Origin of the sequence: Flavobacterium palustre (genome assembly GCF_014639535.1) — a bacterium.
Classification (GTDB): Bacteria; Bacteroidota; Bacteroidia; order Flavobacteriales; family Flavobacteriaceae; genus Flavobacterium; species Flavobacterium palustre.
Genome location: NZ_BMGA01000005.1, coordinates 173,015 through 230,685 on the forward strand (window position 1 = coordinate 173,015; position 57,671 = coordinate 230,685).

The window sequence follows — 57,671 nt, forward strand, 5'->3', positions numbered from 1 at the left end:
GGTGTTAAACCGGAACTCCTTTCAGGAACGATTCAAAATGATATTCTCAAAGAGTTCATGGTGCGTAATACTTACATCTACCCACCGGAAGCTTCAATGAAAATCACGGCTGCCATCTTTGAATATTGCAGCAAAAAAATGCCTAAATTCCACTCCATTTCTATTTCAGGATACCACATACAAGAAGCCGGAGGTACCGCCGATATTGAATTAGCCTACACGCTGGCCGATGGATTGGAATACATTAGAACCGGACTTGCAACAGGAATGAAAATCGATGATTTTGCTCCGAGGTTATCGTTTTTTTGGGGAATTGGCATGAATCATTTTATGGAAATTGCCAAAATGAGAGCCGCCAGAATGATTTGGACGAAGCTAATGAAAACTTTTAATCCCAAAAATCCTAAATCGCTTACATTGCGCACACATTGTCAAACCAGCGGTTGGAGTTTAACGGCTCAGGATCCTTTTAACAATGTGGCTCGCACTTGTATTGAAGCTGCTGCAGCTGTTTTTGGTGGCACACAGTCACTTCACACCAATGCCTTGGATGAAGCTATGGCATTACCAAGTGATTTTTCGGCTCGAATTGCCCGAAACACCCAATTATTTCTATTGGAAGAAACCAAAATTACCAAAACGGTTGACCCTTGGGGCGGAAGCTACTATATTGAATCACTGACGAATGAAATTGCTGAAAAAGCCTGGAAACATATCGAAGAAATAGAATCGCTTGGCGGAATGACCAAAGCACTGGCAACGGGAATTCCGAAATTGCGAATCGAAGAAGGCGCAGCCCGAAAACAAGCCCGTATCGACAGTGAACAGGATATTATTGTAGGAATCAATCAATTTCAGGCAAAAAAAGAAGTACCTTTAAACATCTTAGACATTGATATTGAAAAAGTTCGTAACCAACAATTAGAACGACTCCATCAGGTTAAAGCCAAACGAAACACTTTAAAAGTTACAGCAGCTTTAGAAAAAATCACGCTTTGCGCACAAACCGGAGATGGAAATTTACTGGAATTAGCCATCGAAGCAGCCCGGGAAAGAGCTACTTTAGGCGAAATTAGCCAGGCACTAGAAATTGTATTTGGAAGACATAAAGCTCAAATTAAATCGTTTAGCGGGGTGTATAGTAAAGAAATCAAACAGAATAAGAGTTTTGAAAAAGCAAAACAATTAGCCGATGCTTTTGCCAAACAGGAAGGTCGTCGCCCAAGAATTATGATTGCCAAAATGGGACAGGATGGTCATGACAGAGGCGCAAAAGTAGTGGCAACAGCCTTTGCCGATATTGGCTTTGACGTTGATATTGGTCCGTTGTTTCAAACTCCGGCCGAAACAGCTAAACAAGCCATGGAAAATGATGTTCATATTTTAGGTGTGTCTTCGCTGGCTGCTGCACATAAAACATTAGTTCCTCAACTCATTGAAGAACTAAAAAAACTAAAACGAGAAGATATTATGGTTATCGTGGGCGGAGTTATTCCGGCACAGGATTATCAATTTCTGTTTGATGCCGGAGCCGCAGCTGTATTTGGTCCGGGGACTAACAGCAGTAAAATAGCAATTAAAATTTTGACCCTCTTTTTAAATGAAGAACAAAATTCATAAATAAAGCATTTGGATTTATTATTTTTTTTGCCACAAATTACACAGATAAACACAAATTACCCCCTGTTTTAATTACACGAATCTGCCAAACGCAGATAGAAATTTGTGTCATTCGATTTTAATTTGATTAGAATTAGTGACAATTAGTATAATTCGTGTTCAACTTTTTTTTTAAGCAAACAACCAAAAAAAAGCCCATTTGTATCAAAACACAAATGGGCTTACTTTTTTGTATGAAAAAATTAAAGAGTAACTACCGCATTAACATCAGGTACAATAAAAGAAGTATCATAACCTCCAAATGCTTTTAAATAACTTTGTATCGAAGTACCGTAAGCATCCTTAATATACCTTCTGCCATTACTTCTAAAGTATTTTTTTACTGAACCTGCCCCACCTAAATGAGCGGCTGCTAAAATACCTGATTCTGTTACCAAAACACCATTTACGACCTTTCCGTCATATTTAGCGATAACATCCTTTAAAATTGATTTGTTTTTGGATAATAAAGCGACAAATGCTTTTTCTTGTAGTTTCGGACTTTTTAGGAATTTATCGGTATCGTGAATTCCAATAGACCTTAAAGTTTCATTTCCGAATTGGTATTTTCCTAAATACCCTAATGAATTGACTTTTTTGTATTTGTTTTGGGATTCTTTGAACCCAATTGCCTCTTTGAAGGCGATGAAGAAATTCCCTGTAAAAGGAATATTCAAGTTCGTATTTTCTTGTTCTTCGAGTGATGGAAATGAATACGAAACGCTATCATTATTTTTTGTAAAAAACCACTCATTTGTATCCTTTTTGTGTGGTTTGAAACTGTAACTTAAAAAGACCACAATTACAGTCAGACTAGTGTAAAAATACCATTTTTTTATCATAAATTAGATTTCTTCTAAACCTGTCACATTTAGAAATTTCTGCATGCAAATATACAACTTTTTAACAGAAAGCTGTAAATCAACATATTAAAGTTTTCTAAAAATACAAAACGTACGCTCTAAGTCCCTCGTTAGCCGAGTATTCGAGAGTGGGTGCCGGAATTTTTAAAACAGAAAAAACAGAAAAAAATGTCTTTAAAAAATGGGATTTGGTCTCAATTTTTGTCAAATCAAGGTCTAAACTGAGATAAAATTGTCTTGATTTCGGTTGATTTACATCTAAATTAATTACAGAATTTTCGCCTTTTCCAACCAGCATTCCATCAGCTCCATAACCAATAGCAATATTCAAAATTTTTGGAATTTTTGAACCTTTAAAAAAGGATTTTAAATTAGCCGACAACCAATAAGTCTGACCATTATAATCTTTCAGAATTTGCTCACTGAAACTCCTTCCTAAAACTTCCGGTCGGTAGTTTGCAAATCGGGTGGCATGAAATGAAAATTTGGGAGTGATGCGTTGTTCTTTCCAAAGTAATTCCTGAGAAATGTATAAAGCCGTTCCTGTTGCATTAGCAATTACATCACCTGTTGAAGCACCCCATTCGGACGAAAAACCATCTAAGACCTCAACTGCTGTTAAAAAAGTAAATCCTAATCCGGCACCGTAAATTAATTGCTTTTTAGGACTGGCACCACTCCATTGCAACATTTCGCTTCCCAAACGCCCCAGATGATACGAAGAAAAAACATGTCCTGCCTTATCCATTTGCAACCACTCCTGATTGTCATTAACAAAATGGAAATTAGATTTGGGATAATCGGCATACCACAACTGATTTAATCCGACTAAGCTTATAGCAGAAAAAGCTGCTTCCGAAACGAAAACAGCTTTTTGTCTTTTATTATTTAAAGTATCCGAAGGTTTTAAAAAAGATTCTATTCCACTTTGTGCCACACAATTTGAAATTGCAAGCAACAAACCAAAAAATAAAAAACTTTTAAACCTCAAAACTATCTTTTGATTCCCTGAGCATTCACCCAATCAGCATATTTTTTAGCATTAACATTATGCTCTGCCAAAGTAGCCGCAAATTCGTGATATCCAAAACGATTCACACTCGCACAGAAATAAATAAAATTATTTTTTTCAGGATCCAAAACCGCTTCTAAGGCTGTAATATCAGGCATTGCAATAGGTCCCGGAGGCAAGCCAACTACTTTATAAGTGTTGTATGGCGAATTCAAAAACAAATCGTTATAAAAAACACGTTTAATAATCTGATTGAAATCATTATCTTTTTTCTTTTTGGCAAAAATTACTGTAGGATCGGCCTGAAGTGGCATTCCTGCACGCAATCTGTTTAAATAAACACCTGCAATTCTCGGTCTTTCGTCTTTTTTAACCGATTCTTTATGCACGATAGAAGCCAGCGTAGTCACTTCTATAGGTGATAATCCTTGTTTTTCGGCTTTAGCTACACGCTCTTTGTCCCAAAAATTACGGTATTCCTTAATCATTTTATCTCTAAACTTTTCAGCCGAAGTATTCCAATAGACTTCATAAGTGTTGGCAATAAACATTGACAAGACGTTCTCTTCGGTAAAACCATTCTCCTTTAAGAAAACAGAATCCTTAAAAGAATTCAACAAAGACAAACTATCAGCTTCAATTTGAGACCCCACACGACCTGCTAAGTTCTCAATTCGCTCCTGATTGTTGAAAGCTAATTTTACAGGAACGTTATTTCTCATGGCCTTAACCAATTCGTAACTGTTCATCCCTTTGGTTAACAAAAAACGTCCTGATTTTACATTTTCAGGGTAACTCATTTTATTGGCAACCATCTCAAAACGGTCTAGATTAGTCACATAAGTCTTCAAGGTATCCATTACCTGCTGATAAGTGGCATCAGTAGGAACGTGAACATATACTTCTTTTTCAGTAAATTTTGTATTATCAGAAAATATTTGGCTAATTAATATAAAGCCATAAATAATCAATGCCGAAATAATCGCAACAGAAATGATTGAAATAATTTTTTTTGGGGTCAAAGCTAAAAATTTAAAATTGTTGATTAATTAATTGATAGATGGCTTCGTCTTGATATACTCCATTGATAAGATTCCAATCCTTTTTAACACCTATACATTGAAAGCCAAATTTAGTAAAAAGAGCTTTACTTGCTTCATTTTCTACACCAATATTTGCATACAATTGATGCAAATTAAGATGGTGGAAAGAATAGCGAATCAACAATTCCAAAGCTTCAGAACCAATCTTTAGATTTCTGTTCTCATCATTCAATATCATAATTCCTACTCCCGCCCGATTATTTTTAGGATCAAAATCAAATAAATCAATCAAACCCAGTGCAGGGAAATCCTGATCCTGACAAATGGCTAATCGCAATTGCTTGGCTTCATAAATATCCTGATGGGCATTTTCAAGGTATTGGCGTATTAAAAACCGGCTGTAAGGAGTTTGGGTATTACTCACTTCCCAAATGCTTTGATCATTTTCTACGGCATAAATAAATTCCAAATCATTGGGTTCTAATGCACGAATGTAGATATTATCTCCTTTTAAAGTAATCATTTTGAAGTAAGTTCTTGGAATGATTAAATTTCGATAGTACCTTCAAAAACAAATTTTGCAGGTCCGTTCAGGAAAACATTCACATATTTATTGCCTTCTTTTTCGAAAGAAACCGATAATTTTCCGCCTTCAACATTCATGTTAATGGCAGTCAAATCCGTTTGTCCGGTAGCATTCATCGCAATAGCAGCGGCCGTTGCCCCGGTTCCACAAGCCAGGGTTTCATCTTCTACCCCACGCTCATAAGTACGAAGTGCAAAAGTGGAATCGTCTATTTTTTTGACAAAATTGATATTACTTCCTGCTTTGCCATACAATTCTCCATAACGAATGGCTGCTCCGTTTTCTTTTACATTATAATGCTCCAAATCATCTACTAATTGCACATGATGTGGCGAACCTGTATTTAAAAAACTGTAATCCGGATTTATTTTTATACCATCAACATCAATCATTTGCAAAGAAACAATTCCGTCTTTATCTACTGAAGCATGATGCAATCCATCTACGGCATTAAACGAAGTAGTATCACCAATTACATTTAATTGTTTCGCAAAAGCTACCAGACATCTTCCACCATTTCCGCACATAGTACTTTGATTTCCGTCAGAATTGTAATAAACCATTTTAAAATCGGTTTCAGGGTCATTTTCAAGCAACATCAAGCCGTCAGCTCCTATTCCAAATCGTCTGTCACAAAGACGTTCAATGAGTTTTGTATCTTCTTTTGGAAAAAAATTGGTACGATTATCAATAATCACAAAATCATTTCCCGTACCTTGATATTTATAAAATTGTATTAACATTATTTCTAAATTTGTTTTACAAAAGTACAAACTATTAATGAAATGTTAATCATTGTTAAACAGCGTTAAAGTGTTTTTTAACATTCAATTTTCATTTTAATTTTACTCTATGAATAACATAAAACTGTTAGCTATTATGAAACAATTCTCAAATCTGTTTTTAGTTTCACTTTTAAGTGGAGCCACTACTTTAGGGGCTTATAAGTTATTATTTGACAATGACGGTTATTTTTCGAATGACAAAAAAACGTTAACAACACTTGCTTCCGATACTTACACAAAAAGAGTTGGCTTATCGTCAGAGTTGTTAGATTTTACCGAAGCTGCAGATAAAACCATTCATACGGTAGTTCACGTAAAAAACGTTTCTTATCAAAAAGTAAACGATCCTATTCTTGAATTTTTCTACGGCTACAGAGGCGGAGGACAACCTCAGGAACAGGTAGGTACCGGTTCAGGAGTTATCATTTCCGAAGATGGTTATATTGTAACCAATAATCACGTAGTTAAGGATGCTTCAGAAATTGAAATTACCCTAAACAACAAAAAATCATACAAAGCAAAACTGATTGGTACCGATTCAAAAATGGACATTGCCCTTTTAAAAATTGATGCCGATGAAAAGTTACCTTACAGCTCTTTTGGAAATTCTGACGATGTAAAAGTTGGAGAATGGGTACTCGCTGTAGGAAACCCATACAATCTGAACTCTACGGTAACCGCGGGTATTATTTCGGCAAAAGCCAGAAACCTGGGTACAGACGGCATTCAGTCGTTCATACAAACTGATGCCGCAGTAAACCCTGGAAACAGTGGAGGTGCATTGGTAAATACACGTGGTGATTTAATAGGAATCAACACGATGATTACCTCAATGACCGGTTCTTATGTGGGATATTCATTTGCGGTTCCGTCTAATATTGCCCGAAAAATTATCGAAGACATTATGGAATACGGTAATGTTCAACGCGGAATTTTAGGAGTTGAAGGTGGCGAATTGAATGCAAAAGCATCCAAAGAGCTAGGCATCAAACAAACAGAGGGTTTCTACATTAATAATGTTAGAAAAAATACTGGAGCGGACAAATCGGGCTTGAAAAAAGGAGATATTATTGTTAAAATAGATAATCAAAACATAACTTCATTTGCAGACCTTACAGGTTACATTAATACCAAAAGACCGAACGACAAGGTAGCGGTAACAATTATTAGAGAGGGCAACAGCCAAACTATTCCTGTAACATTGAGTAAAAACGAATTGTTTAATACTGAATTCAAAGGAATCGAATTAGAAAATATTTCGGCAGCTGATAAAAAGAAATTCCGCGTTGATTATGGTGTCAAAATCAAATCAATCAACAACGAAAATTTAAGTCAATATTCCGAAGAATTAAATGGAAATATTATTTTAAGCATCGATAACGTAAAAATCAAAGATATTGAAACGGCTTCTAAACTTTTAAACAATAAAGATGAACGCCAAAGTGTTCGAATTGAAATGATTAATAAAAACGGTGAAATTATTCGAATTATCATTTAATCTTTTTTTATCACCCACTTATTTCAAAAGCCGGTATTTTTTTTACCGGCTTTTGTGTTTTTATTTCTTAAAAAGAAATACTTTTAAACTTCAATCAAAATTAAAAACTCTTGAAAAAATTAATTGCATCAGTACTACTCTTAATTTGTTTTTGCACTACTTATTCCCAAAAAAGCTATGTGTTTTTTGGTTCTTATACACCTGATACAACAGCCGAAGGAATTTATGTTTACGAACTGGATACTATCAATGGAAAATTATCCAAAATAACTTCGATTAATAACATATTAAACCCTTCTTATCTGAGTGTATCAAATGATGGTCGGTTTTTATATACCTGTACCGAAAGCAAGACCCCAAATGCAGGCAGTGTGAGTAGTTTTAAATTTAATCCACAAGAAAAAAGCCTAACATTCATTAACAGCCAAAAGACAAATGGAGAAAACCCGGTCTATCTGTCATTAGATCAAAAAGAAAAATGGCTAATCGACGCCAATTATACCGGAAGCAGTCTCTCGGTATTTCCACTAGCTGAAGACGGAAAAATAAATCCAATTGTACAACATATCCCTTTTACAGAAGGAAGCATCAATCCTGAAAGACAAAAAAGTTCACATATACATTCCGTATTTTTTTCACCTGATAATGATTATATCATCGCTCCTGATTTAGGTGCTGACAAAATTAGAATCTTCCCTTTTGACACCAATAAAAAGGAGCCTTTAGACACTCAAAACACCAGCTTTATAAAAACCATTCCAGGAAGTGGACCAAGACATTTCGCCTTTCATCCCAATAAAAAATGGGGCTATTCAATTGAAGAAATTGCTGGAGCAATCAGCGCTTACACAATAGAAAAAGGGCAATTAAACCTTATTGAAAGAACTAAAATTCAGTCTAAAAAAGAAGTGACTGATTTTGGCAGCGCTGAAATCCTTATTTCTCCAGATGGAAAATTTTTATATGTTTCGAATAGAGGAATGGAAAACAATATTGCTATTTACAGTATCGAAAAAAACGGTTCCCTAAAAAATGCAGGCACACAATCCAGTTTAGGCATTCACCCCCGAAATTTTGCTATTAGCCCTTCCGGTAAATTTTTAATTGTTGCCAATATGAATAGCGAAAGTGTAATTGTTTTTAAAAGAGATTCAAAAACAGGTTTACTAAAAAAGACCAGCAAACTAAAACTTAAAAACATTTCCTGTGTAAAAATAAAAACCATTTAGATTTTTAAATACAAAAAAAGCGCTCAACAGCGCTTTATATTATAGTTTCAATTAATAGCTTACAGAACTCTATTAATTTGAGTTACTCTGGTACTATAATATTTTTCTTTTATTGACGAAATGATAACTCCTCCACCAACTGAAGCATGGATAAACTTAATGTCACCATCAGAAACCTCTACAACCATTCCTACGTGGTTAATCTGGCTTCTTCCATTAGTTTTAAAGAATATTAAATCCCCCTTTTGAGCATTTTCTGCATCAATTTTTACTCCGTAATGAGACTGCTCAAAAGATGATCTCGGCAATTGAATATCAAATGCTCCAAAAGTAGAACACATCAAACCGGAACAATCAAAACCTTCTTTAGTAGTACCTCCGGCACGATAACGCACACCGATATTTTCAGAAGCTCTCGAAATCAACTGATCTACAAAATCAGCATCATAAAACGATTTCTTAGCATTAACATCCATATCTGCCGTTAAAGAATCATCACTAAAATCGAATTTAACTGCTGTTTTAACATTTGATTTTGATGTACGAATCGTTAATTTTTCACCTACTAAAAGTTTATCAGCAATTTTTGGATTTTGCGTCTCTAACTCTTTTACAGTAATTCCAAATGTTTTTGCAATTCCGTATTTTGTCTCTTTAGGCAAAACTTCATGCGTAATTTCTACCGTCTCTGCATTTATTTCTGACGATTTTTTTTCAACATCAACTACAACAGTATTTTTATTGTTTGCTTCCTGCAATCCTTCATTTTTACTCATACCTGTATTTTCTTCCTGGATTACAGCTGCTTTTTGAGTTGGAATAACAACACTTTGACCTATTCGTAAAGCCTGAGTGGCTAGTATTGGATTGGCTTTTTCAATATCAGCTACAGTTACACCGTATTGCTTAGCAATTCCGTAAAGCGTTTCTTTAGGCAAAACCTCTTTTATCAAATTCCCTTTTGCACTTAGTTGTTCTACTGAAGCTAAGCCTTTCTTATCAACGACAACTTGAGGAATTTCAGCTTTAATCTCCGGCTTAATTTCTGTTTTAACCTCAGATTTAACTTCTGCTTTCGCAAGCTCTTGTTTAGGTGAATTATCTACAACCTCTTCTTTAGTTTCAATTATTGGAACATTAACAACATCACCAACTTTTAAAGCTTTTTTCTCTAAAGAAGGATTTATAGCATACAAGTCGGCAACCTTAACTCCGTATTGTTTTGCAATTCCATAAAGTGTTTCTTTTACCAAAACAACATGTTGTTCCTGTTTTGTTACTACAGCAGAATGCTCAGCCACATTAGCAACATCTTTTTGTTTTTTAACTGTAGTAGATGCAACGGGTATCAGCAAAACCTCCTTAAACTTAATTCCCTTTTTTGCATCGGGATTAAGTTCATAAACAGCCGTTGACTTTACATTATATTGTTCTGCAATTTTAGATATTGTTTCACCTTTAGCAACTACGTGCTGAATGAACTTTTCCTGAGAAAAACCATCGAACTTAGCAAATAGAACCAATAAAACAATCCAAAATTGATACCTCATAAAATAATTTTAAGTTTAAAAAAACAGTTCCTTCATTTCCAGAACCTTGCAGAATCAATACAAAAAAATCTTGTTTTCCAGAACGAAAACTTGACGAAAGCGAATTTAACATTTTAATGCCAATAAAACCAACTTTAACAGCACTTTCAGTTATTTTTTAGTAAATAATCAAAAAAAATGCGCTCTGAATAAACAGAACGCATTTTTTTATAATTAAATATAAATTATGCTTCGGCAGCAATTAAATTTAGTGCAGATCCGGCAATAAACCAACCTATTTGACTCTCATTATAAGTATGATTAGCCACAACAACATCTTTAGTTCCATTAGCATGTATAAACTCTAATGTCAGTGGTTTTCCCGGAGCAAAATTTACTAAATCCAAAAAGTTAATCGTATCGTCTTCCTGAATTTTATCGTAATCAGCCTCATTAGCAAATGTTAATGCAAGCATTCCCTGTTTTTTAAGATTCGTTTCGTGAATACGGGCAAATGATTTCACCAATACCGCTTTTACTCCCAAGAAACGAGGCTCCATAGCAGCATGCTCACGTGAAGACCCTTCGCCATAATTATGATCCCCGACAACAATCGAAGGAACTCCCGCAGCTTTATAAGCACGAGCTACAGCAGGAACCGCATCATACTCTCCCGTCAATTGATTTTTAACTGAATTTGTTTTTTGATTATAAGCATTAACCGCCCCAATGAGCATATTATTTGAAATATTATCTAAGTGACCGCGATAACGCAACCAGGGACCAGCCATAGAAATATGATCTGTAGTACATTTTCCATAAGCTTTAATCAACAATTTAGCAGCCACAATATTTTTTCCATCCCAGACTTCAAACGGCTTTAAAAGCTGTAACCTGTCGGATGTTGGTGAAACTACCACTTCCACTCCGCTTCCATCCTCAGCAGGTGCCTGAAATCCGGCATCTTCGACATCAAAACCTCTTTTAGGCAATTCGTCACCTGTAGGAGCAATTAATCTTACCTCTTCTCCATTGTCATTCAACAAAGTATCGGTCAACGGATTAAAATCCAATCTTCCTGAAATTGCCAAAGCAGCCACCATTTCAGGAGAAGTTACAAAAGCATGCGTATTTGGATTCCCATCGGCTCTTTTTGAGAAATTACGGTTAAATGAATGCACAATTGTATTTTTCTCTCCTTTATCGGCTCCAGCTCTGTCCCATTGTCCAATACAAGGTCCGCAAGCATTGGTAAAAACTTTGGTCCCCATTTTTTCGAAAGTTGCTATAATACCATCTCTTTCGATAGTATAACGAATTTGCTCGGATCCCGGATTGATTCCAAATTCAGCCTTAGGCGTAATACCATGTGCGACTGCCTGCTCTACAATCGAAGCAGCACGGGACATATCTTCATAAGAAGAGTTGGTACAGGAACCAATTAATCCCCACTCTACTTTTAGTGGCCAACCATTGGCTTCAGCTTCGGCTTTCATTTGCGAAACCGGAGTTCCTCTGTCAGGAGTAAAAGGTCCATTGATATGCGGCTCTAATTCTGAAAGATTAATTTCAATTAACTGATCAAAATATTGCTCTGGGTTAGCATAAACTTCAGCATCAGCTGTTAAATAAGAAGCCACCTTATCAGCAGCATCAACAACATCCTGACGCCCCGTAGCAGCTAAATACCTTCTCATTGAATCGTCATATCCAAATGTCGAAGTTGTAGCACCAATTTCAGCTCCCATATTACAAATGGTTCCTTTACCAGTACAAGACATATTGGTTGCACCTTCTCCAAAATATTCCACAATAGCACCTGTTCCTCCTTTTACAGTAAGAATATCGGCTACTTTTAAGATTACGTCTTTTGGAGCTGTCCAGCCCGATAATTTCCCGGTTAATTTCACTCCGATTAATTTAGGAAATTTCAATTCCCATGACATTCCCGACATAACATCCACAGCATCAGCTCCACCAACACCTATTGCCAACATTCCTAATCCACCTGCATTTACAGTGTGTGAATCAGTACCAATCATCATTCCACCCGGAAAAGCATAATTCTCCAAAACGATTTGATGAATAATCCCCGAACCCGGTTTCCAGAAACCAATACCATATTTATTAGAAACCGATGACAAGAAATCGAAAACCTCTTTAGATTGTGTATTTGCTACAGCTAAATCTGTAGAAGCTCCAACTTTTGCCTGAATTAAGTGATCACAATGAACCGTTGTAGGCACAGCCACCTTTGATTTTCCTGCGTGCATAAATTGCAGCAAAGCCATTTGAGCAGTCGCATCCTGACAAGCTACTCTATCCGGCGCAAAATCAACATAATCTACACCTCTTCCATAAGCTTGCTTAGCAACACCGTCCCAAAGATGACTGTATAAAATTTTCTCAGTCAGAGTAAGCGGACGACCAACTATTTTACGTGCTGCATCAACACGACCAGCCATGTTAGCATACACTTTTTCAATCATTTCAATATCAAAAGCCATAAGATTTCTTTTTATGATTTATTATTCTTTTTTGAACATTACAAGTTACAAAAAAATAGAGTAGCAACAAAAAAAGCCCGAGTCAATGACTCAGGCTTTTGATAATATTAACTATTTATGTTATTATTTAACTAATAACTTGTGAGAAGGAGCAAACTTAGTTAAGTTGATTCCTTCTACAGCTGCTGTATATTCTTCAATTGTTGGTGTTCTTCCAAGCACTGTAGATAAAACTACAACCGGAGTAGATGAAAGTAATGATTCTCCTTTTTTCTCAGCAGTATCTTCCACAACCCTTCCTTGGAATAAACGAGTAGATGTTGCCATTACAGTATCTCCTTTAGAAGCTTTCTCTTGGTTACCCATACAAAGGTTACATCCAGGGCGCTCTAAATACAACATTTTTTCATACTCTGTACGTGCTGCCGCTTTAGGTGCGTTGTCATCAAATTCAAAACCTGAATATTTTTGTAACACTTCCCAGTCACCTTCCGCTTTCAATTCATCAACAATATTGTAAGTAGGAGGAGCCACTACAAGAGGAGCCTTAAATTCAACTTTACCTTGTTGCGCTTCAATATTTTTAAGCATCTGAGCAAGGATTTTCATATCTCCTTTATGAACCATACAAGAACCAATAAATCCAAGATCTACTTTTTTCTCTCCTCCGTAGAAAGAAAGTGGTCTGATAGTATCGTGAGTATAACGTTTAGAAACATCCGCATTATTTACGTCCGGATCAGCAATCATTGGCTCAGCAATTACATCAAGATCAACAACAACTTCAGCATAATATTTAGCATTTGCATCCGGAGTTAAAGCTGGTTTTTCACCAGATCTGATCTCAGCAATTCTTTTATCTGCTTTTGCAATCAATCCTTTCAATACCTGCTTAGCATTATCCATACCTTTATCAATCATGATCTGGATTCTGCCTTTAGCTATTTCTAATGATTCAATCAAAGTTTCATCCTCAGAAATACAGATAGAAGCTTTCGCTTTCATTTCCGCAGTCCAGTCAGTAAATGTGAAGGCCTGATCAGCAGTAAGTGTTCCAATATGAACTTCAATAATTCTACCTTGGAATACATTTTCACCACCAAATTGTTTCAACATCTGAGACTGAGTAGCATGAACTACATCACGGAAATCCATATAAGATTTCATCTCTCCTTTAAAAGTCACTTTTACAGACTCCGGAATTGGCATAGAAGCCTCACCAGTAGCTAATGCAAGAGCTACAGTTCCTGAGTCAGCACCAAAAGCAACACCTTTTGACATTCTTGTATGAGAGTCACCACCAATAATGATAGCCCATTCATCAATAGTAATATCATTAAGTACTTTGTGGATTACGTCAGTCATTGAGTGATAAACACCTTTAGGATCACGAGCCGTAATCAAACCAAAGTTATTCATGAATTTCATCAATTTTGGAATATTAGCCTGCGCTTTTTTATCCCATACAGAAGCAGTATGACAACCTGATTGGTAAGCACCATCAACGATTGGAGAAATCACTGTAGCAGCCATAGACTCTAATTCCTGAGCTGTCATCAAACCTGTAGTATCCTGAGAACCTACAATGTTTACTTCTACACGAACATCAGAACCTGCGTGCAATACTTTTCCTGGAGTAGTTCCTACAGCATTTCTGTTGAAGATTTTTTCAACCGCTGTTAAACCTTGACCTTCATGAGAAATTTCTTTTGAAGGAGCAAATACTAAAGGAGCTTCAATTCCTAGAGTTTTAGCAGCGAATGTTTGTAATTTTTTTCCAAATACAATAGCATAAGACCCACCCGCTTTAATGAACTCCATTTTTTGAGGAGTGAATGCTTTAGCGACATCGATTAATTCTTCATCGCCATTGTATAATTTTTTAGTTTTTGTATTGATTGTTAAAACAGTTCCTGTAGCTACAGAATACGCTTGTTCTAAAACAGGCTCTCCGCTTTCGTTACGAACAACATTTCCTGCTGCATCAGTTTTTTTAACCCAGTTTTTAAGATCAAGTCCAATACCACCGGTTACATCAACTGTAGTTAAGAAAATAGGAGAAATACCGTTTGTACCTCCTACGATTGGAGCAAAATTCACAAACGGAACATAAGGACTTGCTTGTTTACCTGTCCAAAGTGCCACGTTGTTTACTCCTGACATACGTGAAGAACCTACTCCCATTGTTCCTTTTTCAGCAATTAACATCACTGATTTATCAGGATGTTGTGCCTGCAAAGCTTTGATTTCCTCTTGTGCCTGAGGAGTAATCATACATTTTCCGTGTAATTCACGGTCTGAACGAGAGTGAGCCTGATTTCCCGGAGAAAGTAAATCGGTTGAAATATCTCCTTCTCCGGCGATATAAGTTACCACTTTAATCTCTTCAGCAACTTCAGGAAGTTTTGTAAAGAATTCCGCTTTTGCATAACTCTCTAAAATATCTTTTGCAACAGCATTACCATTTTCAAAAGCTTCTTTCAAACGAGCTGTATCGGCATCATAAAGATAAACCTGAGTTTTAAGTACATCAGCAGCCTGTTGAGCAACAGCAGTATCATTACCTAAAGCTAAGTCAAGTAACACCTCGATAGAAGGTCCACCTTTCATGTGTGACAATAATTCAAAAGCAAAAGCAGGTGTAATTTCTTTCACCACAGATTCACCAAGAATAATCTCTTTTAAGAACTTCGCTTTAGCACCAGCAGCGCTAGTGGTTCCAGGCAAGGTGTTGTAAATAAAAAATTTAAGCGAATCTTCTCTGTGAGCGTTTTCTAAATCTTTAATTTGCTCAATGATTTCGCTCAACAATGCAGCGTCATCAATTGGTTTAGGATGAAGTCCTTGTACTTTACGTTCTTCGATTTCCTTGATGTAATCGTTATAAATGTTCATAATTGAATTCTTTGTTAATGGCAAATTTCTTGATTAATCAATTCCAAAAGCCATAATATTTAGGTGATTTTTATTTATTTGTGATGCAAATTTAGGTATTTAAGCCGAGAATTAAAAACAATTTAATTCCCCTGCCTAATCAAAACAATTATTATTGAAAATTATTCATTCAGAAAGCATTAAACTAAGAAAAAAACAAATTTTAACTTAATTTATAAACAATCAATAATGCGTAAAACTATTTTCTAACAAACTTAAAACATGTTGTTACATAGAAAATACTATTTTGAGCACTAAGCTTACTATTTAAAAGAGATCAGACAAGTTTTGCTATTATCATTTCTTCGGTAATACCTTCAGCATCGGCTTTGTAATTTTTAATAATTCGATGCCTCAAAACTGAAGTCGCCACAGCCACTACATCTTCAATATCAGGAGAGAATTTCCCATTAAAAGCAGCATGCGCTTTTGCTGCCAAAATCAAATTTTGTGATGCTCTCGGACCGGCTCCCCAATCCAAATAATTCCTAACAAAATCTGTTGCCAAATTATTATCCGGACGGGTTTTGCTTACTAAAGTCACTGCATATTCCACTACATTGTCAGCAACAGGAATTCGACGGATTAAATGCTGAAAATCGATAATTTCCTGAGCCGTAAACAATGGATTTATTTTTTGATTTACATCAGAAGTTGTTCTTTTAACTACCTGAACTTCTTCTTCAAAAGAAGGATAAACCAATTTCACCGCAAACATAAATCGATCCAACTGTGCTTCAGGCAAAGGATAAGTCCCTTCCTGCTCGATTGGATTTTGCGTAGCTAAAACAAAATAAGGCAAATCTAATTTATGATTCACTCCGGCTATCGTTACCGAACGCTCCTGCATGGCTTCCAGCAAAGCAGCCTGTGTTTTAGGCGGAGTTCTGTTGATTTCATCGGCTAAAATAATATTCGAAAAAACAGGTCCTTTTACAAATTTAAACTGACGATTTTCATCCAGAATTTCACTTCCCAAAATATCCGACGGCATCAAATCAGGCGTAAATTGGATCCTTTTGAACTGTAGTCCCAAAGCTTCCGAAATGGTATTCACCATCAAGGTTTTAGCCAAACCGGGAACTCCTACCAAAAGCGCATGTCCTCCTGAAAAAACACACAACAACAACTGATCGATAACTTCTTCCTGACCAACAATTTTTTTCGCTATTTCTTTTTTCAACTCAGCTCTTTTCTGAACTAAATTATGTATTGCCGCTACATCAGACATTATAAACTATTTTAAATTAAAAAAGAGCTAACCCTATGAATTCATAAAGCTAACTCTTTTTAGTTATTTTGACCAAATTATTTTTTCAACCAATTATTTGTAAAACTACAATCTCTGTATTCTCCAATGATTTTAATGTAAGTCTCTTTAATTTTCTCGTCAAACCATTTTCCGATAGCTTTGATTTGTTTTTCTTTTAATGCCAAATCTTTAATCTTAACATAATCCTGGGCATAATCGGCAGTATGTTCATTAATTCTATTGGTAACAGTCACAATTTTATATTGTTTTTTCCCTGATTTTGTTTCATCCAAAACCGGTAACGAAATCTCACTATCTTTCAAATTTGAAACTTGCGAATACAATTCAGGATCCATCTTAGTCAGTTCAAAACGAGTATCCTGAGTATTAGGATTAATCAAAACTCCGCCATTAGCTCTTGTTTCCTTTTGGTCCGACATCGTTCTTGCTGCATCTGCAAATGAAATTTCTTTATCTACGATACGCTTTCTAATCAAATTGATTTTTTCTTTTGCTTCATCTAAAGCTTCTTTACTCACTGTTGGCGTTAATAATATATGACGCAATTCCAGCTCCTGACCTTTAATCTTTTCTAAATAAATAATATGAAAACCATATTCCGTTTCAAAAGGAGCTGATATTTCCCCCTCCTCTAAACTAAAAGCAACATCTTTAAACTCTTTTACAAAAGGGGTTTTTCTGGTCATTTTATAAAAACCACCACTAGACCTGGAACCCGGATCCTGAGAATACAAAACGGCTTTTGTAGCAAAACTGGAACCTTCCTGAATATCTTTCTTAAAACCATTCAGGCGGTCAATAACTTTTTGTTTTTCAACCTGAGTAATTTTAGGTTCTACAATAATCTGCGAAACTTCCATCTCGGCACCAAAAACCGGCAATTCATCTTTTGGCAGTTTTTTAAAGAAATTACGAACCTCTTCCGGTGTGATTTCAACTCCATCAACAATTTTATCACGCATTGCAGCTGTTAACTTATTCTCTTTTAAAATATCAAAAAAATAGCTTCTAAATTCTTCCTCAGTATCTTTTTTATAATACTTAACCACTTTTTCCATCGAACCAAGCTGTTGCACCATATAACTCAATCGTTCATCCATCATCGATTTTACCTCAGTATCGGTTACCTTAACACTATCCTGAATAGCCTGATGTGCATATAATTTATCTTCAAGTAGTTTACCTAACATCTGGCATCTTGTAATATCTTTAACAGAACCACCCTGACTGGAAATTTCTAAAAATGCCTTATCAATATCCGAATCCAAAATAATATAATCTCCAACATTAGCTATAACTCCGTCAATTTTTTGCCTTTGACCGGTTGTTACTTTTTTCTCTGCAACAACACTGTCTTTTATTATTTCCTGAGCAACCACAACAGTATTTAAAGAAAAAAGTGCAAAAAACAGAAGTGCAATTTTAATATTTACGGATTTCATTCTTAAGGATTTTAAAGGCATTTTCTTTTGGGAATTTTATTTTCGGCTGTTGTTATTGGAACGCAATTGATCAATTGACAAAACAACAACTTAAAAGCACATTATTTATAATTTGTTATGATAAAAACGAACAAAAATAACAATTCAATTACATTATACAACTATCCACCTGACTATTAACAAAAAATTATCTTCAAAAAACAAGCAATTCAGATAGAGGATATACCAATACTGAATCTCAAAGCCTAAAAAAGATATATCCACATCAGAAAACCAACAAATAAACAGCTTACTTATTTATTTTCAAATCGCATATATAAATAGTACTTTTGCAAACCATTTATACAAAATATGAGCTTTTTAAAAGAAATACAACGTAGAAGAACCTTTGGAATTATCTCGCATCCCGATGCCGGAAAAACAACTCTTACTGAAAAATTACTGCTTTTTGGAGGAGCAATCCAGGAAGCCGGAGCGGTAAAAAACAACAAAATTAAAAAAGGAGCTACTAGTGACTTTATGGAAATCGAGCGTCAAAGAGGAATCTCGGTTTCGACTTCTGTCTTAGCATTTAATTATAAAGACAAAAAAATCAACATTCTCGATACGCCCGGACACAAGGATTTTGCTGAGGATACTTTTAGAACTTTAACTGCTGTTGACAGTGTTATCGTGGTAATTGACGTAGCAAAAGGAGTTGAGGAACAAACTGAAAAATTAGTTGCGGTTTGCAGAATGCGAAAAATTCCAATTATCGTTTTCATCAACAAATTAGACCGCGAAGGACACGATGCTTTTGATTTGATGGATGAAGTAGAACAAAAATTAGGTCTTACCGTTACACCTTTGAGTTTTCCTATTGGAATGGGGTATGATTTTCAGGGAATCTACAATCTTTGGGAACAAAACATCAACTTATTTAGCGGAGACAGCCGTAAAAACATCGAAGAAACTATTGCTTTTGAAGATGTTCAAAGTCCTGAATTAGAAAAAATAATTGGTCAAAAACCGGCAGACAGATTACGTGAAGAATTAGAATTAATTGATGAAGTTTATCCAAAATTCAATCAGCAGGATTATCTGGACGGAAAATTACAACCTGTATTTTTTGGTTCTGCCTTAAACAACTTTGGAGTTCGCGAATTGTTAGACTGCTTTGTCACCATTGCACCATCTCCAAGAGCGAAAGAATCAGAAACCAGATTAGTCGATCCAAAAGAAGAAAAACTTTCCGGTTTTGTTTTTAAAATCCACGCCAACATGGATCCAAAACACCGTGACCGTTTGGCTTTTATCAAAATTGTTTCAGGAACTTTTGAAAGAAACAAACCGTATTATCATGTTCGTCAAAAGAAGAATTTAAAATTCTCCAGTCCGAATGCCTTTTTTGCTGAGAAAAAAGAAATTGTTGATATATCCTACCCCGGAGATATTGTAGGTCTTCACGATACCGGAAACTTTAAAATTGGAGATACTTTGACCGAAGGCGAAATCATGAACTTTAAAGGAATTCCAAGTTTCTCTCCGGAACACTTTAGATACATCAATAATGCCGATCCAATGAAAGCTAAACAATTGGATAAAGGTGTAGATCAGTTAATGGACGAAGGTGTGGCGCAGTTGTTTACTTTAGAAATGAACAACCGAAAAGTAATTGGTACTGTAGGAGCACTTCAATACGAAGTAATTCAATACCGTTTAGAACACGAATATGGCGCAAAATGTACTTATGAGAACTTCCCGGTTCACAAAGCGTGTTGGGTAAAACCGGATGATGCCAAAAATGAGGAATTTAAAGAGTTCAAGCGAATCAAACAAAAATTCCTTGCTAAAGACAAATACGATCAATTGGTATTTCTGGCAGATTCAGATTTTACAATTCAAATGACTCAAAATAAATACCCTAGTGTTAAATTGTTTTTTACTTCTGAATTAGACTAAAAACAACACTTTACTCCATAAAAAAACGTCCCGATAGCTATCGGGACGTTTTTTTATAATTTTATTTAGTATTCTTAAGACAATGAATTTTCATAATTTACTACTTTTTTCAAAAAAGCTTTAATCAATAAACGATTAGGTGCAATCCCTGATGTAATAATTGATTTTTTAGCATTAGCTTCAGCAGATAAAGTAGAATTAGGATCTTGTTTGGTACCCATAAACCACAATGCAAATTCCATATTTGAGGTAGCTCTTGAACTTTCTAATTTTACATTTGTTGTAGCCTCTTTTCCGTCAAAACCAACATTGGAAATAGCTTGATCTTGTGCAAAAGCAGAAAAAGAAAACATGAAAAACAACACTAACACAACTATTATTTGTGTCAATTTTGAATCAGTGTTATTTGTTTTTACGTTGTTCATGGCGTTGTTATTACAATTATGATTTTATTATGAAACAAATCTATTGCAATACAAAAACAGTAAAAAACATTTCCGACAAACTACTCTAAAACTCGTTTACTTACTAAAAAACCGCAACCAAAGACATAAAAAAAGGCTTTCTCAACGAAAGCCTCTATCTTTATGCTTGTCCTGCCGGACCAAAATTTAGTGGAATAGGAGCTTGCTCTGTTTCCTTAATTTCTCCATGAGCCATTTCGAAACGGTGAATATTTTCGCCTATAGCTTTTAATAACCGCTTAGCATGTTGCGGAGTCAAAACAATTCTTGATTTCACCTTTGCCTTAGGTACCCCCGGCATAATGCTCACAAAGTCTAAAACAAACTCTGAAGCCGAGTGATTAATAATTGCTAAATTAGAATAAATTCCTTCGGCTGTTTTTTCGTCTAATTCAATATTGATTTGTTCTTGTTGTTCTTTCATATCAGATCTTTTTATAAACTAAAAAGTTAAAAGTAAAAAAAATAGAAAGACTACACAGGGTAATCTTTCTATTTTTTAATTTAAAGTATATTATTTATTTAATAAATATATTCTTCTTTGTTTGCCATCATATCGTTGTAATCTTCTTTAGAACCAACAATAGCATTATCATATTCTCTCATACCTGTACCAGCAGGGATTCTGTGTCCTACGATAACATTCTCTTTCAATCCTTCTAAAAGATCTACTTTTCCGGCAACAGCAGCCTCGTTTAATACTTTTGTCGTTTCCTGGAACGAAGCAGCAGAGATAAACGATTTTGTTTGAAGTGAAGCTCTGGTAATACCTTGTAACACCGGAGTTGCAGTTGCAGTAACTACATCGCGGGCAACTACCAGGTTTTTATCAGTACGTTTCAATAAAGAATTCTCATCTCTTAATTGACGTGGCGTCACAATTTGACCTTCTTTTAAGTTTGCAGAATCTCCTGCATCCTCAACCACTTTCATACCATACAACTTATCATTTTCAACGATAAAGTCTTTTGTATGAATCAATTGATCTTCTAAGAACAATGTATCTCCCGGATCCTGAACCTGAACTTTACGCATCATTTGACGGATAACTACCTCAAAGTGCTTATCATTGATTTTTACCCCTTGCAAACGGTAAACCTCTTGAATTTCATTAACCAAATACTGTTGAACAGCTGATGGCCCTTGAATTCTCAAGATATCGTCAGGTGTGATAGCACCATCAGATAATGGAGAACCTGCTCTTACGAAGTCATTTTCCTGAACAAGAATTTGGCTGGATAATTTCACCAAATATTTCTTAACCTCACCAAATTTAGATTCGATAATGATCTCACGGTTACCTCTTTTGATTTTTCCAAAAGATACAACACCATCAATCTCAGAAACTACAGCTGGGTTAGAAGGATTACGAGCCTCTAAAAGCTCAGTAATTCTTGGTAAACCTCCCGTGATATCTCCTGATTTAGAAGAACGACGTGGGATTTTAACCAATACTTTACCTGCTTTAATTTTCTCTCCATCTTCTACCATAAGGTGAGCACCTACCGGTAAGTTGTAAGAACGAATCAATTCACCATCTTTACCATAAACTAATAAAGTAGGAATTAATTTTTTATTTCTGGCTTCAGAGATTACTTTTTCCTGGAATCCTGTTTGCTCATCGATTTCAACCATGAACGTTTGTCCCTGCTCTAAATCTTCGTAAGCAATTTTTCCTGTAAATTCAGAAACAATTACCCCGTTATATGGATCCCACTTACAGATAACCTCTCCTTTTCCGATAGACTGACCGTCTTTCACATAAATACTAGATCCGTAAGGAATATTATGCGTATTTAAAACAATTCCTGTTTTCTCGTCAATTAATTTCAATTCAGTAGAACGTGAAATAACGATATCTACTTCATTTCCTTCGTTATCTTCTCCTTTTACTGTTTTCAGGTCTTCTACTTCAAGTCTTCCTGGGAATTTAGCAATAATACTAGACTCTTCAGAAATACCTCCTGCAACCCCTCCAACGTGGAATGTACGAAGTGTTAACTGTGTACCTGGCTCACCAATAGACTGAGCAGCAATTACACCAACAGCCTCACCTCTTTGAGTCATTTTTCCGGTTGCTAAGTTACGTCCGTAACATTTAGCACAAATACCTTTTAATGCCTCACAAGTTAATGGAGAACGAACTTCTACTTTCTCTAAAGGAGAAGCTTCGATAGCTTTAACAATAGTTTCGGTAATTTGTTGCCCTGAAGCAACTAATACTTCATTAGTCAAAGGATTAATTACGTCTTGTAACGCAACACGTCCTAAGATTCTTTCTCCTAATGACTCAACAATTTCCTCATTCTTTTTCAATGCTGAAACTTCAACACCTCTAAGAGTACCACAATCTTCGATGTTAACAATAACGTCTTGAGAAACGTCATGTAATCTACGAGTCAAGTATCCTGCATCGGCAGTTTTAAGAGCCGTATCCGCAAGACCTTTACGAGCACCGTGAGTAGAGATAAAGTACTCAAGGATAGAAAGACCTTCCTTAAAGTTAGAAAGAATCGGGTTTTCAATAATCTCACCACCACCAGCAGTCGATTTTTTAGGCTTAGCCATCAAACCACGCATACCGGTTAACTGACGAATCTGTTCTTTAGATCCACGAGCTCCGGAATCAAGCATCATGTACACAGAGTTGAAACCTTGTTGGTCTTCTCTAATGTTTTTCATTGCTAATTCTGTCAATTGTGCATTCGCAGAAGTCCATACGTCAATAACCTGGTTGTAACGCTCGTTATTAGTAATAAGACCCATGTTATAGTTAGAAGAAATTCCTTCTACCTGCTCTCTGGCGTCAGCAATCAATTGTGTTTTTTGCTCTGGAATTCTAATATCACCTAATGAGAATGATAATCCTCCGCGGAATGCGAATTTATACCCCATATCTTTCATGTTATCCAAGAAGGCAGCCGTTTCAGGTACACTTGTTGAATTTAATACGTGACCGATAATATCTCTAAGATTTTTCTTAGTCAATACTTCATTGATATATCCAGCTGCCGGAGGAACTACTTCGTTAAATAATACACGTCCTGCAGTGGTTTGGATAATTTGGTAAACCAAATCTCCTTCTTCATTAAAATCTTTTGCTCTGATTTTCACACGAGCATTCAATTCTAATCTGCCTTCGTTTAAGGCAATATTTACTTCTTCAGCAGAGTAAAAAGTTAATCCTTCTCCTAAAATTTTCTTTTCCGGAGTTGACAAACGCTCTTTGGTCATATAATAAAGACCCAAAACCATGTCCTGAGAAGGTACTGTAATAGGAGCACCGTTAGCAGGGTTCAGGATGTTGTGAGAAGCAAGCATTAATAATTGAGCTTCAAGGATTGCTTCTGGTCCTAATGGCAAGTGAACCGCCATCTGGTCACCATCAAAATCCGCGTTGAAAGCCGTACATACTAATGGGTGTAATTGAATCGCTTTTCCTTCAATTAATTTTGGTTGGAAAGCCTGAATACCTAGTCTGTGCAAAGTAGGAGCACGGTTCAGTAATACTGGATGTCCTTTAATTACATTTTCTAAGATATCCCAAACTACAGGTTCTTTTTTATCTATAATTTTCTTAGCAGATTTAACTGTTTTTACAATTCCTCTTTCTATCAATTTACGGATAACAAAAGGTTTGTATAATTCAGCTGCCATATCTTTTGGCAATCCACATTCGAATAATTTCAATTCAGGACCAACAACAATTACCGAACGAGCAGAATAATCCACACGTTTTCCAAGTAAGTTTTGACGGAAACGTCCTTGCTTACCTTTTAAGGAATCAGATAATGATTTTAATGGTCTGTTAGATTCTGTTTTAACAGCAGAAGCTTTACGAGTGTTATCAAATAATGAATCTACTGATTCTTGTAACATACGTTTTTCGTTTCTTAAGATAACTTCCGGAGCTTTAATCTCCATTAATCTTTTCAAACGGTTGTTACGAATAATTACACGACGGTATAAGTCATTCAAATCTGAAGTTGCAAAACGACCTCCATCAAGCGGCACAAGCGGACGTAATTCCGGTGGAATAACTGGAACCACTTTCATAATCATCCATTCAGGACGATTTTCGCGGTTTAAGTTAGACTCACGGAAAGATTCAACAACTTGTAATCTTTTTAATGCTTCTGTTTTACGTTGTTTAGACGTTTCGTTATTAGCTGAGTGTCTTAATTGGTAAGACAATTGATCTAAATCAATACGAGCTAATAAATCCATAATACACTCTGCTCCCATTTTGGCAACAAATTTATTAGGATCAAAATCATCTAAATATTGGTTGTCCTGAGGAAGTGTATCTAAAATATTCAAATATTCTTCTTCAGTTAAGAAATCTAATCTTTGTAATGATTCTCCATCTGCATTTTTAGCAATACCTGCCTGGATTACTACGTATCTTTCGTAGTAAATAATCATATCTAATTTCTTAGATGGAAGTCCAAGGATATAACCAATTTTATTAGGAAGAGAACGGAAATACCAAATATGAGCAATTGGTACCACCAAGTTGATGTGTCCAACTCTGTCACGACGTACTTTTTTCTCAGTAACTTCAACACCACAACGGTCACAAATAATTCCTTTATAACGGATTCTTTTGTATTTACCACAAGCACATTCGAAATCTTTTACCGGTCCGAAGATTCTTTCGCAGAAAAGTCCGTCACGCTCTGGTTTGTGAGTTCTGTAGTTGATAGTTTCCGGCTTTAAAACTTCACCTCTTGATTCTTTCAAGATGGATTCAGGAGAAGCTAGTCCTATCGAAATTTTGTCAAACCTTTTTACTTGGTTTTTCTCTTTATTATTATTTCTATTATTCATCATAGTTTTTACTATTGATTTATTTGCAATTAAAAATTGATTTTGGTTTATGAAATTCAAAAAACCACTACCTCGAATTACTTCTCTAAACTTCAAAACGCATTTTTTGAAGTGCTAGTTATAAAAACCTTTTGGTTCATATAAAAAATCGGAACGGTTTACGGGTATAAATCCTGAAAACTAATTAAAAAAGTGTTCAGTATTCAGTCTTTAGTGTTCAGTTTATCACTGATTACTAAAAACTGAACACTGTTCACTGAATACTATTCTTCTAATCTGATATCTAATCCAAGACCTTTCAATTCATGCATCAATACATTGAATGATTCTGGTAATCCTGGTTCTGGCATAGTTTCACCCTTAACGATAGCCTCGTAAGTTTTAGCTCTACCAATTACGTCATCCGATTTAACAGTTAAGATTTCTCTAAGTGTACTAGAAGCACCATAAGCCTCCAATGCCCAAACCTCCATCTCTCCAAAACGCTGACCTCCAAATTGAGCTTTACCTCCAAGTGGTTGTTGAGTAATCAACGAGTATGGTCCGATAGAACGTGCGTGCATCTTATCATCAACCATGTGTCCTAATTTCAACATGTAAATTACACCCACAGTTGCTGCCTGATGGAAACGCTCTCCTGTACCACCATCATAAAGATGTGTATGTCCAAAACGTGGAATTCCAGCTTCGTCAGTCAATTCATTGATTTGGTCAAGTGAAGCACCATCAAAAATTGGAGTAGCATATTTTCTACCTAATTTTTGTCCAGCCCATCCAAGAACAGTTTCATAAATTTGACCAATGTTCATACGAGAAGGCACCCCTAGTGGGTTCAACACGATATCAACTGGTGTTCCGTCTTCAAGGAAAGGCATATCTTCGTGACGAACGATTCTTGCAACAATACCTTTGTTACCGTGACGTCCCGCCATCTTATCCCCCACTTTCAACTTACGTTTCTTAGCGATATAAACTTTAGCTAATTTCAAAATTCCTGATGGTAATTCATCCCCAACAGTAATAGTGAATTTCTCTCTTCTTAAAGCACCTTGTAAATCGTTCAACTTAATTTTATAGTTATGAATCAAATCATTCACCATTTTATTAGTTGCATCATCAGCTACCCATTGACCTTTGCTTAAGTGAGCAAAATCTTCAACAGCGTAAAGCATTTTTTGAGTATATTTTTTACCTTTTGGTAAAACTTCTTCACCCAAATCGTTCATTACACCCTGAGATGTTTTTCCGTTTACGATTAAGAAAAGTTTTTCAATTAATCTATCTTTTAGCTCTGTAAATTTAACTTCGAACTCCATTTCAAGTGCTCCTAAAGCATCTTTGTCCTGAGTACGTTTACGTTTGTCTTTTACAGCTCTTGCAAATAATTTTTTGTCTAAAACCACACCGTGTAAAGATGGAGACGCTTTTAATGAAGCATCTTTTACATCACCAGCTTTATCCCCGAAGATAGCTCTTAAAAGTTTCTCTTCCGGAGTTGGATCTGATTCTCCTTTTGGTGTAATTTTTCCAATAAGAATATCACCAGGTTTAACCTCGGCACCAATTCTAATCATACCGTTTTCATCTAAGTCTTTAGTAGCCTCTTCAGAAACGTTAGGAATATCATTCGTTAACTCTTCGTTACCTAATTTTGTATCACGAACTTCTAATGAATAATCGTCTACGTGGATTGAAGTAAAGATATCATCACGAACTACTTTTTCAGAAATTACAATCGCATCCTCGAAGTTGTACCCTTTCCATGGCATGAACGCTACCTTTAAGTTTCTACCTAAAGCTAATTCACCATTTTCAGTAGCATATCCTTCTGACAATACTTGTCCTGGAACAACTCTGTCTCCTTTTCTTACGATAGGTTTCAAGTTGATACTTGTTCCCTGGTTAGTTTTTCTAAATTTAATTAAATTATATGTCTTTTCATCAGCATCAAAACTTACCATTCTTTCTTCCTCAGAACGATCGTATTTGATAGTAATGATATTAGCATCTACATATTCTACAGTACCATGCCCTTCAGCATTGATTAATACTCTGGAGTCAGAAGCTACCTGACGCTCTAAACCAGTACCTACAATCGGAGCTTCAGGACGAATCAATGGAACCGCCTGACGCATCATGTTAGATCCCATCAACGCACGGTTCGCATCATCATGCTCCAAGAAAGGAATCAAAGATGCAGAAATCGAAGCAATTTGATTAGGTGCAACGTCAGTATAATGAACTGCAGTTGGTTCAACGACCGGGAAGTCACCCTCTTCACGAGCAATAACATTACTAGCTGTAATTTTTCCAGAATCTTCCATTTCGATGTTTGCCTGAGCAATCAACATTCCTTCTTCTTCTTCAGCACTTAGGTAAGTAGGCTCAGAAACTAAATCAACTACACCTTCATTTACTTTACGGTAAGGAGTTTCGATGAATCCCATTCCGTTTACTTTAGCATAAACACCAAGAGAAGAAATCAAACCAATGTTTGGTCCCTCAGGAGTTTCAATAGGACATAAACGTCCGTAGTGCGTATAGTGAACGTCACGAACCTCAAATCCGGCTCTTTCTCTCGAAAGTCCACCTGGTCCAAGTGCAGATAATCTTCTTTTGTGTGTAATCTCAGCCAATGGATTCGTTTGATCCATAAATTGAGATAACTGGTTCGTACCAAAGAAAGAGTTGATAACTGATGATAATGTTTTAGCATTAATCAAATCAATTGGTGTAAACACCTCGTTATCTCTAACGTTCATTCTCTCACGAATAGTTCTGGCCATACGAGCTAAACCAACACCGAATTGTTGAGACAATTGTTCACCAACTGTTCTCACACGACGGTTTGATAAGTGGTCAATATCATCGATATCCGCCTTAGCGTTAATCAACTCAATTAAATACTTAACGATAGTAATGATATCTTCTTTGGTCAAAACTTGTTTGTCCATAGGGATATCAAGACTTAATTTTTTGTTCATTCTGTAACGACCTACTTCACCTAAGTTGTAACGTTGGTCAGAGAAGAACAATTTATCTATAATACCACGAGCAGTTTCTTCATCAGGCGGTTCTGCGTTACGCAATTGTCTGTAGATATGCTCAACAGCTTCTTTTTCAGAGTTTGTTGGATCTTTTTGTAATGTATTATGAATGATAGCGTAATCAGCCTGATTAGCATCTTCTTTATGTAACAAAATAGATTTAACGTTAGAATCGATGATCTCTTCAACATTATCTTTATCGATAATTGTATCACGATCAAGGATAATCTCGTTACGTTCGATAGAAACTACCTCTCCGGTATCCTCATCTACGAAATCCTCATGCCATGTATTCAATACACGGGCAGCCAATTTTCTACCGATGTATTTTTTAAGTCCTGTTTTAGAAACTTTAATTTCTTCAGCAAGGTCAAAAATTTCAAGGATATCCTTATCTCTTTCGAAACCGATAGCACGGAATAAAGTTGTTACAGGTAATTTTTTCTTTCTATCGATATAAGCATACATTACGCTGTTGATATCAGTAGAAAATTCAATCCAGGATCCTTTAAAAGGAATTACTCTGGCAGAATATAGTTTTGTTCCATTTGCGTGGAATGATTGTCCGAAGAAAACCCCTGGAGATCTGTGTAATTGAGAAACAACAACACGTTCAGCACCATTAATAACGAAAGTTCCACTTGGAGTCATGTAAGGAATAGTTCCTAAATAAACATCCTGAACAATAGTTTCAAAATCCTCGTGCTCTGGGTCAGTACAATATAGTTTCAACCTTGCTTTTAAAGGTACACTATGCGTTAGACCTCTCTCTATACATTCTTGAATTGTATAACGTGGTGGATCAACAAAATAATCTAGGAATTCCAATACAAAGTTGTTTCTTGTATCTGTAATTGGAAAGTTTTCCATGAAGGTGTTGTATAAACCTTCGTTGCCTCTTTCGTCTGATTTAGTTTCTAATTGAAAAAAATCTTGAAAAGATTTAACCTGAACATCCAGAAAATCGGGGTATTGAGGTATATTTTTTGTAGAGGCAAAATTCAATCTTTCAGTCTGATTTGTTATCATCAATGGACAAAATTTTGATTAAAAAAAGTAATTTTTTTGTGTAAAAACACACTGTTTAATTTATACTTTCTTTTTGTAATCAATACATCTTTAAAAACTAACTGATAAAATCCAGTCCGGTTTTCTGTCTTCGTATTGATCAAAAACTTTTTCGTATTTTAAACTATTATTATAATAAAACTTGATATTTTCATTATACGAAAAATGGTTTAGGCATTGAGTGATTAACTCAATACCTAAACCTAGTTCTTAAAACTGAGTAAGCTTATTTAAGCTCAACTACAGCTCCAGCCTCTTCTAAAGATTTTTTAAGACCTTCAGCCTCTTCTTTAGAAACACCTTCTTTTACGTTAGATGGAGCACCGTCAACCACGTCTTTAGCTTCTTTAAGACCTAAACCAGTTAATTCTTTAACTAATTTTACAACTGCTAATTTAGAAGCTCCAGCCTCTTTCAATACAACTGTAAATTCAGTTTGCTCTTCAACAGCAGCACCACCGTCTCCTCCTGCAGCAACTACTACAGCTGCAGCAGCTGGTTCGATACCGTACTCATCTTTTAATATTGTTGCTAATTCGTTAACTTCTTTAACTGTCAAGTTAACTAATTGTTCTGCGAATTGTTTCAAATCTGCCATTTTTTCTATCTTTTAAAATGATTTGTGAAATTATAATTTATTTATTGTGCGCACACTTAAATAAAACAGAGCGTTAGCTCCATTTTATTATGCTTCTGTTTCTTCTCCAGAAAACTGGTTTTGAAGTGCAGAAATAATTCTTTGAGCCGGAGATTGTAATAATCCAATGATTTCTCCGATAAGCTCTTCTTTAGATTTAATAGTAGCTAATGCATCTAATTGATCATCACCAATATAAATTTCAGAATTGATGTAAGCTCCTTTCAAAAGTGGCTTAGCAGCTTTTTTTCTGAAATCTTTGATAACTTTTCCAGGCGCATTTGCAACATCTGAAATAAAGATAGCGCTGTTACCAGTCAATACTGAAGGTAAATCACCATAATCGTTATCAGAAGCTTCCATTGCTTTTGCAAGCAAAGTATTTTTTACTACCTCTAATTTAATACCTGCTTTAAAACAAGCTCTTCTCAAGTTTGAAGTTGTCTCTGCGTCTAACCCAGAAATATCAGATACATAAACTATGTTTGTACCAGCTAACTGTGCAGTTAAATCTTCAATCGCGATTGATTTTTCTTCTCTAGTCATACTAAAAATTTTTAACTACCAATTATACTGCTTTTGGGTCTAATGCAATCGCAGGACTCATTGTGCTTGTAAGGTGAATACCTTTAATGTAGGTACCTTTAGCAGCAGTTGGCTTAAGTTTGATTAATGTTTGAATAATTTCGTGTGCATTGTCATAAATTTGCTCAGCTCCAAAAGAAACTTTACCAATTCCTGCATGTACAATACCAGTTTTATCAACTTTAAAGTCAATTTTACCAGCTTTAACCTCTGCAACAGCTTTAGCAACATCCATAGTTACAGTTCCTGTTTTAGGGTTTGGCATTAAACCTCTAGGTCCTAAAATACGACCTAATGGACCTAATTTACCCATAACAGCAGGCACAGTGATGATTACGTCAACATCTGTCCAACCGTCTTTAATTTTTTGTAAATAATCATCAAGACCTACATAGTCTGCACCAGCTTCTTTAGCTTCCGCTTCTTTATCTGGAGTAACTAATGCTAATACTTTTACATCTTTACCAGTTCCATGAGGCAATGTTACTACACCTCTCACCATTTGATTCGCTTTTCTTGGATCAACACCCAAACGTACTGCGATATCAACAGACTCATCAAATTTTGCAGAAGCAACAACTTTAATCAATGCAGCTGCATCTTTTAAAGAGTATAATTTGTTCTTTTCAATTTTTGAAGCAGCCTCTTTTTGCTTTTTTGTCAATTTTGCCATGTCTTTCTCTTAATTAAAAAGGAGCGTCTCCTGATACGGTTATACCCATAGATCTAGCTGTTCCAGCAACCATACTCATAGCTTTCTCGATTGTAAAAGCATTTAAGTCTGGCATTTTGTCTTCAGCAATAGTTCTAATTTGTTCCCAAGTAACACTTGCTACTTTTTTACGATTAGGCTCACCTGAACCAGATTTTAGCTTTGCAGCTTCCAATAACTGAACTGCTGCAGGAGGAGTCTTAACAACAAAATCGAATGATTTGTCTTTATACACAGTAATTTGTACTGGGCATATTTTGCCAGGTTTATCTTGTGTTCTAGCATTAAACTGCTTACAGAACTCCATGATATTAACCCCAGCAGCTCCTAAAGCAGGTCCAACCGGTGGCGACGGATTCGCAGCACCTCCCTTAACTTGTAGTTTAACTACCTTACTAATTTCTTTAGCCATTTTTTAAAAAATTTAACACAACAATTTACGGAAGCAATTGAAGTGATTATTATAGTGTAACGAAAATTATACTTTTTCTACTTGCATGAAACTTAATTCTAATGGTGTTTTTCTTCCGAAGATCTTAACCATAACTTCAAGTTTACGCTTTTCTTCATTAATTTTTTCAACTGAACCATTGAAACCATTGAAAGGCCCATCAATAACCTTAATCGTTTCACCCAAGCTGAATGGAATTGATTTCGTATCTGTATTAACAGCTAACTCATCAACCTTACCAAGCATTCTATTTACTTCAGAAAGCCTTAAAGGAACAGGTTCCCCTCCTTTAGTTTCTCCTAAAAAACCAATAACACTAGTTATTGATTTAATAATATGAGGAATTTCTCCAACTAAATTTGCCTCTATCATTACATAGCCGGGAAAATATACTTTTTCCTTAACTAATTTCTTTCCATCTTTTACTGATACTACTTTTTCAGTAGGCACAAGAACCTGAGACACATAATCAGACATTCCTAATCTTGCGATTTCTGTCTCTATATATGCTTTTACTTTATTCTCTTGTCCACTTACTGCTCGAACAACATACCATTTTTTAACATTATTATCTGCCATAACAAAAACTAAGCTTTCATCCAGTTAAAAAATCCTTCTAATGCTTTTGCAAAAAACTCATCCACTCCCCAAGTAGCTAAAGCGAATAGTACTGAAAAAACAGCAACAACAATTGTTAGACTTTGCACCTGAGCCCATTCTGGCCAAGTTACATTTGATTTCAATTCTTCAAATGCTTCTGATATGTAATTAACAATTTTTGCCATTATGATATATATTTTTTTTTGCACGGGCGGAGGGATTCGAACCCCCATCAACGGTTTTGGAGACCGCTATTCTACCCTTGAACTACGCCCGTAATTAAAGCCAGTGACTTCAATTAAGAAAATCAACTGGCTTTATTTTATTTAATAATAGATTACTCTACGATTTCAGTTACCTGACCTGCACCTACAGTTCTACCACCTTCACGGATAGCAAAACGTAAACCTACATTCATAGCAATTGGAGACAATAGAGAAACATTGATTGTCAAGTTATCCCCTGGCATAACCATCTCTACACCTTCTGGCAAAGTAATAACTCCTGTTACGTCAGTTGTACGTACGTAGAACTGTGGACGGTAGTTATTGTGGAATGGAGTATGACGTCCACCTTCTTCTTTTTTCAAGATATAAACCTCAGCTTTGAATGTAGCGTGTGGTTTTACTGAACCTGGCTTAATAATAACCATACCACGTTTGATATCAGCTTTATCAATACCTCTCAACAATAAACCTACGTTATCTCCAGCCTCACCTCTATCAAGGATTTTACGGAACATCTCAACCCCTGTAATAGTAGAAGTTAATTTTTCAGCTCCCATACCAATGATTTCAACAGGATCTCCAGTATTAGCAACTCCAGTTTCGATACGACCTGTAGCAACAGTTCCACGACCTGTAATTGTAAATACATCCTCAACTGGCATCAAGAATGGTTTTGCTACGTCACGTACCGGCTCTTCGATCCAGTTATCAACAGCTTCCATCAATTCAAGAATTTTAGGAACCCAAGCAGCATCATTATTCAATCCTCCTAAAGCAGAACCTTGAATTACTGGACAGTTATCACCATCATACTCGTAGAAAGATAATAAATCTCTGATTTCCATCTCAACAAGCTCTAATAACTCAGCATCATCAACCATATCCACTTTGTTCATGAAAACAACGATACGAGGAATACCTACCTGACGTCCTAAAAGGATGTGCTCACGAGTTTGTGGCATTGGACCATCTGTAGCAGCAACTACTAAGATAGCTCCGTCCATTTGAGCAGCACCAGTAACCATGTTCTTAACGTAATCCGCGTGACCTGGACAGTCTACGTGAGCGTAGTGACGGTTAGCAGTTTCATACTCTACGTGTGATGTATTAATAGTAATACCTCTTTCTTTCTCTTCTGGAGCGTTGTCGATTTGATCAAAAGACTTCGCTTGACAGTATCCTGCATCAGATAATACTTTAGTGATCGCAGCAGTCAAAGTAGTCTTTCCGTGATCTACGTGTCCGATAGTACCAATATTCAAGTGTGGTTTCGAACGATTAAAACTTTCTTTTGCCATTTTACTTAATTTTTAATCTTAGTTATATATTAATTTCAATTTCCTACTTAATTGAGCCAATGTCGGGATTTGAACCCGAGACCTCTTCCTTACCAAGGAAGCACTCTACCCCTGAGCTACACCGGCAGAGTTTTAATTTCAGATTGCAGATTTAAGAATTTAGACTTTTTACCCTAAAAAAATCTACAATCTAAAACCTAAACTTCATTTTGTGGGGAGAGCAGGATTCGAACCTGCGAAGTTCACACAGCAGATTTACAGTCTGCCCTCGTTGGCCGCTTGAGTATCTCCCCTAATTTTTAAAATCCCAATATTTTAAGAACCAATTCCAAATCGCATTTGGAATATTTTGAGCCGATAGAGGGACTCGAACCCACGACCTGCTGATTACAAATCAGCTGCTCTAGCCAGCTGAGCTACATCGGCATTTACAATAAAAAAAGTCCGCTATTTCTAACGGACTGCAAATGTATAGATTTTATCTCTCAATCAAAACATTTTTTAAAAAAATTTTCAATTATATATGAGTTCTTATTTTTTCTTTCCTTTTCACAAGCAAACGCTCTAATGATTCCGCTGACAATTCAACTGCTTCTTCAAAAGTTTTACATTGTTTTTTTACCAGAAAATCATCTCCCGGCACATTAATCTTTACCTCCACAATTTTATTTTCCTTCTCACTAGTCTTCTCTACTTTCAAATAGACATCCGAAGAAACCACTCTGTCATAGTATTTTTCCAACTTATTCATTCTTCCTTGAACAAAATCTACTAGTTTTCCATCAACAGCAAAGTTAACAGCATGAACATTTACCTTCATAATTAATATTTTTTATGGTTAAACTTCAGAATCGTCATTACCTCTAGGATGCGCCACAGCATAAACTTTTTTCAACTCTAACAAACTATTATGAGTATATACCTGCGTAGAAGCCAAACTAGAATGCCCTAACAATTCTTTCACAGAATTCAAATCAGCCCCGTTATTCAATAAATGTGTCGCAAACGTATGCCTTAACATATGCGGACTCTTTTTTACCTTTTCCGAGACTTTACTAAAGTATGAATTTATTAATCGATACACAAACGATTCACTTAATTTTAACCCTTTTTTTGTTAGAAAAAAATAGTCAGTATCCTTAATCAATTCCAAACCACTCCTTTCCTTAAGATACAATCGCATTTGTTTTAACACCACAGCCAGCACCGGAATTATCCGCTCTTTATTTCTTTTACCCAAAACCTTGATTGTCGAATTAGAAAAATCAACCGCATCCAGCCGCAAATGAATCAATTCCGATCTTCTTATACCCGTAGAATACAACAACTCCACCAACAACCTATCCCTAACACTTTCAAACCCTTCTTCCGACTCTATGCTTTCTAAAACCCCTAACAACTCTTTCTCAGAAAAAGGAATCTGAATCTTCTTAGACACCTTCAATGATTTGTGTTTCAACAAAGGACTAACCTCTATTTGTTTTATTTTTAAAAGAAATTTATAAAACGCTTTCAAAGAAGCTATTTTTCTATTCACAGAAATAGCCGATAAACCATCTTCTACCAAAAACACTATCCATGACCGAATTTGAGCATATTCAACACAATCCACATTTTCCTGTTCAAAATTAACCATATTATAATTCTGAAAATCAAACACATCTTTCACATAAGCACACGCGGTATGAGGAGAATAATTTTTCTCTTTTTGAAGATAATCCGCAAACGCCTCTAAATTTGTAGCCATAAAAAAACCGTTAGCATCAAATTTATAAAAAATCTGACCACTAACGGTATTATTTTGTTTTCAAAAAACTTATTAACTCTCTAAGCTATCTTTCAAACCTTGAATGTAAGCCGCTTTTTGGAATTTCATTCTGTTTTTAACAGACGGTTTAACAAAAGCAGTACGTGCTCTTAATTGACGAACTGTTCCAGTTTTATCAAATTTTCTTTTATAGCGCTTTAATGCTCTATCGATATTTTCTCCGTCTTTAATTGGTATAATTAACATAATTTTGACACCTCCTCTCGTTAAGGCTGCAAAAGTAAAAATTAATTATTAATTACAACCAGGAATTCCAAATTATTTCAAAAAAGAATAAAGAATATAGAAAAAAGAGAATAGATTGAATCGAAAGAGCAAGTTTTAATCTCTCACTTCCTGGCTCTTTATTCTATATTCTTTATTCTTTTTTCTTCTTAATCTTTCAACAAATTTCTTGAAATCACTACTTTTTGAATCTCGGTAGTTCCTTCCCCTATAGTACATAGCTTGGCATCTCTGTAAAACTTCTCAACAGGATAATCCTTTGTATAACCATAACCTCCATGAATTTGCACCGCTTCATTCGCTACTTTCACACACATCTCAGAGGCATACATCTTAGCCATAGCTCCTGCTGTTGTTACCGGTCGATGCTGTTGTTTTAAGAAAGCCGCTTTATGCAATAACAACTCCGAAGCTTCAATTTCGGTTGCCATATCAACTAATTTAAAAGAAATCCCTTGAAATTCGGAAATAGCTTTCCCAAACTGCTGTCTTTCTTTCGAATATTTCAAAGCCGCTTCATAAGCACCTTTTGCAATTCCTAATGACAATGCTCCAATAGAAATTCTTCCTCCATCGAGAATTTTCATCGCCTGAACAAACCCCTGCCCCACTTCTCCTAATCTATTCGCATCCGGAATTCGGCAATTATCAAAAATCAATTCGGCTGTTTCACTGGCACGCATTCCTAACTTATTCTCTTTCTTACCGGAGTAAAAGCCAGGCATTCCTTTTTCGAATACAAAAGCTGTCATTCCTTTTGAATCTCCTTTCTTTCCGGTTCTAACCACCACCACGGCTATATCACCAGAAATTGCGTGGGTAATAAAATTTTTAGCACCGTTAACAATCCAATAGTCTCCATCTTTTATAGCTGTAGTATTCATCCCTCCGGCATCCGAACCTGTATTATGTTCCGTTAAACCCCAGGCACCAATATGCTCTCCTGATGCTAATTTAGGAATCCATTTCTTTTTCTGTTCTTCGTTTCCAAAAGTCAGAATATGATTTGTACATAAAGAATTATGTGCCGCTACCGACAATCCAATAGATGGATCTACCTTAGAAATCTCTTCAACTATAGTAATATATTCGTGATAACCCAAACCGGAACCGCCTAATTCTTCAGGAACCAAAACCCCCATAAACCCCATTTCACCTAGCTGCTTAAACAAAGGAATCGGAAAAACCTGAGCTTCATCCCATTCCATTATATAAGGTCTGATATTTTTTTCTGCAAAATCTCTTATGGATTGCGCAATCATATTTTGTGTCTCACTGTAATCAAAATACATCATTATGGCTTTTTTTTTAAAAGTCCAAATATAAGGCTATAATAGTTGCATTCTCAATAGACATTCCTTTAATTTTTGTTAAATCGCTTGCATTTTTAATATCTCCATTCATACTCCTGTAAATTACAATCTCTCTGGCAAGCTTGTATTTAAAATATGGAAACTGAGCTAACTCATTGACAGAAGCATTATTTATATCTATTTTTTTAATATCCGAAAGCGCTCCAACCTTAAAACCAGCTTTCAAACGCTCAACAACTTCGGGAGATAATCCCCAAACATCTTTCATTTGTTCCATCGAAACAAATCCGCCCAAACTTTCTTTAAAGTTTAAAATCCGCATTGAAATTGCTTCTCCAACCCCATAAATCTTCATCAAATCGTCCTGAGTTGCCTGATTGATATCTTTAACAACTACTTTTTCTTTTTTCGAAAAATAGTCTGGCTTTGTATTCGAAGAAGCAACAAATTTGGGAGTTTGTTTATTGTTAACCCAATCCGGAAATTTAAAATAAGGCGAAATTACTTTTAATAAAGAATCGGAAACTCCGGTTACCGCCTGAAATTCCTTTTCCGAATTCACATATTTATTTCCTTCCCTAAAAGCATGTAATCGGTCTATTTCAGCTACCGACATTCCTAATTTATAGCCCTTATAGTCGGTAATGAAATTAGGATTAAAAGGATACATTTTAGGAACTCGATTTTTCAGATTCAGTTCCATCGAATCAATTTGTGTTTCAAGTGCGAGCCATCGCTGTTTTTCCGGATTTTCTTTGGAAACCGGACTAAAATCAACAGCGCAATAAAGCAGTTGCAGCACAATAATTACAAAAAACAACAAAAGAATTCCCTTTTGTTGATCTTTTGAGAAATTAAAATAATTCCTGATTGTTTTAAAATTCATTGGTAGCTCCTAAATGTGTTTTTTTCAATTAAATATATAAAATAATTACACAGAACTAACAAATTATAAAGAAAACCCATTCTAAAAATGATTTTAACAATAATACCACAACCTAAAACCAAAGTCATTGTTTTTTTCATAAAAAACAATACATTTGACACTTAACAACAACAAACCATAAAAACCATGTCTATTTGGAACAAGAAACCATTAATTAAACTTTTAGCAGAAGCAGAAGATTCCGAAAAAGGATTGAAAAGAACCCTTACAGCCTGGTCTTTAATTGCCTTAGGAATTGGAGCAATTATTGGCGCCGGATTATTTGTGAGAACCGCTACAGCAGCTGCACAAAGCGCTGGACCATCTGTAACTTTAGCCTTCGTTGTAGCAGCTATCGGCTGCGCTTTGGCAGGTCTTTGCTATGCCGAATTATCTTCTTCAATACCTATTTCAGGAAGCGCCTACACCTATACCTATGCGACTATGGGTGAATTTCTGGCTTGGATAATTGGTTGGGATTTAATTTTAGAGTATGCTGTAGGAGGAGCCACAGTAGGAATTGCCTGGAGTGAATACCTTAATGATTTACTGGTAAATATTTTACATACCAACCCAATTCCATTTGAATACTCACACTCTCCTTTTCAAACTTCTCCGGAAGGTGTCCATGGTATTATCAATTTACCTGCTTTATTTATTGTTACTATTATTAGTTTATTACTAATTAAAGGAATACAAGAATCCGCTTTTGTCAACGGTTTAATTGTTATTCTAAAAACAACCATTGTAATCCTAATTATCTATATTGGGTGGAAATTCATTAATCCTGTTAACCATACTCCATACATACCACAAAGTTCTGTTTTTACTGATGAACATGGAATTGATCATTCTTTTGGAGGAATAATGGGAATTCTGGGTGCGGCCGGAACAGTTTTCTTTGCCTTCATTGGATTTGATGCAGTAAGTACCGCAGCACAGGAAACAAAAAACCCTAAAAAAGCAATGCCTATTGGAATTTTAGGTTCATTAGCCATCTGTACAGTACTCTACATTCTTTTTGCACATGTCCTTACAGGCGTTGCTACAGTAGAAGATTTTAGAACAGGAGGAAAAGAAGCTTCTGTAGCATTTGCCATCAACAAATACATGATTGGTTACGAATGGCTTGGAGAATTTGTTACTATTGCAATTTTAGCAGGTTTTTCTTCAGTAATTCTCGTATTACTTTTAGGTCAATCAAGAGTATTTTACGCTATGGGAAGAGATGGATTATTGCCAAAAATGTTTAGCGACGTACATCCAAAATTCAAAACTCCATACAAAGCTAATCTTGCAATCCTTGTAATTGTTGGTGGATTTGCAGCATTTATCCCCGGAGACATCGTAGGAGATATGACCAGTATAGGAACCTTATTTGCATTTGTTTTGGTTTGCATTTCTGTAATTATTTTAAGAAAAAAAGAACCAAACATGGTTCGCGAATTCAAAACCCCATTTGTACCCTTTATACCAATACTGGGCGCTCTTGTTTGTCTGGCAATGATGTACGGATTAGGATGGATAAACTGGTTACGTTTATTAATATGGATGGGATTAGGAATCGTTGTTTATTTCTCATTTAGCCGAAAAAATAGCGTTTTAAACAATCCTCAGGAAACAAAATAATCTGCATCCCACATAAAAAAAGCCCTCTGAAACTAAAAAATTATCAGAGGGCTTTTTTTTATAAATCAAAAACGGATGTTCGTTTGGCTCTAATTAAATCTTTCAGTCGAATCCAAAAAGCAAGTGTTAAATACACTCCAAAACCTAAGCCTACCGTTACAAAAGAAATATAAATAAAAAACAGACGCACGCTTGTAACCCGCATTCCCAGTTTATCGGCAAGACGCGAAGAAACATGAAATCCGTATTTTTCGAAGAAAAATTTAAGTTTGATTATAGCTGACATTTTATCTTTTTGATATTGGGTAAAATTACAAAATTAAAGTTTCAACTTCACATTAATAATCTTGCTTTCAATTTAAAAAGGAAGAAAATAATCGATTATTAATTCAACTAACTTTATTAAATATAATCAAATGAGTCTAACAAAAATTATTTTCTATTCATTTGACATCATTAAAATCCGCTTTTCAGCGGATTTTTCTTGTCTTATCAAAAATGAGCTTATAATTCTTACTGAATTCAAATCAGAATCCATAAATAGCAGATAAAACCCAATCATATTCACTGAAAATCAATAGATTATTAATATATTTACTACAGCCATTCACAATACCTGACTCAGTGTGTTTTTCTTAAAAAAAAATAATTTATTTTTTAGATGAAAACTATTTTAAAAATAATCGAATTATTCAAGTCATTCTTACTTGATATTGGAGAACTTTCCCTATTTGCCGGTCGTTTTTTTAAAGAAGTTTTTAAAAGCCCCTCAGAATACAGAGAATTCATCCGACAATGTTTTTATATGGGAAACCGTTCTTTGCTTTTGGTTACCATTACAGGATTCATCATTGGCTTGGTTTTTACATTACAATCTAGACCTACCTTACAAGAATTTGGCGCTGTTTCCTGGATGCCATCTATGGTTAGCATTTCTATCATTCGGGAAATTGGCCCCATCATTACTGCCTTGATTTGTGCAGGACGAATAGGTTCCGGAATTGGTGCCGAACTGGGTTCCATGCGAGTGACAGAACAAATTGATGCTATGGAAGTTTCGGGAACGAATCCATTTAAATACCTGGTAGTTACCCGAATTCTAGCTACTACCTTCATGCTCCCTATTCTGGTTTTTTTTGGTGATGCCATTGCTCTTTATGGCTCTTATCTCGTGGAAAACATCAAAGGAAATGTATCTTTTCTGTTGTATTTTAATAAAGTCTTTGAAGCATTGGAATTTAGCGATTTAATTCCCGCCACAATCAAAACACTCTTTTTTGGATTTGCTATAGGATTAGTGGGCTGTTTTAAAGGTTATAACTGTAAAAAAGGCACTGCAGGTGTTGGGCTTGCAGCTAATTCTGCCGTGGTATTCACCTCCATGTTGCTGTTTATAATTGATTTTATCGCAGTATTTGTTACTAATATTTTTTACGATTTATAAAACAACTTAGAATGATGAACCTTCCAAAAACTGTCATACAAATTAAAGACTTAAAAAAAAGTTATGGCGACAATCATGTTTTGAATGGTTTCGATATGCATTTGGTTGAAGGTGAGAATTTAGTCATTATGGGTAAATCAGGTTCCGGAAAATCGGTGATGATAAAATGCCTGATTGGACTAGAAAAGCCGGACAGTGGCGTCATTATGGTGATGGAAAAAGACATTAGTACACTCGAACGTGAAGAATTGGATGAACTTCGAACAGAAGTTGGATTTCTTTTTCAAGGAAGTGCCCTTTATGATTCGATGACGGTCAGGGAAAATCTTGAATTTCCATTAAGACGCCATACCAAGAAGTTTGGCATCATAAAAGACACCACCCCATTAGTCATGGAAGCCCTCGAAAACGTAGGCTTGACACATACGCTAAACCTAATGCCGGAAGAACTTTCAGGCGGAATGAAACGGAGGATTGCCCTTGCAAGAACATTGATTCTTCAACCCAAAATTATTCTTTATGACGAACCCACAACAGGATTAGATCCCATAACGGCAAAAGAAATTATTTTGCTGATGAAATCCATCCAGAAAAAATACAACACCTCATCTATCATAATTACTCATGACGTGGACTGTGCAAGAGCCATTTCGAATAGGATGATTTTACTTGTTGACGGTGTCAATTATGCAGAAGGCACTTTTGAAGAATTAAATACTTCAAAAGACCCAAAAATACAAGCATTTTTTAAATAACATAAAAATGGAAAAAACAACATCACAAAAAATACGCCTTGGTTTATTTGTAATCATTGGATTATTGATTTTTATACTTGCCATTTATTTCATTGGCGACAAAGAAAAAATGTTTGGCAAAACCAATCACCTGAAAACCATATTCAACAACGTCAATGGTTTACAATTAGGTAACAGTGTTCGTTATTCTGGGATAAGTGTGGGAACAGTTCGGGGAATTGAAATGATAAACGACACCTCCATTCGTGTTGATATGATTATAGACAAAACCATTTTTCCCTACATAAAAAAAGATGCGGTGGCCACCATCAGTTCCGATGGACTGGTAGGCAACATGATTATTAGTATTATTCCCGGAAAGGGAAACGAATCATCAGTTGATCCGGGCGATGAGATTTCTTCCAGCAATCGGATTCGTACAGAAGACATGATGAACACTCTAAGTGTAACCAATGAAAATGCAGCTAAACTTACAGCCAATTTACTCAAAATTACCAATGAAATAATTGAAGGAAAAGGAACATTAGGCTTGTTACTCAATGACACTTTGATGTCCAAAGACCTGAGAGAAACCATGCGCTATTTGAAATCAACCACCAAGAAAACCTCTGAAACAGTAACAAAAATAGACAACCTTATAACTTCATTAGACAAAAGCGACAATACTATAGGAGTGATTAAAGATCCGGCTGTAGCCAATAAAATAAAAAACATGGTCACCAATTTAGATCAATCCACCATTGAATTAAACAAAGTAATTAGTCATCTTGATGCAACAATCCTGAATCTGAAAGAAGGAAAAGGCACGATAAACTACCTTTCGAACAATCCCGAATTAGTTCAAAAAATTGATTCCACTATGACAAACATCAATGATGCCAGTTTCAAGTTGAATCAAAATATGGAAGCCCTGAAACATAATTTCCTGTTTAGAGGATATTTCAAAAAACAAGAAAAGGAAAAAGCAAAAGCCGCTAAAAAATAGAGACCATTGAAAATAATTATTTCTTTTCAATATCATAAAAAAATATACCAATCTCATTTACTGCAACAAAGCGGCAAGGAACTCAATTGCAAAACATTTTATTTTATCTGATGATAGCTATAAAAAAACAAACCTTTAACTACTTTTCTTTAGCAATTCCATTCCAATAGCACAGTCTAAACATCTTCCGCTGACACAATACTCATTCTTTAACTGTAATAAAGATTGCGTTTCAAACGAATTAGCTGCTTTTATACCAAAAGAAGTAAATTTATCAATAACAGCATTTTTTTCAGGAGCAACTAATACCAACATTTCTATTAAATTATCAACGGATTCCTTACCCAAACTTTTAGCATAAGCAAACTGAATGGGAATAATGGTATTAATCAATAACAAATCAACAAAAGACTTAGATAGTTTTTTAACCTTTTTCGGACTTTCTTTATCAAACTGATAGTGATTTTCCCAATAAGCGGAAGTGCTTAGTTGAAACAATTCATAAATAGTTGCTACCGAAGAAACGCTGTTGATTTTCGAAAAAACATTCTGGTGGATATGATACAAATGAGCTAATTGCGAAAGTCGAATAGTGGGAAAATTATCCGGACGATGTTTAAAAAACTGAAGCTGTCCTTCTGATTTTGATTCTAACTGGTATTTGTGCAGTAAATAAAAATATCGGAATTTTAAATCTTTGAAATAAGTATCTTCTTTCTCTGAATCCAATAATGCTGCTTTTCCAAACAAAAGCGCTTCCAGATTTTCTACTTCAAAACTTTCTTTTCTTATAACTGAAAAAGGAATTGATTGGGCAATTTTCAGAAAGACTTCTCCATTAGTATTCAAACCAAAATTTTTAGACAGCATACAGAACAACACCGCTTCCCAATCATTATTTGTTTCCTCTAACAATTCATAAATTGCTTTTGACTTTCGCTCTAAACGTTCAAAAAACAAACGTTCCTGCCAATTTTTAAAAACAAAATCATCTACTTCTCTAAGTTGTTTTTCGCAAAAAATCCATGATTTTGGAGTTAACAGTCGCTGGTAATTATTTAGCACAGCCTTATCCACATAATTTTTAAGTTCCAAAACAGGAATTTCGGTATTGTTTTTTCTAAAAACATCTACATCATGCTCCCAGACTACATGAAGAATTACATTTTCATAAGCAGCATCTTTTTCATGATGATGTACATACCAGTCAGAAGATTTAAGATGGATTTCTACATTACCCGCCCATTTTTGATTTCCAATAACAATTTGGGCATTAAAAAAATCAGGACCGGCTTGTTCTAAATATTGTCCAACTCTGGTAATATTTATTGCTTCACCATTAGTTGTTTTCAAATCAAGGCCATTCCACTTTTTATACTTCCATATATAATGTAAAAAATCTTCTTTCATTATAAAAACTTATAAGTTAGCTCACTAATTTAATGAAATAACTTACATGATTTACTTTTGAAAGAAATAATTTTAGCTTTTAAGAAAAAGTTGAGCACAGGCTCTGGCATCAGATAATGCCTCGTGGTGATGCAGTTGAATATTCATTTCCCGGCAACAATCGCTGAGTTTAGTAGGTTTTATACCTTTGGCTTTATAAATTTTTACGGTACACTCCCATCGGGAAGCGATGTTCAAATCGGCATAATCCAAGCCATAATACGCCATAGATTTAGCCAAAACATTACGGTCAAAACTCTCGTTATGGGCAACAACTAATCTATTTTGTAGTCGCTTTTGAATCTCCGGAAAAACCTGTAAAAAATTTTTAGCCCTGGCTGTATCACTCGGATAAATCCCATGCACCTGTATTGTATAAGGATTATAAAGGTTATTTGGCGGCTGAATTAAAGTAACAAATTCATCAACAACAATTCCATTTTCAACCGTAACAATCCCTACTGAACAAGGATGAAAAGAGGTTGCCGTTTCAAAATCAATCGCGGTGAAAGTCATATTGAATTAATTAAAGAAATTCCAGATCAAACCAAAACGAATGGTCATATCACGATACGGATTATTGGGAGCTGAGTAATAATTATTTCCGGTATAAGCCGCATTAAAGTGTTCGGCTTTTAGATAGATTCTGGTGCGTTGAATTTTTGCATTAATAAAGAAATCCAGATTGGGATAGTTTCCTATTTCTTTTTGCTGTTGAACAAAAAACTCGCCGATTACAGGATTGTAATCATTGGCAAAATAATTCGTAAAATAATTCAAAGTAATACCTGTTTGAAGAAACAAAGCTTTCTGAAAGAAATAATTGCTGTAGTAAATAGTATTTCTGGTCACTAAATCCGGAACATTTAAAACGGCTTCACTTTGATCTACTTTTTGATACAAAATGGTATTATTCAAAGCAAATTTTCCAAAAGTAAGCTCTTTGCTCAATTTTAAAGAAAGGTACTTAATAGTTCCTCCAAATTGATTTGGCGTTACAATTTGTTGGGTGGCATCGGTTGCAGTATTTTTAAAGTACAAATGATCTGTCAAAGCCGACAATTGCAGTGTAGCTTCGAGCCAGGGTGTTACGGCACTTCCGCTAAGCACATTAATCTTTTCATTTTTAAAATTATTCGACCAATTGTAACTTACATAATTACTTTGGTACAAATTATAATTATCATTAGGCAATTTACTTAGATTCTGGTATCCAAAAACAAACTGAAAATCATCGTTCAAATCATAATTCAACTTTGCATCTAAATTAAATAAAGACTGCTTTGTGATTGATCTTGACAGCAAAAATCTTCCGTGCCATTTGTTTTTCCAATATTCGTATTGACCGCCTACACTATTTATATTTCTGGATAAAGTAGAAGAAATAGTATCTGTATCTTTAATCAAAATTCGATTGTAATAAAAATTACTGCGGAAATCATCTATAAAAAACTGAAATTTTCCCAGCAAATTATTCTCATACACTACAGCTGCTTTATTGTACATTTTATTGTAATGCGTTTGATCCTTTAAATTTGAAGTCACAATAGCATCTCCAAATCGTTTTACTGACTGTGTTCCCACCGCCGAAAGCAATGTGGGTTGGTAGTATTCGAAAAATTTATTCTCATAATTCAACTGATGCGTGACATATAAATTATTATCACCCTTGGTTGGGTTGATTCTAAAACTATGATCGGCAAAAATGCGTTTGGCTTTCAAAAAAGACTCTGCATCAGTCAAATATACCTGCAAACGCTGTCTGTTTTGAAAATCAGGATCTTCACTTTCAAAATCTTCGATGGTTGTAATCCCGCCATTTTCCTCATTTAAAGCATCCTGACCTGTAAAATGGGCGTTCAAATAATAACGTTTACTGGTATTATTATAACTCGCCGTAAACCTAAAACTGCCTATACTGGTTAAGTGATTAATGTATTTCCCTTCTGAACGCAATCCTTTGTAAGCAATGGATAAATTCAAATTTGGCGAAAGATTCAGCGTAAAATAAGAATCAACCGAATGTCCTCTTCCTAAAGTTGATTTAAAAAACAATTCGGTTACAGGAGTCGCCACCGAGCCATATCGAATTTGATTGGCTTCTAAAAAATTAAAATGTTTGGCCTTAAAACCAAATTCCGGATATGGCGAATTTTCACCTAAATTATAATAAAGCGTATTATAAGCCTGTCCTTCATTTGGGAAAGCCAATAATCCAAAAAGATCTCTTCGAAGATAATTATGACTGTATTCTCTTTGAATAGTAAGCGAAGTGTCTAAATAAGTGGTATCTCTTTCCAGTGTAATAAATCGATACATATCGATGGAAGCTACTTTGGCAGTATCTTTTTCTTTTCCTCCTTTTAGACGGTCAGAAAAACTTTGCTTAGGAGATTCGTTCTCTCTTGAATCTTTCTTCAAATTTTTATTTTGAGAAAACAGTATTGTTGGCAGTACTAAAAAATATAAATAAAAGAGAATTCTCATCCGAAACAGTTATATAATTGGGCTTTTATTTTAAAACTAATAACGAAGCAAAGGTAAACGATAAAACCGTATAAAAAAACAACTTAATTATGACTTAGTTATAAGTAAACGTTAGAATAACGAACAATTATCTTAAAATTTTTATAATCTTTGCCACTCCAAAACTTTTCGATATGCTTACTGCTAAATTTTCTCAACTCATTCTTGAAGCCGGAACCGATGAAGCCGGTCGTGGCTGTCTTGCCGGACCTGTTACTGCCGCTGCAGTAATCCTCCCATTGGATTTTGAAAACAGCATTCTGAATGACAGTAAACAATTATCTGAAAAAGTTCGGAAAAAACTAAAACCGATTATCGAAGAACAGGCGCTTACTTTTGCTGTAACGCATTTATTCCCAAACGAAATTGACGAAATCAATATCCTAAACGCTTCAATGAAAGGCATGCAGGAATCGGTATTGAAATTAAATCCATCACCCGAATTTATTATTGTTGACGGCAACAGAGCTATGAATGCCAAACTGGGCTTAAAGAATAATTTTGGAAAACGATTTACTACTGAAGAAATCAATTTATTAAAATCAATCCCGAATCAGAGTATTGTAAAAGGAGATTCTAAATATTTAAGTATTGCTGCGGCTTCAGTTCTGGCCAAAACCTATCGCGATGAATATATGGATAAAATCCACGAAGAATTTCCAATGTACAACTGGAAAAAAAACAAAGGCTATCCAACCAAAGAACATCGCGAAGCCATTGAAAAATACGGTCCAACTAAATACCACCGAATGAGTTTTAGATTGTTGCCGGAACAGCTGAGTTTAGATTTATGATTGTAGATTAACGTTCCGATAGCTATCGGAATTGATTGCTAATTTTTAAACCATATAAGTCACATAAGTTCATTTATATTTAACCGCAAAGCACACAAAGAAGGCGCAAAGTTCGCAAAGATTTACCCATAAAGAAGTTTTAGAAAAAAATCTGCTAAAATCTGTTAAATCTGCGTGCCAATATTTTTATAGCAGAGAAAAATCAGTGACAATCTGTTACATCAGTGTCATCCGTGTGCCATCTCAATTTAATCAGTCACAAATTCAGCTTCAAACAACTGAGTAAAATGCTTCAGAATTTTTGCTTTTACTTCTTCTTCATCGACTTTTTCAACACCTAATTCCACATTTAAAGTAGTCACCGCTTTTCCGCGAATACCACAAGGAATAATATTATCAAAATAACCCAAATCGGCATTGACATTTAATGCAAAACCGTGCATGGTAACCCAGCGCGAAGCACGAACTCCCATAGCACAAATTTTTCGGGCAAATGGCGTTCCTACACCCAGCCAGACTCCGGTTTCACCATCACTTCTACCCGATTCAACTCCGTATTCAGCCAAGGTTAAAATTATCGCTTCTTCCAGAAAACGCAGGTATTTATGAATATCTGTAAAGAAATTTTCTAAGTCCAAAATAGGATAACCTACAATTTGTCCCGGTCCGTGATAGGTGATATCGCCGCCACGATTGATTTTGTAGAAAGTAGCGCCTTTGGCTTCCAACTGTTTCTCAGAAAGCAATAAGTTTTCAAAATCGCCGCTTTTTCCCAAGGTATAAACATGCGGATGCTCCACAAAAAGAAAATAATTAGGCGTTGGCAGATTGGTTTCTTCTCTCCTGTTTTGGATTTTCAAATCGACAATTCCTTTAAACAAAGCTTCCTGAAATTCCCAGGTTGTTTTATAATCTTTGCGTCCTAAGTCCTGAAGTTGGATTGTTTTATTCATTAGTCATTGCGAGGGGTTGCGAGGCACGAAGCAAAGCAATCTTATTTCGTTCTTTTATTTGTGAACTGCAAAAATACAATTAATTATTTTCTTTTGCCACGAAGTCACAAAGTCGAAAAGATTGTTATTTATTGTACTTAATCTATTGAATTAGCTACCCAAAAGTCCGTTTAAGTATTTTATTAAAAAATATTATTTTCTTTTTTGCTTGATCAAAAAAGAAACAAAAAAATCAAGTCTTGCGCTTCCTCGTCGGTCAAATTAGTTTTCGAATGCTAAAAGAAAAGAACTCGTCCCGAAAGCTTTCGGGACTTAAACAGCTTTTCTTTTTACGCATTCTTCAAACATTTGACACTCGACTGCGGAAGCTAAGGACGTTTGAATCTCGTAAATAACAAGAATTGATTATTCAAAAACCACATTCAAATTCAGCTTCTCCGGGTTTTCGGAATAGTCCGTAAAAGGATATTCCACCGTAATGGTTTTTCTGTCGGCACTAAATAAGGCATCAGGATTGGAAACCGATTTTACCGCTTTTGGAAAATGGTATTTCAAAGTATATTTGGACGAAGCAAAAATCATCTTTGCCATTCCGGTTGAATCGTTTGCAATCTTTGAAAGCGCCTCTTTAGAAACGATTGCTTTGCGTGTAAACTGCTTTCCATCATAGCTAAAAGTCAATTTAGAATTATCATTCCCAATACCACTTAACATCGCAGCAGGATTGCTATTCTTATCTGATTTTCCCTTTAAATCTTTCATAGCCGACATACTTTCCATCAAGCTTCCTAATTCGTTGACACTTTTAAAAGGCGTATTCATCGAAAACAATAATTGTTGGGCTTCAGGATTCATTTTAATATTCATTACAAAGTTTTCCAACTTTTTAATCATAGCCTGTTGCTCCGGAGACAACTTAGCAATGCTGTCTTTTTTGGCTTCAAAAATTTCTTTGAATGAAAAAGTGGAATCTATTGCTTTAGCGTTATTTTTCATACCCAATTCATTTCCTAATTTATCACCAGCCATCGCCAGCAAACCTGCCCCATCCATTTCTAATGAAAACTTCCCTGTTCCGTCAGGTTGTACATCGATGTTTTCGGTGAAGTTGCAACTTGTTAAAGTTACTAACAAGATTAAAAAGCTAAGTAATTTGTATAATTTTGTCATGGTTTTGTTTTTTCCAAATGTAATAAGTCTTCTTTTAAATTTTACCATCCATGAACTTATATTAAATATTTAAATTTGTTTAATATATTATTTTAAATAAAATCTAAAAAAGCCAATATAAATATGCGGGAGAACGACCAAATGTTTCAAGATTTCGAAAAAGTCAACGACTTCCAAAAAGAAGTAATTAATCCTGTTTTACCCAACGCTAAATTTGCTTCAAGTCTAATGATTACCACTCCTGGAGAAGCCGCTAAAAATTTTAAAGGTGATTTATCCCCTATCAAATTATTTGAAAACAGCCCTTACGAATACAAAGGCAATAATAAATTCACACACTTTACTTCTCTATTTGGCTTAAAAGCTATTTTAGAATCAGGATTTCTAAGAATGTCTGAATTTGGAAATCTTATAGACAACAATGAACTCCTCTTTGCTACTTCGGTATTTGAAGATAATAATATATTATTTAAAATTACCGAAGATAAAATTAAAGCACTAAAAGAAAATGTTTTTTGCTTATCCTTATGTGAGTCAAAAGATAAAACACATAAAAACAATTTCATGTGGGAAGTATACGGCGATAAAGGCAAAGGAGTAATTATAGAAATTGAATTCACAAAAAACAATCCTGATTTTTTTCTGTTAGGATCTGTTTTGTATGGAAATAAAAAATTAAAACCAATCAGAGAAATCAAAAGATTAACTGAAGAATTTGCTTCTAAAAACGATAATTTTATCCCAAACAACTTTCCTGAATTTCTCCTTGAATTACAAGCTTTTCACAAATCAAAAAAATACAATCATGAAAATGAAGTTCGATTATTAATGAAAGAGAATAAGCAACAATATGATGAACACAAACTTGAAACGATTTACAAAGACTTCAATTCAAACCAAGAAGTAAAATATTTTAATAAATTATTTTTAAAAGGAAAACATCCTTATTTAAAAGATTATGAATCACAAAATTCAATAAAAATATTAGATGAATTTCCCCAAATTGAAATTAGAAGAGTAATCCTTGGATATAATATTTCAGTTGAAAACAAAGTAAATATTACCGATTTATTACAAAAAATAAAACATGATAATGATTACGATTTTGAAATTTGGCAAATTAATAATGATAAGGAAATATTCGCTATGAGATAAAATTCAATCTATGAAAACGAAACTTTTTAAAATAGCCCTGATGGAAACGGCATCCTTTTAAGCCGGGGTTCGGCTTAAAAGATAGAGTGTACAGCAGGACAAATCGTGATAAAAAACGGCAATTTTCTGCTCCTAAAAATTCTAAAAATCTGCATTCTAAAGTCTGCATTCTTTTTTTTATCTTTGCGGTCTTAAAAATCAGACTATAATGGCATTATCAGAACAAGAAATCATCCGAAGAGAAAAACTTCAATCTTTACGCAACTTAGGAATCAATCCTTATCCTGCTAATCTTTTTCCTGTAAATTATACTTCAATGCAAATAAAGGAAACTTTTGAAGAAGGTAAGAAGGTGATTGTTGCGGGGCGTTTGATGAGTGTGAGAGATCAGGGAAAAGCTTGTTTTGCCGAATTGCAGGATAGCGAAGGACGTATTCAATTGTACGTGAACCGTGATGTTTTGTGTGAAGGTGACGATAAAACTTTATACAATCAGGTTTTCAAAAAACTAACCGATTTAGGGGATTATATTGGAATTGAAGGAGAATTGTTTACTACACAAGTAGGTGCGAAATGTATTCGCGTAAGCGGTTTTACTTTTCTAAGCAAAACCTTACGTCCGCTTCCATTACCAAAAGTAGATGAAGACGGAAAAGTTTTTGACGCTTTCAACGATGCCGAATTGCGTTACCGTATGCGTTATGTAGATTTAACGGTAAATCCACAGGTAAAAGAAACCTTTATCAAAAGAACCAAATTATTCAACGCCATGCGTGGTTTCTTTAATGATGCGGGATACCTTGAAGTAGAAACTCCGGTTTTACAATCCATTCCCGGTGGAGCTGCGGCGCGTCCGTTTATTACTCACCACAACTCATTGGATATTCCGTTATACATGCGTATTGCGAATGAGTTGTACCTAAAAAGATTAATCGTTGGTGGATTTGACGGTGTTTATGAGTTTTCGAAAAACTTCCGTAACGAAGGAATGGACAGAACGCACAACCCGGAATTTACTGCCATGGAAATATATGTAGCCTACAAGGACTACAACTGGATGATGGATTTCACCGAGCGTTTATTAGAGCATTGTGCTGTTGCGGTAAACGGAACAAGTGATGTTACTTTTGGTGACCACAACATCAGTTTCAAAGCACCTTTTGCCCGTGTAACGATGACGGATTCCATCAAACACTTTACAGGTTTTGATATTTCAGGAAAAAGCGAAGCTGAATTATATGAAGCTGCTAAAGGCATGGGAATTGAAGTGGATGAAACCATGGGTAAAGGAAAACTGATTGATGAAATTTTTGGAGCGAAATGCGAAGGAAATTATATTCAGCCAACATTCATTACCGATTATCCAAAAGAAATGTCGCCGCTTTGTAAAGAGCACCGTGACAATCCGGAATTGACAGAGCGTTTCGAATTAATGGTTTGCGGTAAAGAAGTTGCGAATGCGTATTCGGAATTGAACGACCCTATTGATCAAAGAGAACGTTTTGAAGACCAAATGCGTTTGGCTGCAAAAGGAGATGATGAAGCGAATGGAATTATTGATGAGGATTTCTTAAGAGCTTTAGAATACGGAATGCCTCCAACATCAGGATTAGGAATTGGAATGGACCGTTTGATGATGTTCCTGACTAATAATGCTTCTATTCAGGAAGTATTACTGTTCCCGCAAATGAGACCTGAGAAAAAACAAACTATTGAACTGTCTGACGAGGAAAAAGTAATTGTTACTTTATTAAAAGGAAACGAAAATAAAATGGATTTATCTCAACTTAAATCTACAGCTGGTTTAAGCGGAAAAAAATGGGATGCTTCCATGAAAAACTTATCCAAACACGGTTTGACTAAAGTAGCTGTTGATGGCGAAAGTAAAGTGGTGGAATTAGTGGGGTAAATTTCAAAATTCCAATTTTATCCCGAAGCTTCGGGACAAATTCCAAACTGGATTAAATAATATAAAAAAGGAACTTCATCAAGGAGTTCCTTTTTTTATTTGAATAAAAAACAGACTAATTTTATCAAACTACATTGAGTATATAAATCGGCATAAAACATCAATTGAGCAGAACTATTGCTTAAAGTTTCTTTTAAAACAGCAAACCAAGTATATTTACATAAATAAAAAACTGGAAAAGCATGCACATCAAAACATTAATACTGATTATAATTAATAGTTTAATCGCATTGGTAATTGCTTTATTATCTTTTTCTTCATACAAACAGTTTTCGAACGTTTTAAACGATCGTATTTTACTGCAATTAAATTCGATTAAAACACTCAAGCAAAACCAAATTGAACATTTATTAAAATCAGAATGGGAGCGTTTTGAAACTTCCGGAACGTACAGCCAAAATATTGACACTACTGTTATGAAGCTTCCGGACAGTATTAAAAACAGTACCGGAATTTATGATTTGACACCTTATCATGTTGCTAAAAAAACAACAATAGGTTTTATCTCTAATTCGAAAAGGGGTACCCAAATTAAAATTTTGGATTACAACAAAATCAAAAAAATTCTCCTTGAACGTACCGGAATGGGCGACAGTGGAGAATCTTATCTTGTGGGAGAAGATTACCGGATGCGTTCGCAGTCGCGTTTTTATCCCAATAAAATCCCTTACTCCTTATTTGCTAAAACAGAAGGCGTGAGCAAAGCTTTTAAGGAAATAAATGGCAGAGGTGTCTTTAAGGACTACAGAGGAATTAATGTATATAGTGTGTACAGCCTTATTGCAGTTCGAAATTTAAAGCTGGTTATTCTGTCTGAAATGGATGTTGAAGAAGTTACTATCCCTTTAAAAGAATTAAAAGAAAGACTTGTAGGCCTAACTATTGCTATTTTTTTACTGGCTGTTATGCTTTCTCTTTTTCTGACACGAATTATTACCAACCCAATTAAAAATATGCAAAAAAGTCTCAAAATCATGGCGGAAGGAGACTATAACCAAACCAATGAATTTATAAAAAACTCCAGTGAAATAAAGGAAATGTTTGATGCTTTGGCCAATTTAAAAGCTTCTTTGCAGGGTGCCGTAAAATTCTCTGATGACATTGGAAAAATGAATCTGAATACCGATTTTAAACCTAAAAGTCCGAATGATTTGCTGGGAAAAAGTCTTCTGGCAATGAGAGATAAGCTAATAGAATTTAGAAATAATGAAGAAAATACCCGAATACTATCCAAACGCATGTTAGTAAACGGTATGGAAAATGAAAGACGCCGACTTTCGCGGGAACTCCATGACGGTATTGGTCCGTATTTAACTTCTTTGAAACACTATATCGAAAACAGAGTGGAAAATGAAGTAAAAAAAACAGAAATGAAAAAAATAGTAGATGATACTATTTCTGAAATCAGACTGATGTCCAATGCTTTAATGCCTGCTTCCATAGATGATTTTGGAATTGGAGTTACCTTAACCAACTTCATTGAAAACCTGAAAAAATCGACAACGGTAACTATTGAATATGAAGATTTAACGCGGCAGGAAAGTTCTAATATTACTAATCAACAGGCTATTCATCTTTTTAGAATTTGCCAGGAGTTAATTAATAATTCGTTAAAACATGCTAATGCCAAAAACATCCGAATTACACTTTCCGAATTTGATGATTTTATTTCTCTCTATTATTTTGATGATGGCATTGGGTTTGACATCAATACTGTTAAATTAGGACTCGGAATTAGTAACATCAAAGAAAGGGTAGAAATTTGCAATGGTACCATTACTATCAATGCAACTCCCGGAAATACAAACTTTGAAATTGAATTACCCGTAGAATTATGAACGAAATTAAATTAATAATAGCTGATGACCATGAGCTTTTTAGAAACGGACTTGCTGAGCTGTTAAGAAAGCATGACGACATCAAAATTGTCAAAAGCGTTGCTGATGGTTTGGAATTGATGGAACTTGTAAATACTCAATTTGAGGCGGATATTGTATTGCTGGACATTACTATGCCTAATATGGATGGTTTTGGGGTTTTAAAAGAATTAAAAGCCTTAAATTCTGAAATAAAACCCATTGTAATTTCTATGCACGATGATGGTAATTACATCGCAAAATGTGCTAAAATGGGTGCTTACGGCTACCTGTTAAAAAACACAGATGAATCGGAATTAATCCTTGCAATACGAAGCGTTGCTAACGGAAAAAAATATTTCAGTGCTGAAATTTCGGAAAAAATGATCAACTTCATGTCTGAACAAAGTATCAGTGAGAATATTTTATCCAATAAAGAAACCGAAGTTTTAGCATTAATTGCCAAAGGATTAACCACAAAAGAAATTGCCACAAAACTATTTGTGAGTTCCCGCACCATAGAAACCCATCGCGCTAATATTTTGAAAAAATTAGAGGTAAAAAATACCGCCGAACTCATTAAAAAAGCAGCAAAAAAGAATTTAATTTAAACGCATTAAAAACAACAATATCCGTATAAATACGGATGCAAATTGAGTAAATTCACAGAATCCTAAAAGCCTGTTACTGAATGTAAATTTGTAAAAAAACATTAAAAGTAATAGTCATGAAAAAAATAGCATTAATTTTAGGATTCTTAGTAATATCTTTCAACGCAATGGCACAAGAAGAAAACAATGTAAAACAAAGTGATTTAAAAGGTCCTGCGTATAAAAATTTTAAATCCTGGATGCACAAAGCTGTGCCAACTAAAGTATATTCCGAAAGCAATAAAGTGTCACTTCAGGGACCGGCATACAAAAACCAACAAACCTGGAAAAACACTCCAAAAGAAAATCTGGTTTTAGTACAAACAACTGGTAGTGAAAAACAAAAGTTAACCGGACCGGCGTATAAAAACCATGGCCCTTGGAATAACACTTCAAAACAAGAGCTGGTTGCAGTTGAAACAGTTGGTACGGAAAAATAAGACACTATCCCAAAAAGTGTGTAAGTTGAAAAATTAAGGCTCCGGTTTTTATAATCGGAGCCTTTTCTTATAAAGAAGAATAAATAAGTCTAAAAACGATAACAAAAAAAGGATTAACTTTTATAATTAAGTTAATCCTTTTTTCCCTGACAATTAAAATCAGTGATACCAACGTACCTATTTTTTTGTATGAGTTCCATTTCCTGTTGGCAAATAATAGAGCCAGCTAAAACCTATCAAAAATAAAATTAAAGAGGCTACAAAAGCAGGAATAAGAATCTCTTTGTTATTATCTAAAGCATTATTTAGTGACGCATACAACAACCAGATTTGGATACTCACATTAAGTATTAATATAAAAATTAACGACGAAAGAATGGCGTTTAATTTATTAGGATTAGACTGGTTTTGACTTCTTCTAAAATTACTCATACTGATTTATTTTAATGATTTATCCTAGTTTCGCTTCCTGAATTGGAGTTGCTGCTTTTACATATACCTCATTTCCTTTAAAAAACACATCCAAACTTGGTAAGGCTCTTGGCGGCGGTCCTGCCAAAACATCTCCTGTTTTTGCATCAAATGATCCTTCGTGACAAGGACAATGGATTATTCCGGTTCCTGGCTTGTAAAAAACAGAACAGGAAAGGTGGGTACATTTCTGCTCGTAAGCTTTAAACTCGCCCGTTTCCAGATGAATCAAAATATAAGGAATAGTACTGCCTTCGATTACAAAAGCGCGGGTTCCTCCTAATGGTACTTCCTCTTTTTTACATACAAAATGCTCACCTTCTACTTCTTCTTTGGGATACATATAAGCCTTAGCGGCAACTAAACCACTACCTACCATCAACCCTCCGGAAACTAAAGTCAAAAACTTTGCAAAATCACGACGACTTACATTAGTTGCCTGCTGTTTTTCAATCGGAAAATCCTTTTTCCAATTTTTATTTAAATTATCTTCTTTAGACATGTGTGTATTCTTTAATATATTATCAGTTCGGTACTTCCTTTAGGCATCATAATATTGACCTTCGTATTCACTATTTCTTTTCCAAATACAAAACTATTTACCGGAGTACTATTAGGACGCATTTCCTGAATTTCGTCTTTTGTACCATAGAATAAAGCCCCACTCGGACAAACTGTTGCGCACATTGGTTTTTTCCCCACACTGGTTCTGTCGTAACACATCGTGCATTTCATCATCAAATCGTAATTTTCCTCTTTCTTTGGCACTCCAAAAGGACAAGCCATCACACAATTAGAACATCCAATACATCTTTCGGTATTAGCCGTGTGAACAATTCCGAATTCGTCTTTTGAAATTGCATCGGCCGGACAAACATTAGCACATACGGGATCATCACAGTGCATACACACCT

The 57,671-nt window shown here is 35.2% G+C and carries 49 protein-coding genes and 4 tRNA genes (2 of these 53 running past the window's edge); 14 read left to right on the forward strand and 39 right to left on the reverse strand.

Annotation, left to right across the window (positions count from 1 at the left end; translation table 11 throughout):
- Positions 1-1,620: the 3' portion of a methylmalonyl-CoA mutase gene (scpA, locus tag IEV84_RS11235; RefSeq protein WP_188494383.1), read on the forward strand. The gene continues 549 nt to the left of window position 1, outside the view; the window shows 1,620 of its 2,169 coding nt (coding positions 550-2,169); its start codon lies beyond the left edge, outside the window; it ends in the stop codon at positions 1,618-1,620.
- 242 nt (positions 1,621-1,862) lie between these two features.
- Here the strand turns inward: scpA and IEV84_RS11240 are convergent, their stop codons facing one another.
- The 5 genes from IEV84_RS11240 to dapF form a co-directional block, all read right to left on the reverse strand.
- A complete protein-coding gene (locus IEV84_RS11240; protein WP_188494384.1) occupies positions 1,863-2,501 on the reverse strand; it encodes a peptidoglycan-binding protein LysM in 639 nt (212 codons plus the stop codon).
- A gap of 97 nt (positions 2,502-2,598) precedes the next feature.
- A complete protein-coding gene (locus tag IEV84_RS11245; protein WP_229732663.1) occupies positions 2,599-3,459 on the reverse strand; it encodes a DUF2279 domain-containing protein in 861 nt (286 codons plus the stop codon).
- Positions 3,460-3,515: 56 nt separating this feature from the next.
- On the reverse strand, positions 3,516-4,556 hold the full coding sequence (mltG, locus tag IEV84_RS11250; protein ID WP_188494385.1) for an endolytic transglycosylase MltG: 1,041 nt from the start codon (positions 4,554-4,556) through the stop codon (positions 3,516-3,518).
- A 10-nt stretch (positions 4,557-4,566) separates the two neighbouring features.
- Positions 4,567-5,100 (reverse strand): GNAT family N-acetyltransferase, encoded by a 534-nt coding sequence (locus IEV84_RS11255; protein WP_188494386.1) that lies wholly within the window; start codon positions 5,098-5,100, stop codon positions 4,567-4,569.
- A gap of 23 nt (positions 5,101-5,123) precedes the next feature.
- Entirely contained in the window at positions 5,124-5,906 is a 783-nt protein-coding gene (gene dapF, locus IEV84_RS11260) for a diaminopimelate epimerase (protein WP_188494387.1), read from the reverse strand.
- 136 nt (positions 5,907-6,042) lie between these two features.
- On the opposite strand from dapF, the gene IEV84_RS11265 reads away from it, so the two are divergent.
- Both IEV84_RS11265 and IEV84_RS11270 read left to right on the forward strand, forming a co-directional pair.
- On the forward strand, positions 6,043-7,446 hold the full coding sequence (locus IEV84_RS11265; RefSeq protein WP_188494467.1) for a Do family serine endopeptidase: 1,404 nt from the start codon (positions 6,043-6,045) through the stop codon (positions 7,444-7,446).
- Between the two features lie 110 nt (positions 7,447-7,556).
- The gene (locus tag IEV84_RS11270; RefSeq protein ID WP_229732664.1) at positions 7,557-8,675 is read left to right on the forward strand and encodes a lactonase family protein; all 1,119 of its coding nucleotides are present in this window, start codon (positions 7,557-7,559) and stop codon (positions 8,673-8,675) included.
- A 59-nt stretch (positions 8,676-8,734) separates the two neighbouring features.
- Here the strand turns inward: IEV84_RS11270 and IEV84_RS11275 are convergent, their stop codons facing one another.
- The 5 genes from IEV84_RS11275 to IEV84_RS11295 form a co-directional block, all read right to left on the reverse strand.
- A complete protein-coding gene (locus IEV84_RS11275; RefSeq protein ID WP_188494388.1) occupies positions 8,735-10,225 on the reverse strand; it encodes a peptidoglycan endopeptidase in 1,491 nt (496 codons plus the stop codon).
- Between the two features lie 224 nt (positions 10,226-10,449).
- Positions 10,450-12,711, reverse strand: coding sequence for an aconitate hydratase (locus IEV84_RS11280; protein WP_188494389.1), 2,262 nt, complete (start codon positions 12,709-12,711; stop codon positions 10,450-10,452).
- A 123-nt stretch (positions 12,712-12,834) separates the two neighbouring features.
- Positions 12,835-15,606, reverse strand: coding sequence for a bifunctional aconitate hydratase 2/2-methylisocitrate dehydratase (locus tag IEV84_RS11285; protein ID WP_188494390.1), 2,772 nt, complete (start codon positions 15,604-15,606; stop codon positions 12,835-12,837).
- 316 nt (positions 15,607-15,922) lie between these two features.
- A complete protein-coding gene (locus tag IEV84_RS11290) occupies positions 15,923-16,876 on the reverse strand; it encodes an AAA family ATPase (RefSeq protein ID WP_188494391.1) in 954 nt (317 codons plus the stop codon).
- Between the two features lie 77 nt (positions 16,877-16,953).
- Positions 16,954-18,381: a peptidylprolyl isomerase gene (locus IEV84_RS11295; RefSeq protein WP_188494392.1), complete on the reverse strand. Its 1,428-nt coding sequence runs from the start codon at positions 18,379-18,381 to the stop codon at positions 16,954-16,956.
- 330 nt (positions 18,382-18,711) lie between these two features.
- On the opposite strand from IEV84_RS11295, the gene IEV84_RS11300 reads away from it, so the two are divergent.
- Positions 18,712-20,301, forward strand: coding sequence for a peptide chain release factor 3 (locus IEV84_RS11300; protein ID WP_188494393.1), 1,590 nt, complete (start codon positions 18,712-18,714; stop codon positions 20,299-20,301).
- A 74-nt stretch (positions 20,302-20,375) separates the two neighbouring features.
- Here the strand turns inward: IEV84_RS11300 and IEV84_RS11305 are convergent, their stop codons facing one another.
- From IEV84_RS11305 to IEV84_RS11400, 20 genes are all read right to left on the reverse strand, one after another.
- Positions 20,376-20,726, reverse strand: a complete 351-nt coding sequence (locus IEV84_RS11305; protein WP_188494394.1) for a hypothetical protein — start codon at positions 20,724-20,726, stop codon at positions 20,376-20,378.
- A gap of 160 nt (positions 20,727-20,886) precedes the next feature.
- Positions 20,887-21,189 carry a DUF3467 domain-containing protein gene (locus IEV84_RS11310; protein ID WP_188494395.1) on the reverse strand — a complete coding sequence of 101 codons (303 nt, stop codon included), beginning with the start codon at positions 21,187-21,189 and terminating at the stop codon, positions 20,887-20,889.
- A 98-nt stretch (positions 21,190-21,287) separates the two neighbouring features.
- Entirely contained in the window at positions 21,288-25,598 is a 4,311-nt protein-coding gene (rpoC, locus tag IEV84_RS11315) for a DNA-directed RNA polymerase subunit beta' (RefSeq protein ID WP_188494396.1), read from the reverse strand.
- 260 nt (positions 25,599-25,858) lie between these two features.
- A complete protein-coding gene (gene rpoB / locus IEV84_RS11320; RefSeq protein ID WP_188494397.1) occupies positions 25,859-29,671 on the reverse strand; it encodes a DNA-directed RNA polymerase subunit beta in 3,813 nt (1,270 codons plus the stop codon).
- Between the two features lie 265 nt (positions 29,672-29,936).
- On the reverse strand, positions 29,937-30,308 hold the full coding sequence (rplL, locus tag IEV84_RS11325) for a 50S ribosomal protein L7/L12 (protein ID WP_128194292.1): 372 nt from the start codon (positions 30,306-30,308) through the stop codon (positions 29,937-29,939).
- Between the two features lie 87 nt (positions 30,309-30,395).
- Positions 30,396-30,893 carry a 50S ribosomal protein L10 gene (rplJ, locus tag IEV84_RS11330; RefSeq protein WP_071185149.1) on the reverse strand — a complete coding sequence of 166 codons (498 nt, stop codon included), beginning with the start codon at positions 30,891-30,893 and terminating at the stop codon, positions 30,396-30,398.
- Between the two features lie 22 nt (positions 30,894-30,915).
- A complete protein-coding gene (gene rplA, locus IEV84_RS11335) occupies positions 30,916-31,605 on the reverse strand; it encodes a 50S ribosomal protein L1 (protein ID WP_035659888.1) in 690 nt (229 codons plus the stop codon).
- Positions 31,606-31,618: 13 nt separating this feature from the next.
- Complete coding sequence (rplK, locus tag IEV84_RS11340) at positions 31,619-32,056, reverse strand: 50S ribosomal protein L11 (RefSeq protein WP_071185147.1); 438 nt, start codon at positions 32,054-32,056, stop codon at positions 31,619-31,621.
- Positions 32,057-32,122: 66 nt separating this feature from the next.
- On the reverse strand, positions 32,123-32,674 hold the full coding sequence (gene nusG, locus IEV84_RS11345; protein WP_071185146.1) for a transcription termination/antitermination protein NusG: 552 nt from the start codon (positions 32,672-32,674) through the stop codon (positions 32,123-32,125).
- A gap of 8 nt (positions 32,675-32,682) precedes the next feature.
- On the reverse strand, positions 32,683-32,880 hold the full coding sequence (gene secE / locus IEV84_RS11350) for a preprotein translocase subunit SecE (RefSeq protein WP_071185145.1): 198 nt from the start codon (positions 32,878-32,880) through the stop codon (positions 32,683-32,685).
- A gap of 21 nt (positions 32,881-32,901) precedes the next feature.
- Positions 32,902-32,972 (reverse strand) — tRNA-Trp (locus IEV84_RS11355).
- Positions 32,973-33,032: 60 nt separating this feature from the next.
- Entirely contained in the window at positions 33,033-34,220 is a 1,188-nt protein-coding gene (gene tuf, locus IEV84_RS11360) for an elongation factor Tu (RefSeq protein ID WP_071185144.1), read from the reverse strand.
- Between the two features lie 54 nt (positions 34,221-34,274).
- Positions 34,275-34,346, reverse strand: a tRNA-Thr gene (locus tag IEV84_RS11365).
- An 86-nt stretch (positions 34,347-34,432) separates the two neighbouring features.
- Positions 34,433-34,513: transfer RNA gene (locus IEV84_RS11370), tRNA-Tyr, on the reverse strand.
- 59 nt (positions 34,514-34,572) lie between these two features.
- A tRNA-Thr gene (locus IEV84_RS11375) sits at positions 34,573-34,646 on the reverse strand.
- A 91-nt stretch (positions 34,647-34,737) separates the two neighbouring features.
- The gene (gene hpf / locus IEV84_RS11380) at positions 34,738-35,040 is read right to left on the reverse strand and encodes a ribosome hibernation-promoting factor, HPF/YfiA family (protein WP_188494398.1); all 303 of its coding nucleotides are present in this window, start codon (positions 35,038-35,040) and stop codon (positions 34,738-34,740) included.
- A gap of 18 nt (positions 35,041-35,058) precedes the next feature.
- Positions 35,059-35,967, reverse strand: a complete 909-nt coding sequence (locus IEV84_RS11385; protein ID WP_188494399.1) for a tyrosine-type recombinase/integrase — start codon at positions 35,965-35,967, stop codon at positions 35,059-35,061.
- Between the two features lie 72 nt (positions 35,968-36,039).
- The gene (rpsU, locus tag IEV84_RS11390) at positions 36,040-36,234 is read right to left on the reverse strand and encodes a 30S ribosomal protein S21 (RefSeq protein WP_188494400.1); all 195 of its coding nucleotides are present in this window, start codon (positions 36,232-36,234) and stop codon (positions 36,040-36,042) included.
- A 188-nt stretch (positions 36,235-36,422) separates the two neighbouring features.
- Complete coding sequence (locus IEV84_RS11395; protein ID WP_188494469.1) at positions 36,423-37,565, reverse strand: acyl-CoA dehydrogenase family protein; 1,143 nt, start codon at positions 37,563-37,565, stop codon at positions 36,423-36,425.
- A 16-nt stretch (positions 37,566-37,581) separates the two neighbouring features.
- Positions 37,582-38,472 (reverse strand): ComEA family DNA-binding protein, encoded by an 891-nt coding sequence (locus IEV84_RS11400; protein ID WP_188494401.1) that lies wholly within the window; start codon positions 38,470-38,472, stop codon positions 37,582-37,584.
- A 186-nt stretch (positions 38,473-38,658) separates the two neighbouring features.
- Between IEV84_RS11400 and IEV84_RS11405 the strand changes: the two genes are divergently transcribed.
- Positions 38,659-40,140 (forward strand): amino acid permease, encoded by a 1,482-nt coding sequence (locus tag IEV84_RS11405; protein ID WP_188494402.1) that lies wholly within the window; start codon positions 38,659-38,661, stop codon positions 40,138-40,140.
- Positions 40,141-40,198: 58 nt separating this feature from the next.
- Here the strand turns inward: IEV84_RS11405 and IEV84_RS11410 are convergent, their stop codons facing one another.
- The gene (locus IEV84_RS11410; RefSeq protein WP_035659873.1) at positions 40,199-40,426 is read right to left on the reverse strand and encodes a PspC family transcriptional regulator; all 228 of its coding nucleotides are present in this window, start codon (positions 40,424-40,426) and stop codon (positions 40,199-40,201) included.
- Between the two features lie 375 nt (positions 40,427-40,801).
- On the opposite strand from IEV84_RS11410, the gene IEV84_RS11415 reads away from it, so the two are divergent.
- Genes IEV84_RS11415 through IEV84_RS11425 form a run of 3 tightly spaced genes read left to right on the forward strand, consistent with a single transcriptional unit; the run spans position 40,802 to position 43,324 of the window.
- Positions 40,802-41,584, forward strand: coding sequence for an MlaE family ABC transporter permease (locus tag IEV84_RS11415; protein ID WP_188494403.1), 783 nt, complete (start codon positions 40,802-40,804; stop codon positions 41,582-41,584).
- An 11-nt stretch (positions 41,585-41,595) separates the two neighbouring features.
- Complete coding sequence (locus IEV84_RS11420) at positions 41,596-42,339, forward strand: ABC transporter ATP-binding protein (protein WP_188494404.1); 744 nt, start codon at positions 41,596-41,598, stop codon at positions 42,337-42,339.
- A 7-nt stretch (positions 42,340-42,346) separates the two neighbouring features.
- The gene (locus IEV84_RS11425) at positions 42,347-43,324 is read left to right on the forward strand and encodes an MlaD family protein (RefSeq protein WP_188494405.1); all 978 of its coding nucleotides are present in this window, start codon (positions 42,347-42,349) and stop codon (positions 43,322-43,324) included.
- Between the two features lie 135 nt (positions 43,325-43,459).
- On the opposite strand, the gene IEV84_RS11430 is transcribed toward IEV84_RS11425, so the two are convergent.
- The 3 genes from IEV84_RS11430 to IEV84_RS11440 form a co-directional block, all read right to left on the reverse strand.
- Positions 43,460-44,734: a DUF2851 family protein gene (locus IEV84_RS11430; RefSeq protein WP_188494406.1), complete on the reverse strand. Its 1,275-nt coding sequence runs from the start codon at positions 44,732-44,734 to the stop codon at positions 43,460-43,462.
- Positions 44,735-44,806: 72 nt separating this feature from the next.
- A complete protein-coding gene (locus IEV84_RS11435; protein WP_188494407.1) occupies positions 44,807-45,289 on the reverse strand; it encodes a 3'-5' exonuclease in 483 nt (160 codons plus the stop codon).
- Between the two features lie 6 nt (positions 45,290-45,295).
- On the reverse strand, positions 45,296-47,194 hold the full coding sequence (locus IEV84_RS11440) for a putative porin (protein WP_306451816.1): 1,899 nt from the start codon (positions 47,192-47,194) through the stop codon (positions 45,296-45,298).
- Between the two features lie 239 nt (positions 47,195-47,433).
- Here IEV84_RS11440 and rnhB point away from each other — a divergent pair, with 239 nt between their 5' ends.
- Positions 47,434-48,093 carry a ribonuclease HII gene (rnhB, locus tag IEV84_RS11445; RefSeq protein WP_188494409.1) on the forward strand — a complete coding sequence of 220 codons (660 nt, stop codon included), beginning with the start codon at positions 47,434-47,436 and terminating at the stop codon, positions 48,091-48,093.
- Between the two features lie 248 nt (positions 48,094-48,341).
- On the opposite strand, the gene lipB is transcribed toward rnhB, so the two are convergent.
- Together lipB and IEV84_RS11455 are read right to left on the reverse strand one after the other, a co-directional pair.
- A complete protein-coding gene (gene lipB / locus IEV84_RS11450; RefSeq protein WP_188494410.1) occupies positions 48,342-49,046 on the reverse strand; it encodes a lipoyl(octanoyl) transferase LipB in 705 nt (234 codons plus the stop codon).
- Positions 49,047-49,451: 405 nt separating this feature from the next.
- Positions 49,452-50,216, reverse strand: coding sequence for a hypothetical protein (locus IEV84_RS11455; RefSeq protein WP_188494411.1), 765 nt, complete (start codon positions 50,214-50,216; stop codon positions 49,452-49,454).
- A gap of 123 nt (positions 50,217-50,339) precedes the next feature.
- Here IEV84_RS11455 and IEV84_RS11460 point away from each other — a divergent pair, with 123 nt between their 5' ends.
- The 5 genes from IEV84_RS11460 to IEV84_RS11480 all read left to right on the forward strand — a co-directional run bounded on the left by IEV84_RS11460 (position 50,340) and on the right by IEV84_RS11480 (position 56,286).
- Positions 50,340-51,371 carry a DUF2971 domain-containing protein gene (locus IEV84_RS11460; protein WP_188494412.1) on the forward strand — a complete coding sequence of 344 codons (1,032 nt, stop codon included), beginning with the start codon at positions 50,340-50,342 and terminating at the stop codon, positions 51,369-51,371.
- A gap of 208 nt (positions 51,372-51,579) precedes the next feature.
- Positions 51,580-53,280 carry a lysine--tRNA ligase gene (gene lysS / locus IEV84_RS11465; protein ID WP_188494413.1) on the forward strand — a complete coding sequence of 567 codons (1,701 nt, stop codon included), beginning with the start codon at positions 51,580-51,582 and terminating at the stop codon, positions 53,278-53,280.
- A gap of 242 nt (positions 53,281-53,522) precedes the next feature.
- Complete coding sequence (locus IEV84_RS11470) at positions 53,523-55,178, forward strand: sensor histidine kinase (RefSeq protein WP_188494414.1); 1,656 nt, start codon at positions 53,523-53,525, stop codon at positions 55,176-55,178.
- Positions 55,175-55,807 carry a response regulator gene (locus IEV84_RS11475; protein ID WP_188494415.1) on the forward strand — a complete coding sequence of 211 codons (633 nt, stop codon included), beginning with the start codon at positions 55,175-55,177 and terminating at the stop codon, positions 55,805-55,807. Before IEV84_RS11470 ends, IEV84_RS11475 begins: the two co-directional genes overlap by 4 nt.
- Positions 55,808-55,923: 116 nt before the next feature.
- Positions 55,924-56,286 (forward strand): hypothetical protein, encoded by a 363-nt coding sequence (locus IEV84_RS11480; protein ID WP_188494416.1) that lies wholly within the window; start codon positions 55,924-55,926, stop codon positions 56,284-56,286.
- Positions 56,287-56,463: 177 nt separating this feature from the next.
- Here the strand turns inward: IEV84_RS11480 and IEV84_RS11485 are convergent, their stop codons facing one another.
- The 3 genes in view from IEV84_RS11485 to IEV84_RS11495 are tightly spaced (at most 19 nt apart) and all read right to left on the reverse strand, a layout consistent with a single transcriptional unit that may run on beyond the window.
- Positions 56,464-56,718 carry a DUF6755 family protein gene (locus IEV84_RS11485; RefSeq protein WP_188494417.1) on the reverse strand — a complete coding sequence of 85 codons (255 nt, stop codon included), beginning with the start codon at positions 56,716-56,718 and terminating at the stop codon, positions 56,464-56,466.
- A 19-nt stretch (positions 56,719-56,737) separates the two neighbouring features.
- The gene (locus IEV84_RS11490) at positions 56,738-57,259 is read right to left on the reverse strand and encodes a Rieske (2Fe-2S) protein (RefSeq protein WP_188494418.1); all 522 of its coding nucleotides are present in this window, start codon (positions 57,257-57,259) and stop codon (positions 56,738-56,740) included.
- Between the two features lie 11 nt (positions 57,260-57,270).
- Positions 57,271-57,671, reverse strand: partial view of a 4Fe-4S dicluster domain-containing protein gene (locus IEV84_RS11495; RefSeq protein ID WP_188494419.1) — the 3' portion only. It continues 169 nt past the right edge of the window; only the last 401 of its 570 coding nucleotides appear in the window; the start codon falls outside the window, past its right edge; it ends in the stop codon at positions 57,271-57,273.

Bases quoted from the DNA above. Each gene is read 5' to 3' on its own strand.
- rpoC (WP_188494396.1), bottom strand. From the start codon at position 25,598: ATGATGAATAATAGAAATAATAATAAAGAGAAAAACCAAGTAAAAAGG.
- IEV84_RS11265 (WP_188494467.1), top strand. From the start codon at position 6,043: ATGAAACAATTCTCAAATCTGTTTTTAGTTTCACTTTTAAGTGGAGCC.
- IEV84_RS11425 (WP_188494405.1), top strand. From the start codon at position 42,347: ATGGAAAAAACAACATCACAAAAAATACGCCTTGGTTTATTTGTAATC.
- rplJ (WP_071185149.1), bottom strand. From the start codon at position 30,893: ATGACTAGAGAAGAAAAATCAATCGCGATTGAAGATTTAACTGCACAG.
- IEV84_RS11430 (WP_188494406.1), bottom strand. From the start codon at position 44,734: ATGAAAGAAGATTTTTTACATTATATATGGAAGTATAAAAAGTGGAAT.
- lysS (WP_188494413.1), top strand. From the start codon at position 51,580: ATGGCATTATCAGAACAAGAAATCATCCGAAGAGAAAAACTTCAATCT.
- IEV84_RS11290 (WP_188494391.1), bottom strand. From the start codon at position 16,876: ATGTCTGATGTAGCGGCAATACATAATTTAGTTCAGAAAAGAGCTGAG.
- rpoB (WP_188494397.1), bottom strand. From the start codon at position 29,671: ATGATAACAAATCAGACTGAAAGATTGAATTTTGCCTCTACAAAAAAT.
- IEV84_RS11420 (WP_188494404.1), top strand. From the start codon at position 41,596: ATGATGAACCTTCCAAAAACTGTCATACAAATTAAAGACTTAAAAAAA.
- IEV84_RS11455 (WP_188494411.1), bottom strand. From the start codon at position 50,216: ATGACAAAATTATACAAATTACTTAGCTTTTTAATCTTGTTAGTAACT.
- rplL (WP_128194292.1), bottom strand. From the start codon at position 30,308: ATGGCAGATTTGAAACAATTCGCAGAACAATTAGTTAACTTGACAGTT.
- IEV84_RS11400 (WP_188494401.1), bottom strand. From the start codon at position 38,472: ATGAATTTTAAAACAATCAGGAATTATTTTAATTTCTCAAAAGATCAA.
- dapF (WP_188494387.1), bottom strand. From the start codon at position 5,906: ATGTTAATACAATTTTATAAATATCAAGGTACGGGAAATGATTTTGTG.
- lipB (WP_188494410.1), bottom strand. From the start codon at position 49,046: ATGAATAAAACAATCCAACTTCAGGACTTAGGACGCAAAGATTATAAA.
- IEV84_RS11460 (WP_188494412.1), top strand. From the start codon at position 50,340: ATGCGGGAGAACGACCAAATGTTTCAAGATTTCGAAAAAGTCAACGAC.
- rpsU (WP_188494400.1), bottom strand. From the start codon at position 36,234: ATGTTAATTATACCAATTAAAGACGGAGAAAATATCGATAGAGCATTA.
- rplA (WP_035659888.1), bottom strand. From the start codon at position 31,605: ATGGCAAAATTGACAAAAAAGCAAAAAGAGGCTGCTTCAAAAATTGAA.
- rplK (WP_071185147.1), bottom strand. From the start codon at position 32,056: ATGGCTAAAGAAATTAGTAAGGTAGTTAAACTACAAGTTAAGGGAGGT.
- IEV84_RS11305 (WP_188494394.1), bottom strand. From the start codon at position 20,726: ATGAACAACGTAAAAACAAATAACACTGATTCAAAATTGACACAAATA.
- tuf (WP_071185144.1), bottom strand. From the start codon at position 34,220: ATGGCAAAAGAAAGTTTTAATCGTTCGAAACCACACTTGAATATTGGT.
- hpf (WP_188494398.1), bottom strand. From the start codon at position 35,040: ATGAAGGTAAATGTTCATGCTGTTAACTTTGCTGTTGATGGAAAACTA.
- IEV84_RS11275 (WP_188494388.1), bottom strand. From the start codon at position 10,225: ATGAGGTATCAATTTTGGATTGTTTTATTGGTTCTATTTGCTAAGTTC.
- IEV84_RS11385 (WP_188494399.1), bottom strand. From the start codon at position 35,967: ATGGCTACAAATTTAGAGGCGTTTGCGGATTATCTTCAAAAAGAGAAA.
- IEV84_RS11395 (WP_188494469.1), bottom strand. From the start codon at position 37,565: ATGTATTTTGATTACAGTGAGACACAAAATATGATTGCGCAATCCATA.
- IEV84_RS11280 (WP_188494389.1), bottom strand. From the start codon at position 12,711: ATGGCTTTTGATATTGAAATGATTGAAAAAGTGTATGCTAACATGGCT.
- nusG (WP_071185146.1), bottom strand. From the start codon at position 32,674: ATGGCAGATAATAATGTTAAAAAATGGTATGTTGTTCGAGCAGTAAGT.
- IEV84_RS11285 (WP_188494390.1), bottom strand. From the start codon at position 15,606: ATGAACATTTATAACGATTACATCAAGGAAATCGAAGAACGTAAAGTA.
- IEV84_RS11255 (WP_188494386.1), bottom strand. From the start codon at position 5,100: ATGATTACTTTAAAAGGAGATAATATCTACATTCGTGCATTAGAACCC.
- IEV84_RS11485 (WP_188494417.1), bottom strand. From the start codon at position 56,718: ATGAGTAATTTTAGAAGAAGTCAAAACCAGTCTAATCCTAATAAATTA.
- IEV84_RS11405 (WP_188494402.1), top strand. From the start codon at position 38,659: ATGTCTATTTGGAACAAGAAACCATTAATTAAACTTTTAGCAGAAGCA.
- IEV84_RS11470 (WP_188494414.1), top strand. From the start codon at position 53,523: ATGCACATCAAAACATTAATACTGATTATAATTAATAGTTTAATCGCA.
- IEV84_RS11475 (WP_188494415.1), top strand. From the start codon at position 55,175: ATGAACGAAATTAAATTAATAATAGCTGATGACCATGAGCTTTTTAGA.
- IEV84_RS11490 (WP_188494418.1), bottom strand. From the start codon at position 57,259: ATGTCTAAAGAAGATAATTTAAATAAAAATTGGAAAAAGGATTTTCCG.
- secE (WP_071185145.1), bottom strand. From the start codon at position 32,880: ATGGCAAAAATTGTTAATTACATATCAGAAGCATTTGAAGAATTGAAA.
- rnhB (WP_188494409.1), top strand. From the start codon at position 47,434: ATGCTTACTGCTAAATTTTCTCAACTCATTCTTGAAGCCGGAACCGAT.
- IEV84_RS11240 (WP_188494384.1), bottom strand. From the start codon at position 2,501: ATGATAAAAAAATGGTATTTTTACACTAGTCTGACTGTAATTGTGGTC.
- IEV84_RS11310 (WP_188494395.1), bottom strand. From the start codon at position 21,189: ATGAAAGAACAACAAGAACAAATCAATATTGAATTAGACGAAAAAACA.
- IEV84_RS11295 (WP_188494392.1), bottom strand. From the start codon at position 18,381: ATGCCTTTAAAATCCTTAAGAATGAAATCCGTAAATATTAAAATTGCA.
- IEV84_RS11300 (WP_188494393.1), top strand. From the start codon at position 18,712: ATGAGCTTTTTAAAAGAAATACAACGTAGAAGAACCTTTGGAATTATC.
- IEV84_RS11435 (WP_188494407.1), bottom strand. From the start codon at position 45,289: ATGACTTTCACCGCGATTGATTTTGAAACGGCAACCTCTTTTCATCCT.
- IEV84_RS11480 (WP_188494416.1), top strand. From the start codon at position 55,924: ATGAAAAAAATAGCATTAATTTTAGGATTCTTAGTAATATCTTTCAAC.
- IEV84_RS11410 (WP_035659873.1), bottom strand. From the start codon at position 40,426: ATGTCAGCTATAATCAAACTTAAATTTTTCTTCGAAAAATACGGATTT.
- IEV84_RS11415 (WP_188494403.1), top strand. From the start codon at position 40,802: ATGAAAACTATTTTAAAAATAATCGAATTATTCAAGTCATTCTTACTT.